General features: G+C 56.8%; 57 protein-coding genes, 2 tRNA genes and 1 pseudogene. 18 read left to right on the top strand and 42 right to left on the bottom strand.

The window, feature by feature from the left end:
• Positions 1-323: 323 nt before the first annotated feature.
• From GOX45_RS12150 to GOX45_RS12125, 6 genes are all read left to right on the top strand, one after another.
• Positions 324-1409, top strand: a complete 1086-nt coding sequence (locus tag GOX45_RS12150; protein ID WP_171101227.1) for an AraC family transcriptional regulator — start codon at positions 324-326, stop codon at positions 1407-1409.
• A 506-nt stretch (positions 1410-1915) separates the two neighbouring features.
• A complete protein-coding gene (locus GOX45_RS12145; protein WP_171101225.1) occupies positions 1916-2491 on the top strand; it encodes a hypothetical protein in 576 nt (191 codons plus the stop codon).
• 120 nt (positions 2492-2611) lie between these two features.
• A complete protein-coding gene (locus GOX45_RS12140) occupies positions 2612-3154 on the top strand; it encodes a hypothetical protein (protein WP_171101224.1) in 543 nt (180 codons plus the stop codon).
• A 189-nt stretch (positions 3155-3343) separates the two neighbouring features.
• The gene (locus GOX45_RS12135; RefSeq protein ID WP_171101222.1) at positions 3344-3817 is read left to right on the top strand and encodes a hypothetical protein; all 474 of its coding nucleotides are present in this window, start codon (positions 3344-3346) and stop codon (positions 3815-3817) included.
• A 124-nt stretch (positions 3818-3941) separates the two neighbouring features.
• A complete protein-coding gene (locus tag GOX45_RS12130) occupies positions 3942-5042 on the top strand; it encodes an efflux RND transporter periplasmic adaptor subunit (RefSeq protein WP_217350397.1) in 1101 nt (366 codons plus the stop codon).
• Positions 5043-5050: 8 nt separating this feature from the next.
• Positions 5051-8194, top strand: coding sequence for an efflux RND transporter permease subunit (locus GOX45_RS12125; RefSeq protein WP_171101218.1), 3144 nt, complete (start codon positions 5051-5053; stop codon positions 8192-8194).
• Here GOX45_RS12125 and GOX45_RS22105 read toward each other — a convergent pair.
• A pseudogene (locus tag GOX45_RS22105) lies at positions 8172-8351 on the bottom strand (hypothetical protein); the annotation flags it as partial. The gene GOX45_RS12125 and the pseudogene GOX45_RS22105 sit on opposite strands and share 23 nt — an antisense overlap.
• Before the next feature lie 735 nt (positions 8352-9086).
• Between GOX45_RS22105 and GOX45_RS12120 the strand changes: the two are divergent.
• The 3 genes from GOX45_RS12120 (at position 9087) to GOX45_RS12110 (ending at position 10961) form a co-directional block, all read left to right on the top strand.
• Entirely contained in the window at positions 9087-9908 is an 822-nt protein-coding gene (locus tag GOX45_RS12120) for a helix-turn-helix domain-containing protein (RefSeq protein WP_171101216.1), read from the top strand.
• Between the two features lie 227 nt (positions 9909-10135).
• Positions 10136-10444 carry a DUF1778 domain-containing protein gene (locus tag GOX45_RS12115; RefSeq protein WP_171101214.1) on the top strand — a complete coding sequence of 103 codons (309 nt, stop codon included), beginning with the start codon at positions 10136-10138 and terminating at the stop codon, positions 10442-10444.
• Positions 10437-10961, top strand: coding sequence for a GNAT family N-acetyltransferase (locus GOX45_RS12110; protein ID WP_171101212.1), 525 nt, complete (start codon positions 10437-10439; stop codon positions 10959-10961). Before GOX45_RS12115 ends, GOX45_RS12110 begins: the two co-directional genes overlap by 8 nt.
• A 527-nt stretch (positions 10962-11488) precedes the next feature.
• On the opposite strand, the gene GOX45_RS12105 is transcribed toward GOX45_RS12110, so the two are convergent.
• Genes GOX45_RS12105 through GOX45_RS12070 form a run of 8 tightly spaced genes read right to left on the bottom strand, consistent with a single transcriptional unit; the run spans position 11489 to position 18950 of the window.
• On the bottom strand, positions 11489-12316 hold the full coding sequence (locus GOX45_RS12105; protein ID WP_171101210.1) for a citryl-CoA lyase: 828 nt from the start codon (positions 12314-12316) through the stop codon (positions 11489-11491).
• Positions 12313-13509: a CaiB/BaiF CoA-transferase family protein gene (locus GOX45_RS12100; RefSeq protein ID WP_171101208.1), complete on the bottom strand. Its 1197-nt coding sequence runs from the start codon at positions 13507-13509 to the stop codon at positions 12313-12315. The genes GOX45_RS12105 and GOX45_RS12100 overlap by 4 nt, the downstream gene beginning before the upstream one ends.
• Positions 13506-14954 (bottom strand): aldehyde dehydrogenase family protein, encoded by a 1449-nt coding sequence (locus tag GOX45_RS12095; protein ID WP_171101206.1) that lies wholly within the window; start codon positions 14952-14954, stop codon positions 13506-13508. Before GOX45_RS12095 ends, GOX45_RS12100 begins: the two co-directional genes overlap by 4 nt.
• Complete coding sequence (locus tag GOX45_RS12090) at positions 14951-15643, bottom strand: hypothetical protein (RefSeq protein ID WP_171101204.1); 693 nt, start codon at positions 15641-15643, stop codon at positions 14951-14953. The genes GOX45_RS12095 and GOX45_RS12090 overlap by 4 nt, the downstream gene beginning before the upstream one ends.
• Positions 15644-15651: 8 nt before the next feature.
• Positions 15652-16641, bottom strand: coding sequence for an agmatinase family protein (locus GOX45_RS12085; protein WP_171101202.1), 990 nt, complete (start codon positions 16639-16641; stop codon positions 15652-15654).
• The gene (locus GOX45_RS12080) at positions 16638-17513 is read right to left on the bottom strand and encodes an arginase family protein (protein WP_171101200.1); all 876 of its coding nucleotides are present in this window, start codon (positions 17511-17513) and stop codon (positions 16638-16640) included. The genes GOX45_RS12085 and GOX45_RS12080 overlap by 4 nt, the downstream gene beginning before the upstream one ends.
• Positions 17513-18187 carry a hypothetical protein gene (locus GOX45_RS12075; RefSeq protein ID WP_171208879.1) on the bottom strand — a complete coding sequence of 225 codons (675 nt, stop codon included), beginning with the start codon at positions 18185-18187 and terminating at the stop codon, positions 17513-17515. Before GOX45_RS12075 ends, GOX45_RS12080 begins: the two co-directional genes overlap by 1 nt.
• Positions 18180-18950 (bottom strand): arginase family protein, encoded by a 771-nt coding sequence (locus tag GOX45_RS12070; RefSeq protein ID WP_171101196.1) that lies wholly within the window; start codon positions 18948-18950, stop codon positions 18180-18182. The genes GOX45_RS12075 and GOX45_RS12070 overlap by 8 nt, the downstream gene beginning before the upstream one ends.
• Positions 18951-19035: 85 nt before the next feature.
• On the opposite strand from GOX45_RS12070, the gene GOX45_RS12065 reads away from it, so the two are divergent.
• Positions 19036-19743: an IclR family transcriptional regulator gene (locus tag GOX45_RS12065; RefSeq protein WP_171101194.1), complete on the top strand. Its 708-nt coding sequence runs from the start codon at positions 19036-19038 to the stop codon at positions 19741-19743.
• A gap of 8 nt (positions 19744-19751) precedes the next feature.
• On the opposite strand, the gene GOX45_RS12060 is transcribed toward GOX45_RS12065, so the two are convergent.
• The 9 genes from GOX45_RS12060 to GOX45_RS12020 form a co-directional block, all read right to left on the bottom strand.
• Positions 19752-20555 (bottom strand): ABC transporter permease, encoded by an 804-nt coding sequence (locus GOX45_RS12060; RefSeq protein ID WP_171101191.1) that lies wholly within the window; start codon positions 20553-20555, stop codon positions 19752-19754.
• Positions 20556-20565: 10 nt separating this feature from the next.
• Positions 20566-21468: an ABC transporter permease gene (locus GOX45_RS12055; protein ID WP_171101189.1), complete on the bottom strand. Its 903-nt coding sequence runs from the start codon at positions 21466-21468 to the stop codon at positions 20566-20568.
• The gene (locus GOX45_RS12050; RefSeq protein ID WP_171101187.1) at positions 21465-22553 is read right to left on the bottom strand and encodes an ABC transporter ATP-binding protein; all 1089 of its coding nucleotides are present in this window, start codon (positions 22551-22553) and stop codon (positions 21465-21467) included. Before GOX45_RS12050 ends, GOX45_RS12055 begins: the two co-directional genes overlap by 4 nt.
• Positions 22554-22609: 56 nt before the next feature.
• Positions 22610-23668, bottom strand: a complete 1059-nt coding sequence (locus tag GOX45_RS12045; RefSeq protein ID WP_170361253.1) for an ABC transporter substrate-binding protein — start codon at positions 23666-23668, stop codon at positions 22610-22612.
• Position 23669: 1 nt separating this feature from the next.
• Entirely contained in the window at positions 23670-24542 is an 873-nt protein-coding gene (locus GOX45_RS12040; protein WP_171101185.1) for an alpha/beta fold hydrolase, read from the bottom strand.
• On the bottom strand, positions 24520-25575 hold the full coding sequence (locus GOX45_RS12035) for an ABC transporter substrate-binding protein (protein ID WP_171101183.1): 1056 nt from the start codon (positions 25573-25575) through the stop codon (positions 24520-24522). Before GOX45_RS12035 ends, GOX45_RS12040 begins: the two co-directional genes overlap by 23 nt.
• Before the next feature lie 473 nt (positions 25576-26048).
• Positions 26049-26948: an HNH endonuclease gene (locus tag GOX45_RS12030; RefSeq protein ID WP_171101181.1), complete on the bottom strand. Its 900-nt coding sequence runs from the start codon at positions 26946-26948 to the stop codon at positions 26049-26051.
• A 4-nt stretch (positions 26949-26952) separates the two neighbouring features.
• Positions 26953-27249, bottom strand: coding sequence for a hypothetical protein (locus GOX45_RS12025; RefSeq protein ID WP_171101179.1), 297 nt, complete (start codon positions 27247-27249; stop codon positions 26953-26955).
• 4 nt (positions 27250-27253) lie between these two features.
• Positions 27254-27676, bottom strand: a complete 423-nt coding sequence (locus GOX45_RS12020; protein ID WP_051588083.1) for a helix-turn-helix domain-containing protein — start codon at positions 27674-27676, stop codon at positions 27254-27256.
• A gap of 366 nt (positions 27677-28042) precedes the next feature.
• Here GOX45_RS12020 and GOX45_RS12015 point away from each other — a divergent pair, with 366 nt between their 5' ends.
• Both GOX45_RS12015 and GOX45_RS12010 read left to right on the top strand, forming a co-directional pair.
• Positions 28043-28282, top strand: coding sequence for a hypothetical protein (locus GOX45_RS12015; RefSeq protein ID WP_035257715.1), 240 nt, complete (start codon positions 28043-28045; stop codon positions 28280-28282).
• Positions 28279-29379 carry a tyrosine-type recombinase/integrase gene (locus tag GOX45_RS12010; protein ID WP_171101177.1) on the top strand — a complete coding sequence of 367 codons (1101 nt, stop codon included), beginning with the start codon at positions 28279-28281 and terminating at the stop codon, positions 29377-29379. The genes GOX45_RS12015 and GOX45_RS12010 overlap by 4 nt, the downstream gene beginning before the upstream one ends.
• Positions 29380-29422: 43 nt before the next feature.
• Here GOX45_RS12010 and GOX45_RS12005 read toward each other — a convergent pair.
• The 16 genes from GOX45_RS12005 to GOX45_RS11930 form a co-directional block, all read right to left on the bottom strand.
• A tRNA-Phe gene (locus tag GOX45_RS12005) sits at positions 29423-29497 on the bottom strand.
• 79 nt (positions 29498-29576) lie between these two features.
• Entirely contained in the window at positions 29577-29759 is a 183-nt protein-coding gene (locus GOX45_RS12000; protein WP_171101176.1) for a DNA gyrase inhibitor YacG, read from the bottom strand.
• Entirely contained in the window at positions 29756-30778 is a 1023-nt protein-coding gene (locus GOX45_RS11995; RefSeq protein ID WP_171101174.1) for a ribonuclease E/G, read from the bottom strand. Before GOX45_RS11995 ends, GOX45_RS12000 begins: the two co-directional genes overlap by 4 nt.
• Complete coding sequence (locus tag GOX45_RS11990; RefSeq protein ID WP_171101172.1) at positions 30775-31353, bottom strand: nucleoside triphosphate pyrophosphatase; 579 nt, start codon at positions 31351-31353, stop codon at positions 30775-30777. Before GOX45_RS11990 ends, GOX45_RS11995 begins: the two co-directional genes overlap by 4 nt.
• Before the next feature lie 12 nt (positions 31354-31365).
• Positions 31366-31584 (bottom strand): translation initiation factor IF-1, encoded by a 219-nt coding sequence (gene infA / locus GOX45_RS11985; RefSeq protein ID WP_005978431.1) that lies wholly within the window; start codon positions 31582-31584, stop codon positions 31366-31368.
• An 87-nt stretch (positions 31585-31671) separates the two neighbouring features.
• Positions 31672-32550, bottom strand: a complete 879-nt coding sequence (locus tag GOX45_RS11980; protein WP_171101170.1) for a carbon-nitrogen hydrolase family protein — start codon at positions 32548-32550, stop codon at positions 31672-31674.
• Positions 32551-32668: 118 nt separating this feature from the next.
• Entirely contained in the window at positions 32669-34384 is a 1716-nt protein-coding gene (locus GOX45_RS11975) for a calcium-binding protein (RefSeq protein ID WP_171101168.1), read from the bottom strand.
• A 116-nt stretch (positions 34385-34500) separates the two neighbouring features.
• Positions 34501-35094, bottom strand: coding sequence for a GNAT family N-acetyltransferase (locus GOX45_RS11970; RefSeq protein WP_171101166.1), 594 nt, complete (start codon positions 35092-35094; stop codon positions 34501-34503).
• Entirely contained in the window at positions 35087-35485 is a 399-nt protein-coding gene (locus GOX45_RS11965) for a ketosteroid isomerase-related protein (protein WP_171101164.1), read from the bottom strand. The genes GOX45_RS11970 and GOX45_RS11965 overlap by 8 nt, the downstream gene beginning before the upstream one ends.
• 2 nt (positions 35486-35487) lie before the next feature.
• Complete coding sequence (locus GOX45_RS11960; RefSeq protein ID WP_171101162.1) at positions 35488-35940, bottom strand: low molecular weight phosphatase family protein; 453 nt, start codon at positions 35938-35940, stop codon at positions 35488-35490.
• Between the two features lie 3 nt (positions 35941-35943).
• Positions 35944-36423: a UPF0262 family protein gene (locus GOX45_RS11955; protein ID WP_171101160.1), complete on the bottom strand. Its 480-nt coding sequence runs from the start codon at positions 36421-36423 to the stop codon at positions 35944-35946.
• A 191-nt stretch (positions 36424-36614) separates the two neighbouring features.
• Positions 36615-37919: a histidinol dehydrogenase gene (gene hisD / locus GOX45_RS11950; RefSeq protein ID WP_171101158.1), complete on the bottom strand. Its 1305-nt coding sequence runs from the start codon at positions 37917-37919 to the stop codon at positions 36615-36617.
• 60 nt (positions 37920-37979) lie between these two features.
• Positions 37980-38450 (bottom strand): GNAT family N-acetyltransferase, encoded by a 471-nt coding sequence (locus GOX45_RS11945; protein ID WP_217350391.1) that lies wholly within the window; start codon positions 38448-38450, stop codon positions 37980-37982.
• 40 nt (positions 38451-38490) lie between these two features.
• On the bottom strand, positions 38491-38967 hold the full coding sequence (locus GOX45_RS11940; RefSeq protein WP_171101156.1) for a DUF2948 family protein: 477 nt from the start codon (positions 38965-38967) through the stop codon (positions 38491-38493).
• Positions 38967-40232: a UDP-N-acetylglucosamine 1-carboxyvinyltransferase gene (gene murA, locus GOX45_RS11935; protein ID WP_171101154.1), complete on the bottom strand. Its 1266-nt coding sequence runs from the start codon at positions 40230-40232 to the stop codon at positions 38967-38969. Before murA ends, GOX45_RS11940 begins: the two co-directional genes overlap by 1 nt.
• A 6-nt stretch (positions 40233-40238) precedes the next feature.
• Entirely contained in the window at positions 40239-40394 is a 156-nt protein-coding gene (locus GOX45_RS11930) for a hypothetical protein (protein WP_171101152.1), read from the bottom strand.
• An 83-nt stretch (positions 40395-40477) separates the two neighbouring features.
• Between GOX45_RS11930 and GOX45_RS11925 the strand changes: the two genes are divergently transcribed.
• Positions 40478-40552 (top strand) — tRNA-Thr (locus tag GOX45_RS11925).
• 555 nt (positions 40553-41107) lie between these two features.
• On the opposite strand, the gene GOX45_RS11920 is transcribed toward GOX45_RS11925, so the two are convergent.
• Genes GOX45_RS11920 through GOX45_RS11905 form a run of 4 tightly spaced genes read right to left on the bottom strand, consistent with a single transcriptional unit; the run spans position 41108 to position 45189 of the window.
• The gene (locus tag GOX45_RS11920; protein WP_171101150.1) at positions 41108-42019 is read right to left on the bottom strand and encodes a glycosyltransferase family 4 protein; all 912 of its coding nucleotides are present in this window, start codon (positions 42017-42019) and stop codon (positions 41108-41110) included.
• 13 nt (positions 42020-42032) lie between these two features.
• Entirely contained in the window at positions 42033-43019 is a 987-nt protein-coding gene (locus tag GOX45_RS11915) for a glycosyltransferase family 2 protein (RefSeq protein WP_170636897.1), read from the bottom strand.
• Between the two features lie 20 nt (positions 43020-43039).
• On the bottom strand, positions 43040-43954 hold the full coding sequence (locus GOX45_RS11910) for a glycosyltransferase (RefSeq protein ID WP_171101148.1): 915 nt from the start codon (positions 43952-43954) through the stop codon (positions 43040-43042).
• Positions 43951-45189, bottom strand: a complete 1239-nt coding sequence (locus GOX45_RS11905) for an oligosaccharide flippase family protein (RefSeq protein ID WP_171101145.1) — start codon at positions 45187-45189, stop codon at positions 43951-43953. The genes GOX45_RS11910 and GOX45_RS11905 overlap by 4 nt, the downstream gene beginning before the upstream one ends.
• Positions 45190-45384: 195 nt before the next feature.
• Between GOX45_RS11905 and GOX45_RS11900 the strand changes: the two genes are divergently transcribed.
• Entirely contained in the window at positions 45385-46614 is a 1230-nt protein-coding gene (locus GOX45_RS11900; protein ID WP_171101144.1) for a polysaccharide biosynthesis/export family protein, read from the top strand.
• 1 nt (position 46615) lies between these two features.
• Here the strand turns inward: GOX45_RS11900 and GOX45_RS11895 are convergent, their stop codons facing one another.
• The 4 genes from GOX45_RS11895 to GOX45_RS11880 form a co-directional block, all read right to left on the bottom strand.
• Positions 46616-49153, bottom strand: a complete 2538-nt coding sequence (locus GOX45_RS11895) for an ATP-binding protein (protein WP_171101142.1) — start codon at positions 49151-49153, stop codon at positions 46616-46618.
• Between the two features lie 45 nt (positions 49154-49198).
• A complete protein-coding gene (locus tag GOX45_RS11890) occupies positions 49199-49705 on the bottom strand; it encodes a molybdopterin-dependent oxidoreductase (protein ID WP_171101140.1) in 507 nt (168 codons plus the stop codon).
• Positions 49706-49806: 101 nt separating this feature from the next.
• A complete protein-coding gene (locus tag GOX45_RS11885; protein WP_170636891.1) occupies positions 49807-50688 on the bottom strand; it encodes a UTP--glucose-1-phosphate uridylyltransferase in 882 nt (293 codons plus the stop codon).
• A gap of 20 nt (positions 50689-50708) precedes the next feature.
• Positions 50709-51854, bottom strand: a complete 1146-nt coding sequence (locus GOX45_RS11880; protein ID WP_371808972.1) for a sugar transferase — start codon at positions 51852-51854, stop codon at positions 50709-50711.
• Positions 51855-52334: 480 nt separating this feature from the next.
• On the opposite strand from GOX45_RS11880, the gene GOX45_RS11875 reads away from it, so the two are divergent.
• The 4 genes from GOX45_RS11875 (at position 52335) to GOX45_RS11860 (ending at position 56305) form a co-directional block, all read left to right on the top strand.
• Complete coding sequence (locus tag GOX45_RS11875) at positions 52335-52949, top strand: response regulator transcription factor (RefSeq protein WP_171101138.1); 615 nt, start codon at positions 52335-52337, stop codon at positions 52947-52949.
• Between the two features lie 114 nt (positions 52950-53063).
• Entirely contained in the window at positions 53064-54545 is a 1482-nt protein-coding gene (locus tag GOX45_RS11870) for a hypothetical protein (RefSeq protein WP_171101136.1), read from the top strand.
• Positions 54546-54550: 5 nt separating this feature from the next.
• A complete protein-coding gene (locus GOX45_RS11865) occupies positions 54551-55819 on the top strand; it encodes an O-antigen ligase domain-containing protein (protein ID WP_371808974.1) in 1269 nt (422 codons plus the stop codon).
• 138 nt (positions 55820-55957) lie between these two features.
• The gene (locus GOX45_RS11860) at positions 55958-56305 is read left to right on the top strand and encodes an HlyU family transcriptional regulator (protein WP_254446008.1); all 348 of its coding nucleotides are present in this window, start codon (positions 55958-55960) and stop codon (positions 56303-56305) included.
• Positions 56306-56422 lie beyond the last annotated feature (117 nt).

Here is a 56422-nt window from a genome sequence, read left to right as displayed (position 1 = left end):
ATCTCGAGTTGCGGGTAAATGTTCGGAATTGTCGCGGTGCGACCTGCGAAACCGGAAAATCGCTGCAACAACATAATTCTCTGGTAAGACACTGTCACAACGGATCTTCCGCTATTAGAAAAAAACAGTGTCGAAGCATAGGAACCAGGTAGAACCCGACAACTTTTAGCACTCCTTCGCCTCAATGCTTGAAAGATGGAGATTTTGGCGGAGATGCTCTAGTAGGTAAATTTAAGAACGAGTCGACGTTGATCGGCTCAACCTTAAGCAAGTATGATACGAACAAGTATTTTAGCTGAACCTATGCCGAAACGAGAACGAAGATGAATTGCCTCGAACCGGATCTGAATATCTCGATACTCCCGGAAAAAGCACGTCGCGATGCATGGGACGATTTCATGGCGGACTTCTGGCGCTTGGGCAGGCCCTTGGTTTCTCGACGGAATCTGGAACTCAGCGTTTCTTCTCGTCAGTTGGAGGGCGCCGTGTTCTGCCAACTGGCCATGTCTCCGGCAGAACTCGTAGGTAACAATCACGAATTCGATTGTGTTGTAATCCGTTACCAGAATGAGGGACACACGGTCGCGAGAGTGAATGGAGAAACCACCCGCGTTGCGCCCGGCTCTCTCACGGTAATGGATTTGTCTGCGACCCGGTATTGTTACTGCGAGCGCTCCAAGGTCACTTATTTGGCATTCAGGAAATCGGCCCTTCAAGTCACGCGCTATCCTCTGCGGCCAATGACGCATTTTGACAGTAAAACATCAGTCGGGCGATTGATGATCGCCAATTTCTTGCATCTGGCGAACGAAATATCGCACAAATCGGAAACATGTGATGCTTCAGCAATCAACCTGTTCGCGTCTCTGCTTGTTGCCGCGATTACGGATCGCGAGGAGCTCAATTCGGAAGACGTTCATATCGAAAGAGCCAAGCGTATTCGCGCAGAACAATACATCTTCTCGCGCCCGCTCTCGCTGCCTTTGAGTATTGATGAGATGTGCGTCGCGGTCGGGATGTCGCGATCGACGCTATATCGCCTGTTTCGCGCAGACGGCGGACTGCAGGCCTATTTGACCAATCTCCGCCTGGAATACGCAAGGGATACGCTCGCCAGCAGTCAGCCAACACGAGGGGCAGTCACATCTGTCGCAACTCGTTTGGGTTTTCTGGATACATCAAGCTTTGTTCGAAGTTTCCGTCGCCGGTACGACTGTAAACCGAGCGATGTTTTAGGCTCCGAATACAACAAACCGGGTGAAGTGGATGCTTATCACAATTCGATTCACTTGCATCGAACACTGACCAACGAAAAACCAAACAAAGGCTTCTTTGAAAACCTTGGCGCGTTGGCAAAAACAAGTGGGACCTTCCACATAACACCTACCCCCGGCCAATCTGCGTTTTAGGGCGGTAGAGCCTGCGAACAAACGCCCAGTGTGTGTTGGTTCAGCCGAGGCTTCTTACAATTCGCAGCGGATGACTATCTGCCTTTTTTCAAGAGTTACGATATCGCCATGGTAGGGTGTTTACAGCCACATCTCAGAAATTTGTAGCAATGAAGCATTATCGCTAGGGAACATTTCCACAGCAGAAGGTGAGGGCCTTTGGTTTGTTGAGTGGCACTCTCAGCAAGCAAACTTGAGACGTCGTGCACGTGATTCAAAAGGTATTGGCTGATAGCGCATAGGCAGGCGGCGTGTGCTGCTCGCAAGCTTGAAGGATCGCTAAAGGGACTTGAAGGATCGCTAAAGGGAAATGGCTCCACTCTTTCTGCAAATGCAAAGCTTGAAGCAATATGTCGTATTGTGTTCGGCTGAGTACCCTTTGGCAAAGGTGGAGCGCGCTGCGCAGAAGCCCAACAATGTGGTTGTTGCGATCGGGCCGAAACGAACATGAATTGGATGGGAACCCTATGAAACAGGCACTGAAAGCGCTGGGGAGTTCGCTCACTGCACTTGTTGCCGGACTGGCGCCGGCGATTGCAGTAGCAGAAGAAAAACCTGCTCAGGAAACCTTTTTCTTCGTTCAGCATGCGCCTTCTGCATCTCTGGATGACGGCATGCTGACACTGCACGACGCAGATGCCAACATGATCGTTTTTGCTGATCGTCCGCACCGACTTGCAATTGCGGTACCAAGCTCTGAACTGATCAAGATTTGGGGCAAAGGGCAAAACAGCTTTGCAGAGGACCCGCCAAACGCAGCGCTTGTTGGACAATCCGCAGGCCAACCTGTTTCGATAATTGTTGAGCTGACCAACCCAATGCGGGAAGATGGTAACTTGGTCTTCGGTTACACGGTCTTGGAAGGTGCTGAGGTCGAGTCCATAGAACAAAGCTATTTGGTCATCGACGACAACCCGTTCGCGGAATTTTACAAGACAATGGCCGATCTGGCGGCCGTTTCCACCGGGGACGCAGGACAATCGACACAGCTGAATGGCGATGTGGGTATGGGAATCCTGTCGCAGGGCGTCTCGTCAAACTGAGATACTTAAGTGCGCTCATCTTTCGCGGCACCCTTTCCATAGGGTGCCGAAGACGCCTCACTTAGCGTTTGAAACACTTTGCGCGGAAAAAAGGTCAAAGGCATGTTTAAGGCAGGCATAATGAGCACAGGCATTGCCACCACTCTGGCAGCGGGGGTCATTGCGACTTCTGCATTTGCTGAACAAACGAAAGACCAAGCCAGCTTTCTGTTTGTTCAGCACGCCAGCGTGGCAACGCTGGACAACGGAACACTGACACTTGAAAACCCGGACGCAAACATGATCGTATTTGCAGATCGCCCGCACCGCGCCGCTGGGGTCATACCAAGTTCTGAACTGCTCAAAGTCTGGAGTGAAGGGCAGGACAGTTTTGCCGATGATCCACCAAACGCGGCACTGATGGGCCAGGCGGATGGCAAACCTGTCGCGCTAGTCGTCGAACTTTCGGACCCCCGGCAATCTGGTGACACACTGACTTTTTCTTACACAATCCTGCAAGGTTCCGCGGTACCCGTCCTCGAGCAAAGCTATCTCGTGATCGATGAAAGTCCGTGGGCAGATATCGAAGGCGGGTGGGATCTTGCGGCAAATGCTTTTACCGGAGGCGGCAATACAATTAAGCTGGATGCAGATTCCGGGGTGTTGGGCACACAATCAGATTGAGAAGATCAATCATCCTTTGTGAACGTCGTTCAAATTCACTGTTTGGGCAGAAGCTTGAGATTCCAACCAAATGTTTTTGTGAAGGAAAAAAGAAATTAGCCGCAACTTGGAATACTTACTTCCCAGCTTGTCCTAGGGATAGCGGCAGCGTTCACGCCACTCTTAAACCTTAGGCCAAGGAGAAAGACAGTGAAAAAGATACTTCTTGCTTTGGCCGGAACCATTGCTTTGGTTCCGCCAATTGCTTTGACGGAAGAAGCATACAACAAGACCTATTTGTTTGTTGAAACTGCCACAAAAGCTGATCTCAAAGATGGAAAGCTAGTTCTGTACGGCGTCGACGATGAGATTTCGGTTTTCTCAGACAGGCCCTACCGCAGCGCTGGTGTAATCACCCGTGACCACTTTTTTGATGTCTGGAGCCAAGGCGAAAACAGCTTTGACGTTGACCCGCCAAATGCGGCTTTGTCGGGTGAGATCGAAGGGAAGTCTCATGTGCTGATCATCGAGATTTCATCCCCGAAAGTCGACGGTGAAAAAGTTACATACAGCTACAACACAATTCACGGGGATGACATTCAGGCCTTGGACGACGTGATAATGTTCATCGACAGCTTTTCTTGGCGCCCCCCCTATACCGGGCCGGACGGTGACCTGCCTTAAGTGACGCACGCTGTAGAATCCTCTCAATTAGATCAATCGCACAAAGTAGATTTGCGTTGCGTCGATTTGCACGGCCATGAATAATAATCTTGCAGCCATGCAATTGCGAATAAGCGAGCATCGGATGACGATAACCAGCCAGCTACTCTGCACTTTGTTCGCCATCGGTTTAGTGGGTTCCGCAGCTGCGCAGTCTAAACCACAGGCACCCAGTGTGGTTGTTGCGCCGGCAACTCTTCAGGATCTACAGAAACAGGACGAATTTGTGGGTCGTGTCGTCGCTGATCAAAGTGTCGACCTTCGGGCTAGAGTGGATGGTGTCCTGCAAGAGGTCAACTTCTCCGAAGGTGGCACTGTCAATAAGGGCGACGTGCTGTTCCGCATCGAGAAAAGGAAATATTCAGTAAGTGTTGATGCCGCCCAGGCTTCTTTAAAAAGCGCTCAAGCGTCTGCGCTCAGCGCCAAAACGGAACTCGATCGGCAACAGACATTATTCGACAAAGGTGATGTGCCTCAGTCCGTTTTGGACACAGCAAAAGCTACGTTCGACGAGACTCAGGCCTCAGTGGATGAGGCACAGGCCAAACTTGAAATCGCGCAGATCGATCTGGATCATACTGAGATCGTTAGCCCTCTGGACGGGCGCATTGGCTTGTCAGCAGTCGATGCGGGCAACATCGTGGGTTCCGACAGCGGTGTTCTGGCGACCGTCACAAGCGTTGATCCTATTCTGGTAAGTTTTTTTATCAGTGAGCCCATATTGCTGCGCGAACGTCGCAATGGATTGATTTCGCGGCAAGGCATCAAACTGGCGACGCAGATTACACTCGCTGACGGTCAGACTTACGACACGGAAGGCAATGTCACCTATGTGGGCGACATCGTTAGGCAGGATACCGATACTGTCGAGCTAAGGGCTACGTTCTCCAACCCAGATGGGCTTCTCATTCCTGGTCAGCTTGTTATCGTTGCGCTGAGCGGTTCGGACGACAGCAAGATTTTGACCGTGCCGCGCAATGCGGTGCAATTCGACAAGCAAGGCTATTTCGTGTTCTCCGTCGATGACAAAAACACGGTTCGCCGGACAGATATTGAAATTGGCACTCAAACTGCAACCAGAACTCAAGTGAACTCTGGCCTTGAAAACGGCGATCGGGTGGTCGTGCAGGGGCTACAGAAAATTCACGAAGGATTGGTCGTGAAACCGATCGATAGTCAGAGTTAGGGCTTGACTTGATCTCTCACTACTTCATCAATCGCCCGCATTTCGCTGCTGTCATAGCGATTTTAATGGTTCTTTTTGGCTCGGTCTGCGTCCGGCTCATGCCTATCTCGGAATATCCGAACATTGCGCCACCGCAGATATATGTGACTGCGACATACCCGGGCGCGGATGCGCAAGTCATTCAGGAATCCGTGGCCACACCCATTGAGGAACGCGTGAACGGGATCGACGGCATGCTTTACATGCAGTCCAAAAGCTCGAATGATGGCAGCTATGACCTGAGTGTTTCGTTCGACTTGGGAACCGACCCCAATGTTGCGGCGGTGGAGGTGCAAAACCGCATCGCCCTTGCCAGTGCCGAGTTGCCATCCATTGTGCAACAGCAGGGGATCGAGGTTACCAAACAATCCGGAAATATGATCCTGGTGATCAACCTCACATCTCCTGACGGGTCACGAGATGAGTTGTACCTCAGCAATTACGCGGCCGATTTCCTGCATGATCCACTGCAGCGCCTGCAAGGGGTGGGTGGGGTCTCGCAATTCGGCCAGTTGGAATACAGTATGCGGGTCTGGATCAACCCGGTTCGTATGGCCGCGCTGAATATCACCGCGTCAGAGATTGCCGATGCGATTGAAAGCCAAAATGTTGTAGCAGCCGCCGGACAAGTCGGAGCCCCGCCATTTGGCGATGCCCGCACAGATTTTCAGTTCAAGCTACGCGCCGAGGGTCTACTGCGGGACGCTGAAGAGTTCGGCCGGATCATCATTTCAACGGGCGACGATGGATCGGTCACCCGACTGGAGGATGTGGCACGGATTGAGCTTGGTTCAGCCACCTATGCCGGGTCCTCGCAACTGAACGGCAAGGATACGGCGGCGATTGCGGTGCATCAGGAAAGCACGGCCAACGCGCTAGAGATTTCGGATAACATCCACAACCTGATGGGTGAGCTTTCGAAGAAATTTCCCGAAGGTGTCTCATATGAGATCACTTATGACGTAACAGATGCTGTGCGTGTTTCGATCGAAGACATTCTGAAAACTCTGGCGCTAACAGCAGGCTTGGTGATCGCAGTCACGTTTTTCTTTCTGGCCAGTTTCCGAGCGACAGTCGTTCCCGCGATTGCAATCCCGGTTTCTTTGCTGGGAGCAGTCGCGCTGATCTATGCGATTGGGTTCAGCGCAAACATGATCACGCTGTTTGCTTTGGTTCTAGCCATCACTTTGGTGGTCGATGACGCCATTATCATCATCGAAAACGCCGAACGGATCATGACCGATGAGGGGCTTGAGCCGCGCGACGCCACGCTCAAGGCGATGTCACAGGTCAATCGCCCGATCATCGCGACCACTTTTGTGCTGGCGGCCGTATTTGTTCCGGTGTGTTTCTTTCCCGGAGTGACGGGAACGATCTATTACCAGTTCGCCGCGACAATCATCTTCGCTTTTGTGCTGTCTGCCGTGAACGCACTGACCCTGGCCCCAGTGCTTTGTGCCATGGTACTGAAAGCAGGAGTGAAACCAATTGGCCCCTTGCAGTTTGTGCCTGCGGCGGTGTTTTGGATCAGGCGACAATACATGCGGCTTGTCTCGCTGATGTTGAGGTACATCGCGTTCTCGCTGCTTGTCTTTGTCGCTTCTGTCGGGGCTACCATTTACCTCTTCAAAACCGTTCCTACCGGTTTGATCCCGCAAGAGGACAACGGTGTTTTGCTGGCCGCCATGGCGCTGCCAGATGGTGCTTCCCTACAGCGAACCCAGGCCTTTATGGCCAAAGCCGGCGAGGTGATCGAAAAAGCGCCCGGCGTGGACACCGTGACAACAGTGTCCGGCGCCAGCATGCTGACGGGCGTCCGCTCCAATGCCGGAATGGCCATCATCACTCTCAAGCCGTGGGACGAACGCACCAGCCCGGATTTGCATTGGGATGCGATTATGCAGGATCTGGACCATAAACTGGCCACTTTGCCCGAGGCCGAAAGCTATGTGTTTCCCTTCCCAACCATCCACGGGCTTGGATCGACGGGTGGTATCTCGGTCGAGCTTTTGGATCTTGAAAAGGGCGATGGCGCGCAGCTTGACTCCGTCATGAATGCCTTCGTCACAGCCCTGAACGCCGCGCCAGAATTCGTTCGCGCCCATGGCAGCTTTTCCGGTCAGACCCCGCAATACCGATTGTCCGTGGATCGGGATCGCGCTGAAACGCTGGGCGTAAGCGTTTCGGACATCTTCACCGCATTGCAGGCCAATCTCAGCACCTTCTTCGTGGATAATTTCATTCTGTCGGAACGGGTCTATTGGGTCGTCATCTCGGCTGACGCGCGGTTTCGGCAAACGCTGGATGATGTGGACAATATCTACGTCAAAAACAGCGCTGGTGAGTCTCTGCCTTTGCGAAACTTCGTGAGCAGCGAACCAGTTCTCGCACCGGATGCGATCCCGCGATACAACCTGTTCACGGCGGCCTCTGTCAGCGCGCAGTTGGCAGATGGTGTCAGTTCGGGCGTGGGCATCCAGGCTATCCAAGAGATCGCTGACAAAACGCTGCCCGACGGCTTTCGCATCGAATGGTCGGGCGTGACCCAGCAAGAGGTCAAGTCTCAAGGCATGGTCCCCTTCATCATGCTGTCGGCCTTGGTTTTGGCTTACCTGTTTCTTGTTGTTTTGTATGAGAGCTGGATACTGCCGCTGTCGATTATCACCTCAGCCATATTTGCATTATTAGGCGCGCTTGTACCCATTGCCTATTTCCCGTTTATCACGAGCAACATTTTTGCTCAGATTGGAATGGTGTTGCTAATCGGATTGGCTGCCAAGAAAGCCATCATGATCGTTGAATTCGCCAATCAAGAAAGGTTGTCCGGAACCAGTATCCGTGAAGCCGCCCTGAGAGCGGCAGAAATCCGGTTTCGCCCGGTCACCATGACGGGTCTGTGCTTCATCATCGGCGTATTGCCCCTTGTATTGTCCAGCGGCGCGGGAGCTGCGGCACGCGTATCTATTGGCTATCCTGTACTCTTTGGCATGATTGTTGACAGTACCTTAGGTCTTTTGATGATCCCGATCCTCTACGCGGCGTTTCAGTCGCTGAGGGAATATCTGATTCACTCTACTAAACAGCGTCAATTCACTTCCTCTTCCCGTAGGTAGCCTTCCGCGAAGCAAAGCTTAGCAGTGCGAGCGATAGCTGCCATCGCGAAGTCCGCATTTGGGCGGTGGCGGCGAGGAGAAATTCGTCATCTGTACCGCATGGGCCACGAAATCGGAGCCGTCCGATCCCGAGGATGCGTTTGAGGTGGGCGAAGAGCCGCCAAGTCACGGCGCGATCCTAATCGATCAGGCTTGTGTCCATTTCTGGCGCGTTGCTCCTCAGCTTGCGAGAATTGATTTTACTTTTAGGTCAATGATTAGGAGGTAGTGTATTGTCGTGCCAAAGACACCGAGGCTGAGACAACAAAAGCTCTTGAGAGTTCTCCGTGGGTCATACAAGTATTCAATGCTCTCGACCTAAATGGCTACAATACCCACTTTAGCCAAAACCTGGGATCAAGAGTTTGGAACAGTCCCTCAACCAGCAACCGGCTTATGTGCCATTCGCGGCTGCGGCCCCACAATCAATAGGCAAGACCGTGGACGCCACCGCGTACAGTGTGGGCAATCTACTGGATCTTCGATTTGCCGAGGGCAACCAAAAGATACGATGCAGCTATCGATTATTGAAACATCCGGAAGCGGTTAAGGTTGCATTGCTCCATTGTCGCTAGCCTGCTTACGCTCACAAGGTGGGTATTTGGGTGGATATCTCTGGAACACTAGGGGAGTTATGCAAAAAAAATCAAATTATTAGAAGTTTATTGTGGTGCCCGGGGGCGGAATCGAACCACCGACACGAGGATTTTCAAGCCAAAGTTTTTGAATATAATTCAATCACTTACCGGCGATCTCCGCGTCAAACCCCCAGCGAAAGATCAGGCACTTACCCCAATATTGTCAAACCGTATCCAAGGGCTGACAGGCGCTGACAAATTTGCGGGAGGGCGTTATGTCTGACACATTACCGTTCTGCAAAATTAAACTCCAATATCTGCTAGAAATGGTCACGGATCACGACCTTGATGACAACGCGCTGCGTGTGGCCCTCTATCTTGCTCTGGCCCATGCTGATCACGAAACAGGTGAAAGTCACCCTTCCTTTGAAACCATTGGTGCGGCTATCGGCAAACATGCGAAATCGGTAAAACGTGCGCTGAACAAGGTTGAAACGGCTGGCTACATGACCATTGAGCGCGGCACGAATAAGGGTAAATCATCTCGCTATCGCCCGACAGAGACCGCTCTTAAACGCGCTACAATTCGTCGTCGTGAGGGGGACAAGATTGTCCCGTTGTCACGCGCCAAAGGGGGGCATTCTTGTCCGCAAAGCCGGACAGGTTTGTCCAGCAAAGGGGGACAGGATCGCCCCCCGAATAGAAAACAAGAACTTAGAAAAGAACATGGGCGCGGGTCCGCGCCGGATTTGCCTGATGAAGGGCAATCCGGCGTTCCCCACGATCGACATCAACTGACATTCGTTCCAAGGGGTATCTGTTTCGTTCGAGATTGGGATGACAGGCTTTCCCGCGAAGGCATGCCTCCTCTGGAACGTCTTGTGCCGTCCGTGCGCCACGGCCAACACTTGGGATTTTGGTTGCCTGCCCGAACACCCGCGCCACTGGGGAGCGCAACATGGGAGGTGCAGAAGAATGCTTTGGAAAGGCTAGTCCGTTCTGCGCACGATTGGAGGGAAAATGCTGCTCTTGATACGGTCTCAGGAACAGCGTTTGTACCGATTTCAGTCTGCACTTCCAGGGCGCAAAATGGGTGAAGATTGGAGGCAATTTCATCCCATCCCGCAGAGCCATAAAAATAAGGGAAAAAATGGCGGAGGAAGATGGCAAGAAATAGGGATGATTACTTCACATGGATTTTCACCCCAAAATGCGCGAAAATCACCGCCTTCAGTTACTGTAAAGCCCCCCTTAACTCTCCGCGCGCACCAACCTTGACTTGTACGTACATTGTACGCTAACTTAGCGCAGTAAGGAGATCACCATGATTCAGGTTCAGGACACCACATCGGCCCTGCGTGAGCCGAAGTCACATCGCAAGGATTTGCGTCTCAAACCATCCGTTTTGGATGCGATTGAACGCGCCTCACTGGCTGTTGGGATGGACGCCAGCACTTTTATCACATCGGTCGCGTATCGTGCCGCGCAGGACATCGAAGCCGCGCAGCACAGGAGCGTTTTGCCCACGAAAGCGTTCGAAGCTTTTGCGGACGCCATTGACCAACCCGCCCAGCCAAATGCCGCACTGGCCGATCTGTTCGCCAAACGACGTGAGCTGATCGCAGATGACTAACCCGAAATTTCGAGTTGAGCGGTTCGACAAGGCCTCGCATGATCGCGGGGCTTTTTCTTGTGGCGTGGCCGGGATGGATCGCTGGTTCAAGGAAAGCATCACCGATCAGATCAAAGCCAACCGCCTGCGGGTCTGGTGCGCTGCGGACGCCGAGGGGCGCGTGGTTGGCTTTTACGGCCTGTCAGCCCATTCGGTGGAGGCGGAGGCATCTCCGGCCCTTTCCAGACGTCGAGAGCGCCATCCGATCCCGGCTATCTACCTGGCGGCGCTGGCAACAGACTTGACCGTGCAGGGACAAGGGCTAGGCGGGGCGCTCATGGCCGATGCTTTGGCAAAGGCGCTGGAGGTGTCCGAAACCATCGGCGCGGCGGCAGTGATACTGGATGTGTTTGAAGACGAACGCTTTGAGCAACGCATGGCGTTTTATACAAAACTAGGATTTCGCCCGTTGAACCCAGCGGATGATCCGAAACGACTGTTTTTGCCGATAAAAGCAGTGCTTGAGAACTCCATTTGACTAAATACAACGTGAATCGGAAATCATGATCCGAGCTCAATTTCGGGTGTTTCCCCCCAATCAGCTTAAAGCCGAGGACGTGCCCTGATAGCTAACTGAAAATGTTGGAGTGGTCAGAAGGTTTTTTAGGGAGAAACAGAAATTCGCCCTGCGGCAATCCGCAACATGTCCGCGATTTCCACGAAGGGTGCGCATGCGGAGAAATCAGTCATTCGGGCACCCGCGATAGATGACTGCTCTGCGGGACAAAGTGTGAATTCGCGGCGCTTGCACTAATGGCAGCTTGGTGTGCTTCGCTGACGTCAGAACAAGCGCGAAAACCTTTTTATTTTTTACTTGGATTGAAATACGTTTAAAGACTACACAAAGACAATGGACCTTTGTTCCGACTTACTTGGCGGGTCTGCCCCCAGGCGCGTGTCGGGATGCCCACTGTCCGAGACCGGCAGAACAGTCCACACGCCAGAGGGGCATCAATGCCAAGTTCGGTGTGAATTACGGCGTTGGCGCCATCAATGTCCATCGGCTCAGCTTTTCGACTTAACACCAATGTATTCCGGCAGAAAGCGCGGTGGCAATGGCCCTTTGTTGCGGCCGCCCTGCTGCATCTGCTCCCAGCCATGAGACAAGACGCCAACCGAGCGGGAGAGACAGAACAGACCACGAGAGAGCGGGGGTGGAAAACCCAGCTCACAAAAGATAACAGCTGTGGCCCCATCGATATTCATCGCGATCTCAGTGCCGCGCTTGCGTCCGATTTCCGCCTGAACCGCCTCACCGATGTCGGCAAACCGCCCATCCACCGTACCAGACTTTGCGGCCTCACGTACCAATGCTATCAACCGCGGTGCGCGGGGATCGACGGGCTTGTGGAAACGGTGGCCAAAGCCGGAGACAATCTTGCCATTTTCCGCACGCCAAGCGGCGATACCGTCGCGGACGGCAGCTTCCTGTTCAGCGCCGTCATCGATCCGTTTGGCGACGTCGAAATATAGTTCGGCGCATTGTTCACCGGCGCCGCCATGCACGTCACCCAGCATGTTGACCCCAGTGGCAATGACGTTGTTGAGCCCCAGCCCGCAGGTCGCGGCCATACGGGCAGCGGCAATTGACGGCGCCTGCGGGCCATGATCCACGCCCGCCACCAGCGCACATTCAAAAAGTGCCGCCTGTTCTGGCGTGGGCATATCGCCCCGCACCATGAGCCAAATCATCTGAGCAAAACTAACAGAACCTATAAGGTCCTGGATCGGGTGACCGCGGAAGGCGATCCGCCCTGGCGCCATGTCGATTATTGCGGTGCGCCACCAGTGGCGAATGTCATCGGCATCTTTGCGATCTGAGGGGGTCGTCATATCGCGCCATCCTTTGCCAGTTTTTCAATGTCATCCGGTGTAAGCCCCAACTCACTCCAGATTTCAGTGTTGTGCTGCCCCAATGTGGGCGGTGGCGCATCGACGGTGGGCGCACTGCCGTCCAGTTTGATCCCGGTCGTGGCGACCTGAATGTCTCGTCCGACGCCGGGGACGTTTTCAAACTGGCCGAGGAATCCGCGGTCTGCAACCTGCGGCATTTCCAGTACTTCCGGTACTGTCAAAACCGCTCCCGAGGGCACGCCGATACTATTGAGCTCCTTGGCCCAGTCGCGCGGTGGTCGGGTCTTTAACACGGCCTCAAGCTCTGTTTTCAGAGCCAGCCTGTTGCGTTTGCGATCCTCACGCGTGGCATATTCAGGACGTTCGCGCAGCGCGGCCAAACCCAGGTGGTCAGTCAGAAGCTCCCATTGCTGGTCCTTGTTGGCGGCGATGTTGATCAACCCGCCCTCGGCCTCAAACGCGCCGGAAGGCGCCGAAGTGGGATTCTCATTGCCGTTGGCGGTCGGATTGACGCCTGCGATCAGATAGTTCGACACCACCCAGCCCATTGTCGCCAGCACCGATTCCAGCATCGAAACATCAATGAACGTACCGCGCGGATTGGCGTTTAGAGCAGATGATATCGCAAAGGCTGCGGTGATACCGCCCACGGTGTCTGCCACCGGATATCCAACCCGCAATGGCGCGCTTTCGCCACCGCCAGTGATCGACATCACACCCGAGGTGCCCTGGATGATCTGATCATAGGCCGGGCGGTGAACCCACGGGCCCTCTTGGCCAAAGCCGGAGATGGCACAGTAGATCAGCGTCGGATTGACCTCCTTTAGGGTCTCGTAGCCCACGCCGAGGCGCGTCATGACGCCGGGCCGAAAGTTTTCCACCACGACATCTGCCGTTTCGACGAGTTTTAGAAAAATCTCCCGGCCCCGTGCGTTCTTCAGGTTGACTGTGACCGATTTCTTTCCCGCGTTCTGGGCCAGAAAGGACACGCCCATGTTGGCCTTGTTCAGCTCTGGGTCGGCCCCCAGTTGGCGGGCGAGATCGCCCCGCCCAGCGGCCTCAACCTTGACAACTTCGGCCCCCAAATGCGCCAGGTGGTGACAGCAGAACGGACCGGCCAGCACATTGGTCAGATCAAGAATGCGAATGCCCTTCAAAGGTGCCTGCGTCATTGTCCGCGCCCCTCGTGTACAACCTTTGCTGCGGTGAAAAACTCGCGGCAATAGCTGCCTTTTTCCGGCGCGCCATAAGAGGATCCTTTTCGGCCTGTAAAAGGCGCGTGAAAATCCATACCTGCGGTGGGCAGATTGACCTGTATCATACCTGCCTCAGCGTGCTGCGAGAAATGGTCGATCTTGGTCGCATCCCGCGTGACGATGCCCGCAGACAATCCAAATTCGCAGTCGTTGGCGGTGGCAAGGGCAGCATCATAGTCCGGCACACGCAATACAGCAGCGATAGGTCCAAAGATTTCGTCACGCGCCACGGCTGCCTGTGGTGACACATCGGTAAACAGGGCCGGAGCAAGGTAATGTCCGGGCGTATTCAATCTGACATCGCTGCCTCCTGCGGCAAGTGTTGCGCCGTCAGCCACAGCACCCTCGATGTAGCTTTTGTCAATGGCCAACTGCGCCTCACTGGCCACCGGGCCAATTTGCGTGTCCGGCGCGCGCGCATCACCGACCCTGAGATCTTTCATTGCCGCACAAAGACGGTCAACAAATGCGTCGTGAATACCGTCAGTGACGATCAGGCGGGAAGAAGCCGTGCATCGTTGGCCGGTTGAGAAAAAGCTACCCTGTAAAGCGCAGTGAACCGCCAGGTCCAGATCCGCATCATCCAGCACAATCAATGGGTTCTTTCCCCCCATTTCAAGCTGCATTTTGGCTCCGCGGGCGAACAGCGCCGCCCCCATATTGCGACCGACAGGTGTGGAGCCGGTGAACGTGACCCCAGAAACTTTGGGGTGGGTCACGATCGCCTCCCCGACCTCACGGCCTTTGCCCATCACAAGGTTGAACACACCCTCGGGCAGGCCCGCACGGGCAATGATGTCGGACAACATCCAGGCCGATCCGGGCACCAGTTCGGCAGGTTTGAATACGACCGTATTGCCATAGGCCAGAGCGGGTGCAATTTTCCATGCCGGGATCGCCAGCGGGAAATTCCAGGGCGTGATCACGCCCACAACGCCAATGGGCTCGCGCACAACCTTAAGCGACACAGCTTCGCGCAGAGATTGGTAAGCGTCGCCCGTAGCACGATACGCCTCAGCCGCGAAATATTTGAACAAATGCCCGGCGCGATGTGCTTCGGCCTTGGCCTCGGACAGGGTTTTGCCCTCTTCGCGGGCCAGCATGTCGCCCAGCTCGTCCACACGGGCAAGGATTTCCGACCCGATGCGGTCCAGTGCTTCGAACCGGACCAGTGGCGATGTCGCACGCCATTTCGGAAGGGCGGCAGCGGCGGCCTCGATCGCCTGGGCGGCCTGGTTGGCGCTAGCCTGCGCATAATCCCCGATTGTGTCATTCAGGTCGGATGGGTTGAGGTTTGGAACAGCACCACTGCCAGCGGCCCATGTTCCGGCGATATAGTTGGGAAAGGGGTCTGTAGTCATAGCTCTTCCTCAAGAACTGGTCGCCACCCGATATCTTCATGCCGGTGGTCGACAGTGTTCACGTAAAAAAAGGTCGGGCCATGATAGCCCCGGCATACCCGCCCATCGGCTCGATTGGCGACGGGTTCGGCGGTCCAGCTGACCGCCCCGAACCAGTTCCACAGACTGTTATGGGTGGAATTCAGATGATCCGGGCTAAGCGGTGCTGCACTATTGGCCGGGTCCGGCTGAGGCGCGCTCGCTACCGCAGCGCCGCCCACCAACGTATCCCATTCATTGGGCCCGGTCGCACCCTGATAGGGGTCATCGTGGGGCGTATCACCGCCAGTAAGCAACCGGCAGCGAAACTGCCTGCCATCAATCGACACCTCTGTGCCAAAGACATACCCGACATCGTCCAGATCCTGCCAGCTGATGCGGCTCATTAGCATCCGGTCGGCCACCAGATACCGGGTGCCTCCCTGTTGAAACACATGCCAGTTCAGGCGTTTGGTCGGGTCTTTGGGGCTGTCCGTGAGCGCCCAGTTGTCCCAATCCGGGTCACGTTCAAATTCCGGGAGGTTACCGGGTTGCAGACCCTCGTAAGGGCAAAGCGCTGAAAGATCCGTGATCCAGGGCCGGGTTGCCGGGGCAAGGATCTGTCCGTCATGTGATAGCCCACCCAGTTGCCGGGTGCCGAAATATTTCATCATAGCTCCTACACCGGTCGCGTGCGAAAACGGCGCAGGACCCGGAACAGCATTTCCGCCGCAAGGAACTCCGTGCGCTCTGAAGGATCAAGCGGAGGTGAGACCTCGACAATATCCAACCCGCCCAAGGGGGCCTCGGCCAACCCATCCAGCAGGTCGTAGTACTGACGCGGTGTAATGCCGCTATGCACGATGGAGCCTGTGCCGGGAAGGTAACCGGCGTCCATCGCATCAATGTCAATCGACAGATAGAGCTCATCGCATCCCTGCATGGCGTGGGCAAAGGCCTGACGCATCACCTCGGCCGCGCCCAGTTTTTGCACATCGCCAGCTGAAAACACCCGCCCCCCCTGTTCTTCGATCAGGGCCAGATCGCCGCCATCAACCCAGCCCGTGATGCCGACCCAGACCATATTGGACACATCAATGTTGGGCAGTTCAGAAACCCTGCGGGCATTGGTTGCGTGGTTGTGGCTGCCCCATGCGCCCAGCCTGTCGGAGAAATCCAGATGACCGTCGATCTGGATATACCCAAAACGCGCGTTTGGTGCGCGTTTGGCCAGCCCACGGGAATACCCCAGACAGGCTGGAAAACTGTTATAATGATCGCCGCCCAGTGCCAGAGGGATCGCGCCTGCAACGGTCAGCGCTTCGGTCATTGCGGCGATGGCCTGTGTCGTTGCATCAACGTCTTGCGCTGTGATCTCTGCGTCCCCGCAATCGATCAACCAATCGGTTGCGGGCACAGTACGGCGGCTTGTGTCAGGATCAAAACTGGCCCCCTGCGGACGAATGGATTGCAGAAGAGTTGTCGCCCTGCGCAATGCTTCGGGGCCGAACCTGGTGCCAAGACGGCTGGAATGTGTCCAGTCGCTCGGCATGCCCACCACGCCGATCTGGTCCGCACTGACGTCGGCCACGTCGCGTAAAGGCCCATCAAACAGCCGATATCCCGGTTGAGTCAGAGGTGGGTGGAACGTTGTAATCGCTGCAGTCATGTCAGTACATTTTCCTTGGAAGTAAGGCGACCCGGATGATCAATCCCAAATCCGAGGCGCGCATAGATAAATGCCAGAAGAGCCGTGACCATAAGTCGTTGGCCAACCTTCACCACACCCATTCCGGGCCTGTTCGGGTTCAGACCGGTCAACATGATGGCGCTGACCTCGTGCTGTCCCAAAAGCTCAAGCCATTGCACCACGGTCTCAAGATCGCAGCCCCCCAACCGGGGCCGGTCACACAACGCGCTGAGCGATGTTTCAAACACGGAAAGATCAAACCGCACAAACAGCGGCTTTGAGACATCCCGCCATTTGGAAAATGCTGCAAGCTGCGCGGCAGTATCCGGGTTGCAGGCCGTGCCCCCGCCGTTTGGCAAGGGCGCTATCTGAAAATCGCGCGCATCATTTGGCGTGCCGCCAAGCTGCGCTGTCTGACACTCAGGGAGCGCGCTTTGCACTGTCTCGGACAGGCAATCCGACCCACCCAATATGACGGCGCAGGCACCATTGCGGCTGATCTGACGGGTTGCCGCCCCCAATGCCGCGTGGATCGCGTCCTCAGACCCCGGCGAAATATCTCCGAGGTCACAGAGCCGCTGGTGCAGACCGTCGGTACTGATATCCTGACGTGCATCAATATCAACCGGGTGGCTGAATTGCGGGTTTGCGTGCCAGCCGAAATAGACCGAGGTTTCACGCAAGGCGCGCGGCGCCAGCGATTGCCCGGCATGTGGCGCGCTGGTGTCTTCGAACGGGACGCCCAGCACCGCCAGATCGCCGGGCCTGACATCACGGATTGCTTTGGTCTGAGCGCGCATGAACGACAGATGCCCTGCCATGCGCGGCAATGGGGCCGAACGTAAAGGCATCAGCCTGCTCCTTTCTCAAGGCGCTCAGTCACCGCCTGCAAGATTGCCTGTGCAGCGTGGGTCTCAGTGTGGCCACGACTATCCAAGGCCGGGGCAAGCCCAAAAACTGCGGCGGCGATGACATTGCCTGGGGTGGCGTCGATTTGCGCGATTATCTGTGCGGGCGACAGCCCGGCCAAGTGACGCGGTCGCGATATCCAATTGGCCGCAAGCTCTTGCAAATCCACGGACAGGACGACCGGTTGCGTGTGGGACGGATCGCCCGCAATGCCCTCTGTGGCCGAAACCACAGGAACGTCCGCACCCGTGATCTTTTGTGCCGCGATGCCAAGCGCTTCCAGACCGCTGGAATCGCCGCCAACCAGAACCATGCGTGCGCCGGTTTCCAGAACCGCCTCGCATTGCGAGATCACTGCGGGAAAATGCTTGTCCGGCTCAAGCGGGAATACATTCACATCCCCCAGATCAATGGCCTTCGCGGGTGCCGTTCCAGGCCGGTAGGCGTATCGCAACTGCCGCGCGAGGTAGCGTTGCTCTGGCGTTGGTCGGTCGAGATTGTCACAAAAATATCCTGCTATCGCGACCTGCCCAGGCACGAGATCCTCCAGATCGCCAACAGGTACGCCCAAAAAGCTGGGGATCGCATCAAACTGTATCTGCGCCACATCACCCATGACGCAATGCCGCGTTCAGGGTTTCAATGGCCGCCAGTTCCGACATGCCCCGCGTGTCGCGGGCAGGCGCAAGGCCAGTGATCACGATCGCTTGCCAGCGACAGGACATGGCCCCGATGACAGACACAAGCGTTTCGGGTTTCATCCCGCCGGGATTAAGGCCGACGCACCCTGCTGCATGCCCCAGATCAATGACCGATATGTCGATCCAGAGAACCGCACGCTCGGGCATATCAACAGTGTCGGCGCGCCCTTCATCCAACTGCCGGGCGGTGCGCCAGACCATCGCGCGCTGGCTGATCTGGTCCCAGACATAGGCGGGTTGCCCACCGTTCAACCCCACCCAGATTGTGTTTGCTGGTCGCGCCGCGATATCCTGTCGGGCCAGTGGCATGGCCGCGACAACCGGCAGATCAGGCAAGGCCCCCAGCACTGTCGAGGCAACATCTGACGCGCCCCCCAGAACAACCGGCACAACGTCGTGATCCACCATTTGTGTCACGAGCTGTTTCAATGCGCCGGACCAATCGCCCAACAGGTCCAGATTTCCCAGATCCCGGCCACTCACAGGCAGATCGGTTCCAAGCTGCCCGGTCATCCTGCGCAACGCATCCGGTGCCAAAGCGGCGCCGGAACGCGGTCCGCGATCGACGTCGCTTGGAACACCCAAAACCCCGACATCGCCTGCCTCGCATTGCGCAACCTCGCCAAATGGCAGACCAGCAAATCCATCTATCATCAATCGTTTCTGCGCGTTATTCATTGCCGGATGCTTTCATTGATTGCGATTTCCAATTGCGTCCGAACTGGCTACAAACAGTCACGGTATTACGTCGAAAGGTCTGCCTATGCCCGACAAGCCCCGATCCTCGGACACAACAGGTGGTGTCGAAGCGGTAGAACGTGCATTGCGTGTTCTGGACTGCTTTGAGCCCGGAGATACGGGGCTTTCTCTGAAAGAGGTTGCGGACCGCAGTGGTGTCAACAAAGCGACAATCCTGCGCCTGAGCGTCTCGCTTGAGAAATTTGGCCATATCACCCGCGACGCCGAAGGCCTGTTTCACCTCGGGCCGTCTTTGTGGCGCCTGGGATCCGTGTTTCGTCAAAACCTGCGCATGGGGCCTATTGTACGCCCGGTGCTGGCGGAGCTGGTGAAGGCGACGGGAGAGAGCGCGTCGTTTTACGTGCAACGCGGCAACTCCGGCGTTTGCCTCTACCGTGTCAATTCGCCCAGGCTTGCGCGCGATCATGTCCAGGAGGGCGAGATCATTCCGCTGAGCATGGGCGCGTCGGGCCAGGTTCTGGACGCCTATTCCATCGGGCAAGGCAAAAAGGCCAGCAGCATCCGCAAGGCGGGGTATTATCTCAGCCTTGGCGAACGTGATCCGGACGTTGCCGGGTTGTCTGTTCCGGTTCTGGGGCTCGAGGACGAACTGGTGGGTGCCGTCAGCCTGTCGGGTCTGCGCGTGCGCTTTGGCGAGGATGCCGTCGAAGGCTACCGCGCGGCAGTCCTTGAGGCCGCCCGTCAGATCCGGGTTGAGTTTGGCGAAAGATAAGGAACGCATTAATGTGCCCTGTCCTTTCCCCGCCCGATCAACTGAACCCCAATGAGCGCCGTGATTGACACGACAATCAGGCAGGTCGAGATCGCGGCAATGGTCGGATCAAGCTGATCGCGCAGCGAGTTGAACATGCGGCGGGTAATCGTGGCATTCTCTCCGCCCGAGACCAGCATCGAAATCACCACCTCATCCAGCGATGTGATGAAGGCCAGAAAGGCCCCGGTCTGGATCGAGAATTTGACTTGGGGTACTGTTATTGTCCACAGCGCGTAAGCTCGGGACGCACCCAGGCTGCGCGCCGCCAGCTCCTGATCGAAGTCATAGTTCTGCAAACCCGACATCACGGTCACGATTACAAACGGCAGCGCCAGCGCGGTATGGGCGATCACAATACCGGTCAGCGTGTAATTGAGCCCCAGCTTGGCATAAAGGCTGAACACGCCGACGGCGATCAGGATTACCGGCACCACAATGGGCATGATCACGAGGATCTGCGCAGTGTTCCTGATCCGTGGGGTGGAGCAATGCAGCCCATAGGCACAAAGAGAGCCTAAAGGCGTCGCGATCGCCGTGGTCAACACTGCCGCGATCAGAGAGGTCTTCGTGGCGCTCATCCATTCCGCAGAGGTGAAATAGGCCGTGTACCAGCGGAACGAGAACGACGTTGGCGGGAACTCCAGAAATGAGGCCCCCGAAAACGACATCGGGATCACGATCAGCGTGGGCAGGATCAGAAAAAACAGCACCGCGATACCGACCACCGTCAGCCACAGACCGTCAATTTTACGTTGTCCGACTTGTTCCATTTTCAGATCCTCAGCGCATGAAGAGTTTGTCGAGGCCGAACACACGGTTCATCAGCCAGATCATCGCCAGTGCCAGCAGCAGCAGGACAACGCCCAATGCGGATGCAGCCCCCCAATTGGAATAGACTGTGATCGTGCTTTCGATCCGTTGCGCCAGCATCTGCACGCGGCCACCGCCGAGCAAAGCAGGCGTTACGAAAAACCCAAGTGACAGGATGAAGACCAGCACGATGCCGGCAAAAAGGCCCGGCAGCGACATCGGGAAAAACACCCGCCAGAATGCCCCACGCGGCGTAGAGCCTAGCCCCACAGCGGCCCGAACCAGGTCGGTGTCAATGTTGCGCATGGTGGCGTAGAGCGGCAAAACCAGAAACGGCAGCATGATATGCACCATGCCAATGATGGACCCCGTGAGGTTGTGCGCCAGTTGCAGCGGTTCCTCGATGATGCCGAGCGACATCAGCGACGAATTGATGATCCCGTTGCGCTGCAACAGCACCAGCCAGGCGTAGGTCCGCACCAGAACCGACGTCCAGAACGGGACCAGTACGAAAACCATTAAAATGGCAGCCATTCTATTCGGCATCCTGGTCAGCCAGTAGCACAGCGGATATCCGAGCAGGACACAAATAGCCGTCACGGAAATGCTGATCTGAAAGGTGACAACAAAGGTCCGCCGATAAAGCGCGCTATTGAAAATGCGCGCATAGTTCTCGCCGCTCAGTTCACCTGCCGCGTTGTAAAACGAGAGCGAAGACAGCCAGAAAATCGGCAGAAACACGACAATCAGAATTGCGAGAACCGCAGGCATCGAAAGCCCCAAAAACGTCAGACGCTCGCGGCGTTCTTCGGATTTGAGCGTGCTTGCGTTCTGAAGCGTCTGAGCGTCCCCAAAGGGCTCGGCGATGCTCATGATACATGCTCCGGTACGATGATTGTATCTTCGGGATGCAGGGCAAGGCCAATCTGCTCTCCCTTGGAGGGCAGACCAGTTTGGCCCGCGCGATTGGCAGGGACGCGTACATTGATCTCGCCAGCGCTTTCGTGCTGCACGAGAACCAGCACGCTGTCGCCTTGATAAATGATGTCGTTAACCCGGCCGGACAAATCATTGGCTGTTTCAGGCACCGCACCCGAAGTGACCTCGAGCAATTCGGGCCGGATCACCAAGCGATGGCCACCGCTCCCCGGAGCAATGGGCAAGTCGGATTTCAGCACGCGTTCGCCAAGATGCACCGTGCTATTGGCCACGTTCACCGGCGCCGAAATGGATTCACCTATAAAATCCGCCACAAAGAAACTTTGAGGCTGGCGATACAACCGTTCAGGTGTTTCGACCTGCTCGATCCGCCCATGATTGACCACCGCAATCCTGTCTGACATCGTCAGGGCTTCGCGCTGGTCATGGGTGACATAAACAACCGTTGCATCCAATTTTTGATGGAGCGCCTTCAATTCAATTTGCATGTGCTCGCGCAGCTTTTTGTCGAGCGCGGACAGGGGCTCATCCATCAGGATGATCTGCGGCTCGAAAACCATGGCGCGGGCCAGAGCCACACGCTGTCTTTGGCCGCCGGACAATTGGGTGATGCGCCGATCCCCATAGCCGCCCAGCTGTACGGTATCCAGCGCACGCTCGGCGCGGGTCTTTTGATCGCTTTTGGAAACTCCGCGGATTTTCAACGGATAGGCTACGTTTTCAGCCACCGTCATGAATGGAAACAACGCATAGCTTTGAAAAACCATGCCAAGGCCGCGTTTGTGCGGCGGCGTTGCAATCATTTCGCGTTCGCCAAACCGGATCGACCCGCCATCAGGACGCACAAATCCGGCCAGCGCCATCAGGAGCGTCGTTTTGCCGGAGCCCGACGGCCCAAGCAGTGTCAGAAATTCGCCTGCAGCGATATTCAGCGATACATCATCGAGCGCTTTGACTGATCCGTAGGCTTTGCACAGGCTGGATATGTCGATGGGAAGGGATTGGGTAGCAGAGGACATGCTAGCTCCTGACTTGAAAAGTGGGCGCAGTGCCAAATGCGCTGCGCCCAGATGGATTATTGCTGGATCAGAGTGTCGAACTCTTCAGTCAACTCACCCAGCTGGCCGATGTAGAAGTTCGGATCGACCAGAAGCTGCTTGCCGTAGTTGTCGGGATGGGTGTTGACCTTAACCGCCATCTCTCCCGAGATAATACCAGTGTCAAACGCACCGGTGTTCACCGGGCCCAGCGGCATCGTGACCGCCAGCCGTGCCTGCGCTTCGGCACTCAGCAGCTCATTGATCAGGCGCATGGCGTTGTCTTTGTTCGGGGCACCTTTGGGCACCAGCAGACAGTCGACATCCATCGTCCCTCCATCGAAGGCATAGGCGACTTCAATGCCGGATGCGATCACGCTTTCCACGCGGTTATGGCCCATGTGGATCACGTCCACCTCTCCATCACGCAGCAGCTGCGCGGACTGCGACCCGCCACGATACCAAACGGTGACCTCTGGTGCGATCTCTCCCAGTTTGGCCCAGGCGCGCGCTTTGCCTTCGTCCGTGGCCAATGTGTCGTAGATATCGGCCATCGGCACACCGTCGGCCATAAGGGCGGCCTCAAGGTTGTAGTTCACCTTGCCGTGCATGCCGCGCTTGCCTGGGAAGTTTTCCAGATCCCAAAACTCTGCCCAGTTGGACGGACCATTGTCGCCAAAGGCATCCTTGCGATACGCAATCACCTTGGTGAAGTTGATGAAGCCGATATAGTTTTCGTGGATCAGCTCTTCGGGGATGCCCGTTGTGTCGACAATCGAGTAATCAATCGGCTCAAGGCTGCCCTCACGGCTGAGTGTTTCACACGAGGGCAAGTCCTGCTCGGTCACATCCCAGGCGACGGCACCCGCTGTGATCTGTGCGCGCACGTCCTGAATACCGTTTGTGGTATCTTCCTTGACCGTGACATTCAGCGCGCCGGCGGCAGGTTCCAGCATGGCGCTGCGCAATGCGTCCTGAAAGGACCCGCCCCAGGATGCAAACACCACCTCGCCCTCGGCGAAGGCTGGCGCAGCCATTGCCAGGCTGCCGGCAACGAGGCTGGTCGCAAGCGACAGTTTTCTCTCTACTTTTTTCATGTCAGTTTCTCCCTTGATATTCTCTCGTTATTTGGTTGGGTTTTTCGTGGTGAACGCCGTGGTTGACCTGCAATGTCTCTTCCATCCAGTCGGCGATCAGTTGCGGCCGTTCGTACATGATGAAATGGCCGGTATTCGGCACCAGCTTGATCACCGCCCCGGGAACCCGCGCGCGCAAGGCATCCAGCCAAAGCGATGCGGGGTGGGTCGTCGCCGATCGGCGAACTTCGTGTTCGTCCAGCGACGTTGATTGCAGGATTGTGACCGGGCAGGTGAGCCGGTCGATGGCCGGAACAAATTTATCGCGATCCCATGCAGCCATCGCATGGTAATACGCCTTCAAAACGTCTGCCGGATATTGCGCAGCCCGGTTCACAATATCACGTTTTTGATCTGGATCGAGGTTGTTGACCATCATCCCACCGACTGCCGCCTCCGCCCATCCTTTCTGACCAAGCTGCTCTGCCAGACGCGCAACGGCTTCTTCGGGGTCTTCAGGAACGTTGCTGCCATCCAGCAAAAGAAGATGAGAGACGCGTCCTGGCCAAGTCGCAGCCAGTTCAATGGCAATCCGGGCACCCATGCTGTGCCCGACAAGGGCAAAGCGATCAAAACCCAGATCATTTGCCTGGGCAATCACATGGGCCGCGCAGTCGCTGAGACTGATCGCTCCCTCCAACGACACGGCATCAGGACTTCCGGGAAGCCTGGCAAGGCCAATGTGGACACTGTCCGGCAGAAGCGAGGAGACGTCGCTCCAGTCTTGCCATCCGCACCCCCAGCCGTGAACGAAAAGGACGTTCAAAGGTTCTGCCGGATCGGATGAAGGACTGGAGCGCATCAATTTGGACCTACTGCTGAACCAGAGTGTCAAACCGCTCTTGCAGTTCTGCGAAGTTTTCGACGTAAAAGCTCGCGTCAATGACCACCTGGGTCTTCATATTGTCAGGGGCGGCATTGTTTTTGGCTGCCAGTTCGGGCGAGATCAGCCCGGTTTCAAATGCATGCGCATTCACAGGGCCGTAGGAGATGGCCACCGCCATGCGCGCCTGCGCTTCGGCCGACAGCATCTCATTGAGAACCCGCATGGCGTTTTCGTGATTTGGCGCGCCCTTGGGCACCAATAAGCAGTCCGCATCGGTCGTGGCCTGGTTCCAGGTATACCCAACCGTAATTGCATCGGCATTCAGCGCTTCTGCGCGGCCGTTGCCGATATGAATGAAGTCAATCTCTTCATCTGCCATCAACTGCGCCGCTTGCGACCCACCCCGATACCAGACCGTGATATCGGGCGCGATCTCCTCAAGCTTGGCAAAGGCCCGGTCTACGCCGCCTTCACTCCGCAAAACGGTGTTTACATCCGCCGGGTCGACACCATCCGCCATCAATGCCGCTTCCAGCGCATGCGACACCGAGTTGAACATCGCGCGCGTTCCGGGAAAGGCTTCGGTGTTCCAGAAATCCGCCCAGGACTGTGGGCCGTTCTCACCAAACTTCTCTGCTTGCCAGCCGATGACCAGTGAATAGGTCAGCATGCCAACCCACTCGCTGTCCACAAGACTGGACGGCATGCCATCGGTCGAGACCACGCCATAGTCGATGGGTTCCAGCGCCCCCTCTTGCTTCAAACGGGCGCAGTCGGACAACGCCTGTTCGGTGATGTCCCAGGCAACCGCACCCGCGGTGATCTGCGCACGCACGTCTTGAATGCCGTTTGTCGTGTCTTCCTTGATGGTAAGACCCAGCTTTTTCGCCGCTGGGTCCAGCATGGACTCCCGAAGCGCATCTTGGAATGAACCTCCCCAGGACGAAAACACCACCTCGCCTTCGGCGAAGGCAGACGTGGCAATGACCAGACTACCGGCTGCGAGACCCGCAGTGAGCGTCAATTTTCCGTTATCTTTCATCATGTCAGGCTCCTCCCTAACTGTTGGTTGGCTTGCGGGTCCGCGACATGGGCGATCCCATCTTTTATCACCTTGATGTTTCATGCAGCAAAACGACGTTTCATTTCTACTAGTGCTGATACTGGAACTGGTCAAGGATTCTTTTGACAGAGCAGGAGTCAAACCCCGCGCTTTCGGAGCCTCAGAGCCGAGCGAAACGTCGTATTTCGCGCTTATGCGCTGTGTTCATCTCGTTTCGATCTTGCGCATATGGCATCGGAAGCGATCTTTGCCTGTCCCCAAGTTCATTGCCGCCGCGTGAAACTTTTGGGGGATTGAGCGGAACGTAATCTCTCACTCGCAAACCGTTGATCCGCAGATTTGAATGGCAGCTTCTAACAGTTCACGTCCCTTGATCCTGGCCGCAGCATTGGTCAATTTGGGCTCTTTCCGGACGTTAGCTGCGTTTTGCACCAAGGTCCGGTTCAGTATCGTTACTGCTTGAAACAATTCTCTCTGTGCCAGGTTACAAACTCTGCCCTTGGCCGGTTGGCGAGGCGGTCCGGCACCAAGATCTTGCCGGACGCGTTGATCATCGATGTCACGGCCTGAATGTCGTTGCTCTGACGTGAAACCAGAATGGTCAGGTCGTCTGCCAATCCAACGAGACCGCGATCAAACATCCAGTGTGCAGTCCCGGACAGGGCGAGCCCGTTGCTAACGATGTCGGGACCGTCATGCTCTACAGGCCTGATATGAGCGGCTTCCACTTCAGCTCGGCCACCGCCATTGATCAGACGTAGACCGGTGATGGCGCAGCGTTCGCCGTAGGCGCGCAGGACGTTCTTTCTGAAGTTGCGGTCGCGAACCGCGCGATTGGTCAGCTGGTTGACTCGTTCCCGAGCAGGCATGTGTTGGAAAGGTGTTTGAGCATCTTGAAACCCTGGCATTTGCATCGTGTCGCCCACGCGAGGCAGGATGTCCTCATCTCGTCCAAGGCCACGTTCGACTATTCGGGCAAAGTCTTCAGCTGAAAGGGTTCTTACTGCGGCTTGCGCACGCCCGGATATCTTACCTTGATCGTTCAGCAATCCTCTTTCGATGATTGAATTCTCGTCCCGGAATGAAACTGGGTCGCCGAAATCAAGATACGTTCCCGGCTCAATCACGGCCAAGAACATGTCCGGTTTCCTAGGATCCGGAATGATCTCCTGGACCTTGGCGACAGCAAAGTACCCTTTGGTCTCTTTGACTTTGCTTGGCTCCAGGTAGACGATCCAATCCCCTTCGCACTGTTGGGCACGTGAGAGGTATTGCTTCGGAAACTGATACCGCTGCGAGGGAATGTCGTCGTAGATCGAGTCGCTGCGGTGGATGAAGACGCCGAAAGCCATCGGTTCACCCGCGTTGGAGACGTTCCAGTTTTCGATCGGCCGCGCGTAGGGTCAGCACCGCACCTGTCAAAAATGGAAGTGCCAAGCCAGCTGCGGCGATCGCAAAAATCTGGATGGCAGCAAAAACCGAGTATTCGGCAGACTGTTGTGCCAATAATAGTCGACCCAAGCCAATCAAGTAGAACACGCTGGTTCCCAGGAAGATCAGGTAAAGCAGCCCAAAGGGTTCAATCACCTCGCGGCGAGTGCGCTCCAAGACCGAATGCCGCAACATGTTCCAGCGTTTGCTTGCCTTGTTCACCAGATTACTCCCTTACCAACTCGATCCATGTGTGCACGTCATCGTCACTGACTTCACGGCCTTCGACGTGTGACTGATACCAGCGAGCTACGATTGCTCCGCGTTTCTCGCTCTTAATTTTGATGTTTTCGTCTGTGAGGTGTTGATCGAGCGAAATCTCGATCCTCTTTAGCGCGTCAAAGTCATGAGCTGCTCTGACAGATTTTGTGCCCAATAGGATCCATGCTGCGTCTACATCGAATTTATCGGCAATCGCGACCAAGGCTTCTACAGGCATGCCGCGTTGGCCCTTTTCGTAGCTGTGATAGGCGCGGTGTGAGACGCCGATCGCGTCCGCCATGGCGGTTTGTGTCAAGCCGACTTCGTTGCGCGCGATCGCAAGTCGAGCACCCATTGCCGAGAAGACAGCCTTTAAATCCCGCACCATGCAAGGTTCCCATTGACCCGACTGTCAATTTGAGCGAAACTGCACAAAATGACAGTAAAATTTAGATAATGCTATCTGAACACGTCAGAAGGTGCGGAACAAGCGATTCCATTCATATTTAGTGTACGAGGCTGAAATTGAACCAAGAACGTCTACTCTCTCCAAAGCAACTTGGAAGCATGGTCGGGTTGAGCGCGGCGCAAATTCGCGCTCTGATGAATGATGGCAGGTTGGAGTTCGTTGAAATCTCGGCAAAAACCAAAATGCTTACTATGAGCGGATGGGAAAGGTTTCGGAAGAAGGCCACAAAGGTCAAATCGACTGATGACTTGATGTCGAATCATGGGTGCGGGGAAAGGAAGTGACATGGGTACGACCAATCTCAACATCAGCGTGATCGACAAGCGGATGCTCAAACAATCAGAAGCGGCCAGCTATACGGGCCTGCCAATAAAGCACTTCAAGACTGCATGCCCTGTGCGACCCGTTGAACTTAAGCAAGGGACGCTTCTTTGGGATCGCCGCGATATCGATCTTTGGATTGATGATGTGAAATCCGGGTTGGTCACAGATACCCGCGAAACCATCCTGGATCGACTAGGATGACCCAAATTCGTGTCAAAGGGTTCAAGATTTTCAAGGATCGGCATGGAAAACCCAGATGCTACCACCGCGAAACAGGGCATAAGATTGATCTAGCCCAGTCGCCCATCGGCTCCGCCGAGTTTTTTGCGGAATGCGAGACAATTCGTTCAATAGCCGAGGCTCAAAAGGCGAAAGCCCCAAAGGCCGGAACCCTTGGCGGGCTGATCCATTCCTACTTTGCGACCGAGCACTTCCAGAACCTCGCCGAAGCCACCCGGCGCGACTACCGCAAATGCGCTGACTTCCTTGAGCCGATCAAAGGCACACCGATTCATGTGATAGACACCCCGTTGATTGCAGGCGTCCACGACAAGGCCGCGAAGAAGATCGGCTGGCGGCGGGCGAACATGGTCAGGACGCTACTGAGCGAGGTGTTTCGCTACAACATCCCGAAGGGTCTGATCTCCGCCAACTTCGCGAAGGACGTCATTCCGAAACGCCGCCCGCGCGACCGCGCCTATGCTAACCGCCCCTGGACAATAGAAGAACGCGATATTGCCTTGGGCAAAGCCAAGCCTCATGTGCGTGTTGCGCTTGCTTTGATGATGAACACTGGCCTCGATCCGTCCGACGCGCTTCGCTTGCGGAAGGATCAGGTCGATGGCGGCACCATCTGGGGCGTACGCGGCAAGACAGGCGAAGAGGTTGCGATTCCGGTCAGCCCGACGCTGCAAGCAGCCCTTGACCGCATGCCGGACCATAACGCCGAGACTGTGCTTTCCAATTCGCGCGGCGAAGCTTGGACCTACAACGGCTTCTCAACTGTTTGGCACCGTTTCAAATCCGCCCTTGAGAATGAAGGCCTTATCGAAAAAGGCCTGACCCTCAAGGGTCTGCGGCACACGGTCGCCACGACTTTGCGCGAGGCGGGGCTGGATGAACGCCGCATCGCGGACCTTCTGGGGCAGAAAACACCGTCCATGGCGCGGCACTATTCCCGGTCTGCAAACCTTGCCGAAAAGAACCGTGAAACCATGGCGGCACTGGAAAAAGAAAACGAAAGGCGCGCGAAGATTGTCAAACCTTCGCCGAAAAGCGTCAAACCTGACCAAAGCTAGGATGAAGGATGAGCGGTAAACTCAATCATATCAGAGAGTTAAATGGTGCCCGGGGGCGGAATCGAACCACCGACACGAGGATTTTCAATCCACTGCTCTACCCCTGAGCTACCCGGGCACGGGAACGGTGTTTGCCGTTGGGTGGACGCGTTCTATGATTTGCCACGGGGAGTGTCCAGAGGCTTTTTTACATTTTTTCAGTGTGGTCCTGTCACTGGCGGAACTTGTGCTTCGGGCTCAGCATCAAGGTCTTCTTCGCGTTGCGACGGCACTGCGTAGGAACCGTTCAACCATTTGGCCAGATCGATATCCGCGCAGCGTTTTGAGCAGAAGGGGCGGAACTTCTGAACAGTGTCTTCTTGGCAGATCGGGCAGCTCATTTCAGGATCTCTGCAAGGGGGGCTCTGCCCCGTTTTCGGTGCAGCTCAAAATGGCCCAGCGGGGTCCAGCCTGCAAGCGTTGTCTCGTCCGGGTCGGATCGGAACGCAGCTTTCAAGGCCGCTTCGAATCCGCGTCGGTCTTTCTTGGGCATGGGGGCGAGATCCAGGGTAATTTGACCGGCCAACCCGCGCAGGCGCAAAGCGCGGGGCAGCCTCTTGGCGCAGGCGAAATTGGCTTTGGTGCCTGCGGCAAGCGATGTATCAGCGCCGGTGTTCACATCCACCGCAACCAGGGCGCGCGTGGGCTCGATATAGAGCGTTCCGGCACCCGGGAGCGGTTCGGCGATGCCACGCGCCACGTCCAGCGCATCCAGAACCCCGTGGGTTTCGAACCCGCCAGCCTTGGTTTCCACATCTGCCGGATCAGTCCAGTCGCGCCAGGCCAGAAGATGGGGACCATCGCCTTCGCTGAGCAGTTCGGGTTCGGTTCCGGCGTCACCCATCACCTGCTCGGCCTGGGCCAGCATGGCCGAGATATCTTCGGCGATTTCGTCGTCATCCGCGCTGGCACAGCACGAGCGCAAGATCAGGCCATAAGCGCTGCCGTCCATCTGCGCGTGGGCAATCTCAATCAAGCGGTCCCGCGTGTTGTCATCCTTGATGCTGCGCGAGATATTCAGGCCAGGCGCGTCGGGTGTGACGATGGCATAGCGGCTTTTGAACAGGATACGATTGGTCACCGGGATGGCCTTGCCCGGCTCGGCATATCCGCTGACCTGAACCAAAAGCAGGGCACCCGGGGCCAGCCCTTTGACCTGACGCAAAAAAGCGGGGCCGTCGGGGGTGGTCAGGAACATGCCGCCTTGCCCCTTCATCGGGCGATCCGCGCGGGCGCGGTAGATCGTGCCCGGGGCGGGCGCATCCGCTTCGATCAGGAAGTCGTCGAGCTTGCCGTCAACCATCAGAGCCGCAGCTTCGCGTCCCTGTATATGGTCCAAAACGATTGTGCGACCTTTCATGATGCCTCGCGATACAGAGGATATCCGATGCCTTGCAACAGCGCTGCTGTTTCGGACAATGGCAGCCCGACAATGCCGGTGAACGAGCCTGAAATCCACGGGATGAATGCGCCTGCGGGGCCCTGAATGGCATAAGCGCCGGCTTTGCCCTGCCAATCATTGGTTGCCAGATAGGTGTTGATTTCAACATCCGACAGGCGTTTGACTTTGACCTGAGACACGACATCGCGCTGCAAAACGCGGTCTCCGCGTCGCACTGCGACCGATGTGATCACACGGTGACGGCGGCCAGAGAGCGCATGCAGAAACTCAGCCGCTTCGCCTGCGTTTTCAGGTTTGCCGAGGATGCGGCGCCCCAAGGCAACCGTGGTATCGGCGCATAGGGTGATATCGTCGGGGGCGGCCTCAACCGCTTGCACCTTTTCCCGCGTTATGCGGTTGCAATAGGGCAGAGGCAATTCGGCCTTCAGTGGCGTTTCGTCAATGTCGGGCGGGCGAATGGCATCCGGCTGCACGCCGAGCTGTGCCAGCAGGTCCAGCCGCCTTGGGCTGCCCGATCCAAGAACAAACGCCATAAGTTCAGAACGTTACTTAAAGCGATAGTTGATCCGACCCTTGGTCAGATCATAAGGGGTCATCTCGACCTGCACCTTGTCGCCAGCCAGAACACGGATGCGGTTCTTGCGCATCTTGCCTGCCGTATGTGCGATGATCTCATGGCCGTTTTCCAGCTCGACCCGAAACGTCGCATTCGGCAGGAGTTCCTTCACGACACCGGGAAATTCGAGCGTATCTTCCTTGGCCATGTTGTCTCCATCTTTGCGTTGCACTCGCAGAATCTGCGAGGATGTGCGCCTAAATGGGCCTATTTGCCCCTTATTTCAAGGGCGGAATCACCTCAGCGAAGAGATTGTGACCGATTCGACTCGGGGCTGTTGCTCGTCCCAATGGGTGCGGTTCAGCACATGCCCGTCGGCGCGAACCTGAGAAATCGCCGAGAGATCAACCTCGGCATAGGTCCATCCCGGCTGGTTCAATTGTCCTTGGGCCAACACGCCGGTTTCGGGGAAACCTTTGTCAGGTGGACCAAAGACACCGCCCGCACCGGTATTCATATCCACGGCCTCGGACCAGTCATTGTCGCCCACCAACGAGGCCATGATCGTCACGCATTGGTTTTCCAACGCCCGGGCCATGGCGCCGATCCGAACGCGCCAATAACCCGAGAGCGCTTCGGTGCAGGACGGAACAAGGATCAGATCAGCCTCGCTCAGCGCGCGACCCAGCAAGGGAAACTCGCTGTCATAGCAGATTAGGATGCCGATCCTGCCCAGCGCGGTGTCAAACAGTTTCAGCGGACCACCGGGTACGATGTCCCAGGTCTCGCGCTCGAACCGGGTCATGATTTGCTTGTCCTGATGATCCTGCGCGCCCTCGGGCGTATACAGAACAGCGCGGTTCACAGGCCGACCGGGTCCGTCCAATACTGGGGCTGAAGCCCCCAAAATGTGAACCTTATGCTCTTGAGCAAGGCGCTGGTGCAGCGCCTCTGCGGCCTCCATCCGATCCGAAACCGCGCGGATCGAGCGTTCGAGATCCCCTGCCGCTTCCGCGCCGTCCAGCGTCGAAAGCTCCATCGCGCCGTATTCGGGAAAGACAAGCAGGGCAGCCCCCTGCCCAGCAGCCTCAGAAACCCAGCAGTGCAACTTGTCTTCGTACTGCGCCCAGCTGTCCAGCCAGGTCAGATCATAAGCAGCAGTTGCGATTTTCATTGCCCGGCCTTTCCCGAATACACCGGGACAGTAAAGAACGACGCCGCGCGCTGTACAAGTTGATTGCGGTTCCGCGCGACGTCATCGGTGCAGCATTGTTAAAGCCGCAGGGTGGGAATCAAACCCAGGCAAACTCGTCAGCTGCGCCAAGCAACTGGGTTATCGGGTCTTCGACGAGATCGGCAAAGCTGTCTACAGCCCCGTTCCCAGCGCCCTCAAAGACAAGAACGGTTCCGGTGTCCAGCGTTACAATCACATCAGACCCATCGTCCTGAAAGGTTGAGATTGCATCCAAATCATCCACCAAACCCGGGGCGCCATTATCGTCCAGATCCGAAAACACCAGAATATCTTTTGATTTCTGGAAATCCCCCAGCGTTTTGGTTCCCTGATCCAAGGACGATTTGAAGATGAAGGAGTCAGCATGCTTGCCACCGAACAACCAGTCATCGCCCAACCCGGCATCCAGCTTATCTTTGCCGGCACCGCCTACCAAAGTGTCGCTGTTGTCACTGCCATAAAGAACATCGTGCCCCGAGCCGCCGTCCAGCAAGTTCTTGTTCCCGCCATTGGCAACAAGTTTGTCATTGCCCGCACGCCCCAAGAGCGTGTTCTTTCCGTCAGATCCAGCAGCGATTGTGGCCTTTAGCACATCATCTCCGCTGCCACCGTCGAGGTGGTTGAAGGCCTCTGCCAAGGCTGAGGGATCAAAGGCATTTGTTGCAGATGCATATGCGATTATTTTGTCGTTCCCGCTCTGGCCGAAGAGAGTGTTTTCGACCACCGAGCTTTCATCATAGAACTCAGCCGTGATCTCGGCACGAATCTTGTCGTTCCCGGAACCACCTGAGACATTGTTCGACGCGTCGACGCGAAGCGTGGCAAGAGTATCTATCGAGACTTTGATCTTGTCAGAGCCAGACCCACCGTGAATGTCGTTGTGGGCGATTGCATCTCCTTCAAACGACAAGGCCAGAGATGTAGCCATAATCCGGTCTTCCCCTGAACCACCGCGCATCTTGTTCGTGACGTCGGTCAAAAAGTTTTCACCATCGGTGACTTGGTTCGCTTCGAGAATATCGTTCCCCGCACCGCCGTAGACTTCGTTCAAACCGACAGGAGTCGCCACATTCGAGTCTGTCGTTGCAAGAGCTATGATGTGGTCATTTCCACTGCCCCCGTATAGGTAGTTTGCCGCCAACTCGCTACTGTTTGCGGTTGCAGAAGCACTCGCTTCGATCTGGTCGTCGCCCTGACCACCCCAAACCGTGTTGATGGAGGTTGCTGCACCACCGAAAAAGCTACTAGAGATCGAGACCCGAACCACATCATCGCCCGAGCCAGCATGGACCGTGTTTTGCCCGACGCCATCAAAGAACGTGGCGCGAATGTCGATCTGGTCGTCGCCACGCCCGCCGGAGACGTAGTTTTCCAACTGTTGCACACCGCCAAATGCGCTCACGTTCACGGTGATAATGTCGTCGCCGTTTCCCCCCGAAGAATGCGTGTTGATGAAATCGACAAAGGTAAAACTGGGATCTGCTATGGTGGTTTTCAGCACATCGGCCCCAGTACCCCCGCTTTGCTTCGTATTGATATTAAACGGGGTTACGCCGCTATCTACCAACGTAATATGCGTAGTCAGCTTATCTTCACCGGCACCACCGTGAAGGGCGGTATCGTTGAACATACTTGAAAGGTGGTCATTTCCTCGGAAGCCGAAAACCCCGGTTCCCGCGTTTGGCGCCGCCAAGGTATCGTTCTTGGCTGTGCCGAAGATAAAGTTGGTAAAAGTGGATGTATTTGCCCACGGGGCAATTGTTTTACGAAACATAACATAATTCCAAAACAAGAAAAATTACACGACTAACAGGAAACAAACTTACAACGGTTTAGGGAAAACTCAAAACCGAAATCAAACCTGAGATGCGTTGGCGCACGCAGATTGCGTCAAAGATCGCGGATCCAAAACTGCAGTGGCTTTGACGTCTCGCTGTCGTGTCCGACATCTTTCCACGAAAAATTCGCGATCACGCCCGGCAAAGGCTCGTATCCGCGCGCGCACCAAAATGCGTCAAGCGGGCGATAGTCGTCAGGCCGCTCTGGGTGGTCTTCAGGGCGCTGAACCGCACAAAAGGCGCATTTTCTGAAACCGTTTTCGCGGGCATGCGCCTCGCGTAGATCAAAGAATGTGTGGCCCACGCCCTGTCCCCGGTAGTCGGACAGTAATACCGACTCGGCACAGTAGAATATGTCAGACAGATCAAGGCCGGTGCCCTCAAACGCCGCTGCAAAATCGTCGGCGTGATCAGCCAGAGGGGCACCGGTAGAAGCGCCAACCAGGGTGGGGCCATCAAAGGCACCCACGACTATGGCTTTGTCACTGTCCCGGTAGGATTGCAGATAGGTCCGCTCGTAAGCCAGATCGCCATCGTACAGGTAAGGCCAATCGCGAAACACTTCGATCCGCAGCTTCGCAACATCGTCCAAGACCGCCTCAAGCGCGGTTCCTGTCAAGGCGCGAACCTCCGAGATCTCAGCCATTTGCAACCTGCCTGGTCCAATCGGCCAGATTGTAAAAGGTCGTCACACGGGTGATCTTGCCACCGTCAAGGTCGAAGAACGATCCCGCAGGCAGGCGATAGCTTTGGCCATGAGCCTCAGGCAGCCCGTCATCGGTTTCAAGATAGGTTCCGTTGACGATGAATTCAGCGGCGGCGCGGGTGCCGCCTTTGGCCTCGAACACCACGATATCCGTCAGGTGTTCGCGATAGCAGCGGTTCATATGGGCGCAGAAATCCGCAAATTTTTCCTTGCCGACGCGTACCTGACCTTCATTCACATGATGTGCCACATCATCCGACAGACACGCCAGCATTCCGGCAACATCGCCTGCATTGAATGCCTCGAAATAGGTTTTCACAGTCTGGTTCATGATCACTCCGTCGGTGGGCCCCAACGTTTGCTAAGATGTTGAATGATTTGATCCCGTGTTTGCCGGTAATGATGCAGCTTTTGCTCGCGGGTCTCACCCATCCCTGTCGGGTCCATGATTGGCCAATACTCGACATCCAGGTGGAAGATCCGGGTCAGTTCCAACGCCCGGCGTTGGCTTGCAGGCGAAAGCGCAACGATCAGATCAAACGAGCTTAGATCATCGCCCCATTCTTGCATCTCGTCGAACGAGCGCGAGCGGTGACGCGACAGCTCGACCCCGATCTCGTGGCAAACCGAAATACAGAAGCCGTCGATCTCAAGGTCGTTATGAACACCGGCAGATTGCACATAGGTACCGGTGCCATAGAATTTCTTCATGATACCTTCGGCCATCGGGGACCGAACCGAATTGTGGTCGCAACAGAACAGAAGGGACTGTGGCAGAGGCGTCACCCGTCATCCCCCAAAGTGCAACACGCAAATCAACGTGAACAGGCGGCGGGCGGTATCTGTATCAACCTCGGCCTTTCCTTCCAGCCGTTCTTGCAAAACGCGGCTGCCTTCGTTGTGGATACCGCGCCGGGCCATATCGATGGTTTCGATCTGGCTGGGGGGCAAGTTCTTGACCGCGTTGAAATAGCTTTCACAGATCTGAAAATAGTCTTTTACCACCTGCCGGAAGGGCCCAAGAGACAGATGGAACTCTGCTGCTTTTTCTTCCGCCTCGGTCGCAATGTCGAAAACCAGTCGCTTGTCGCGGATCGAGAGCTGCACGTGATACGGCCCATCCGGGATCGCCCGATCATCGCGCGCCGGTAGGGTAAAGGTGTTGTCCTCGAGCAGGTCATAGATGGCAACCTTGCGCTCCTGCTCGATCTCGGGGGTCGGCGGGGGAAGGTTACTGTCGTCCAGTTCGATATGCGAGATTCGGGTCATGTGTGCTGCGATCTATTCAATTCGGCTAAGACCTATATCAACCCCATCAGATGGGCAACGGACAGTCAGACGCACCGGATGCTTCACAGCAAACACTGAACGCGCGCTTCGACCTTACAACTGCGCTAAGTGACAACCCCCTCAAAGCCCGGGGTCTTTCCGCAAGGTTTCCGCCTTTCCTCAAGCCGCCATCACTGCTGATTCAACCGCTCGAGCCGCGCCAGGACGGATAATCCATGGGCTTCCAGGCTTTCCGATGCAGCCAGCGTTGCGGCTGACGGGCCAACACGGCGCAAGGCTTCGGGTGTCATCTGGCTGATCGTCGTGCGTTTGAGGAAATCCATCACGCTCAACCCCGAAGAAAACCGCGCTGAGCGGGCCGTCGGCAGCACGTGATTTGGCCCACCAACATAGTCGCCAATGGCTTCGGGAGTGTATTGCCCCAGAAAAATAGCACCCGCGTGCACCGTTTTGGTGCTCAGCGCCTGTGCGTTGGCCACGCAGAGTTCCAGATGCTCAGGCGCAATCCGGTTTGACAGGCTTGCGGCCTCGTCGAGATCGCGAACCGTGATCACTGCGCCAAAGTCGCGCCAACTGGCCCCGGCGATGGCGCGACGTTCCAGGGTTTGAAGACGCGCCTCAACCGCCTGCGCCACGGCGCGGCCAAACTCCGCATCATCCGTAATCAGGATCGATTGCGCGCTTTCGTCATGCTCGGCCTGGCTGAGCAGATCCAAAGCAATCCAATCCGGGTTGTTGTCTTTGTCAGCGATCACCAAAATCTCGGACGGGCCTGCGATCATGTCGATCCCGACCTTGCCGAAAACCCGGCGTTTCGCAGCCGCAACAAAGGCGTTGCCGGGCCCGGTGATCTTGTCCACCGGCGCGATTGTCTGAGTACCATAGGCCAGCGCCGCGATAGCCTGTGCGCCGCCGATGCGATAGACCTCATCAACGCCCGAGAGCTTTGCCGCCAGCAAAACCAACGGGTTGATCTGACCATCCGGCGTTGGAACAGCGATAGCCAAGCGCTGCACACCGGCAACCTTGGCCGGGATCGCGTTCATCAACACCGAAGACGGGTAGGAAGCCAATCCGCCCGGCACATAAAGGCCTGCAGCCGAAATCGCCGACCACCGCCACCCCAGTGTTGCGCCAGCCTCATCCACCCAATGCTGATCCGAAGGCATCTGGCGTTCGTGATAGGCCCGGATCCGTTCAGCCGCCAGTTCCAGTGCGGCGCGTTCGTCGTCCGATACGCTGTCCACGGCCGTGTCGATCTCTGACGCGCTAAAGGCCATTGTTTCCGGTGTCAGCTCCAGCCGATCGAACTTGGCCGTCAATTCCAGCACCGCCGCATCACCCCGCGCCCGGACATCTTCGATGATCTCAGAGACAACAGCATCGACATCCGGGCTGTCTTCACGCTTTGCACCAAGCAGCGCGGTGAAACCCGTCTCAAAGTCGGGCGAGGTCGTGTCTAAGAAAACGGGCATGATCGGGCTCTCCAGGGCGTTTCAACGGGTCTTATCGCCCAGCCCGCATGCCCTCAACCCTTACTCGGCTGACTGCAGCGATTTGCGCATCGGGAATTGCGAGATACCATGCCAATCCTCGGGTGCAGCGGATTGGGTCCAGCCGTAGCGCAGATAAAACGCCCGCGCGGTCTGCGTTGCGACAAGACCGGCCTCAGAACACCCCTGCCCGATCAACTCTTCCTCCAGCATCTGCAGCAGGGCCTGACCAACGCCAAGCCGGACATGCGCCGGATCGACATAGAGCAAGGTTACAAAATCGCGGTCTTTCAACCCGCCCACGGCAGCGATCTGACCGGTGCGCTCTGCCACCCAGATCTCAGCGCCCGAATGCAGCCAGTTTCGAACCGATTCCGGATCTTTGTTCCGGGTCCAAAGCGCAAGAAGATCGGCGTCGTTTCCATGATCCGCAACACAAAGTTGTGTTATCGACCGGATGAGTGTCTGGCTGATCCCGAACGCGTCGAACACGGTGGCACGACGTATTGCCAACCCTGCCTTGGACCGGGAAAACGCGCCAACTTTGCCGCGCTTATTCTGGATGGTGCGGGGCGTGACCCGATGGCGCCCGATACGGCCGGGTGACGTCCTTCAGAGTTGCGTCCAAGGCCTCGGCCCGCAAACGGATCGCACCGTCGCCGGCCAGGGTCAGCAAGATATGACCCGCGCCGTCTTCACCTGCCTCGAAATCGACCGATAAGAGCGACAGGATCATGTCCTTGTCGCGCCGGTCTATTCCTTGGCTGGATACAGACAGCACATCATCGAATACCAAGACCGATTGCACCCGTTCAAATGGGCGATTGCGCTGCGCGGCAGCGTCTTTGTCCTCCCAGCGGAACCGGTTCAACAGCAACGCAAACCGGCGCTTGGACGGGCGCCAGGTCATTTCGGTGACAGGAAACACCGCATCCTGCACAAGTGTCGAGATCACCTGAAGGTCATCGCTGTCTTGCGCACCCAGATTAAGCGGGGCCTCGCGGCCATCATCAAAACTTGCGTCACTCATCAGCCTTTTATCCGTTCTATCTTGGCCCCAACGCCTTCCAGCTTGCGCACCACATGCTCATAGCCGCGATCCAGATGATAAACACGGTTTACCCGAGTTTCACCTTCTGCCGCCAGACCGGCCAGGATCAACGACACCGATGCACGCAAATCGGTGGCCATCACCGGTGCACCTTTGAGCTTGTCGGCCCCGGTTACGGTGGCCGTCCCGCCCTGTACATCGATCTGAGCCCCCATGCGGATCAGTTCAGGCGCATGCATGAAACGGTTCTCAAAAATGCGCTCTTCCAGAACAGAAACGCCGTCCGCCGTGCACATCAGGGCCATCATCTGCGCCTGCAGGTCTGTCGGAAAGCCCGGGAACGGCTCGGTCACAACATCCACCGCGTTCACGCGCCCGTTCTTGCGGGTCACTTTCAACCCCTGTTCGGTTTCACTGACAGCGATCCCGGCCTCATCCAGTTTGGCCGCAAAGGACTCGACCAAAGCCATGCGCCCCCCCAACAGCTCGACCTCACCGCCGCAAATGGCCGGAGCCAGCATATAGGTGCCCAGTTCGATCCGGTCAGTCACCACCTGATGCGTTGCACCGTGCAATCGATCAACGCCCTGGATCTCGATGATCGAGGTACCCTCACCCGCAATCTGCGCGCCCATCTTGCGCAAGCATTCCACCAGATCGACGATCTCAGGCTCACGCGCTGCGTTTTTCAACACGGTCGTTCCCTTGGCCAAGGTGGCGGCCATGACGATGTTTTCCGTCGCACCCACGGAGGCAAACCGCAACTCATGCACTCCGCCCTTCAGACCAACCGGTGCTTTGGCGTGCAAATACCCGTCTTTCAGCTCAATCTCGGCGCCCAGCGCCTCAAGCCCTTCGATATGTAAGTCCATCGGTCGCGCACCAATGGCACAGCCACCGGGCAGAGACACAACGGCTTGCCCCAGCCGCGCGAGCATCGGACCCAGCACAAGGTTCGAGGCCCGCATCTTGCGCACGATCTCATAATCCGCCGTGTGGCTGGTCAAAGCGTGGCTAGACATCGCCAGAACCTGCCCGTCTTGCAAGGCCGACACCTCGGCCCCCAGCGATTGCAACAGCAGGGTCATTGTCTTGATGTCACTCAGCCGCGGCGCGTTGGTCAGCGTCAGCGGTTCTTCGCTGAGCAAGGTCGCCGGCATCAGCGTCAAACACGCATTCTTTGCCCCGGCAATCGGAATCTGCCCGTTCAGCGGGCCATTGCCCGTCACCAGAATCGAATCCATCTGCTCTTAGTCCTTGTCCTGCTCCGGCCTTGCCTCCGAGGTCGCCCGCGCCTTGGCCTGCGCCTTGCGTCGCGCCAGATTGGCCTTCAATGCGGCCTTCAACCTGTCTTCGCGTGCATCCCCGGATTTGCCCTGTTTTTTTGGTGAGTTTTTGTCTGCCATTGTCTTTCTCTACAGCAGACACAAAAAACCGTCCAGACACCCTTGCGCCGCGTTTCGTTTGAGTCTAATCACCCGCCCACAGCGCTGCTGTAGCTCAGAGGTAGAGCACTCCCTTGGTAAGGGAGAGGTCGAGAGTTCAATTCTCTCCAGCAGCACCATGAAATCAAAGACTTATAGGATTGTCCGCGTGCTCCCACAGTGGACAGGCGACCACATGGCGACCACATGGGGCCATCGCACAGGATTGCTCATCCGATGGCTACGTTGCGCCGATTGGCTTGACCATTCGATGATAGGCTGCACCTACCTGACTAACCCGCCCCCCGGCCTACCCCCACAGTCAGCCTTGCGTGTGCCATTGAGGCTCGCCGACTTTGCGGGGCATGATTTTCAAAGGGCCATCCCCCCTGAGGTAAGGCTCTTGGTGATCTTTGAAGGCTGTCGAATTGGGGGCTAGGGACGAATGCCCGCTTCAGCCCGACAGTGGATGTTCACACAAGACGGAGCTACGTCCGAGGTGCGGACATAGCTGCCGTCCACTTGGCACAAGGCAATAACCGCTCGCAGTCCACAGAGGGCACCAAGATTTACTGCGCTAAGTAGGCTCGCGCACAAAACGCAAAGCTGGCCTCAGGCAATTTCTTTGAAATCACAATTGATTTTGCAGCGAATGGCTCGGCTAAAACACAAAAGATCCAGTGTCAAATTTTGATTCAGCTGCTTTTCTCAATAGTGTTGGAAAGCAGAAAATTATTGATCGCAAGTCGCCAATCATAAGGGTCAAGGTTGCAGAATGAAACTCTCGTATCTCCTTCACGGTCACGTAACCCATCAACTTTACTGGCGATCACATTGCGCTTCGCGGCAAGCGCTTCGTCCAGCACAAGTCCGTAGGCCTCCCAACGCGACGGAATCGCAACGATATCGACGGCTTGATAGGCCTCTGCAGGGTCCTCGGCGTGGCCCCGAAATTCTATGCGCGGGTCACCCTCTGCCAGTGTCTCAAGGTATAAACGCTGACTGCCTTCGCCAAAGATCAACAAACGCGCGGCCGGCGTTCGGGTTAACCGAAAGCCTTGGATCAGGATGTCGAAGCCTTTCTGCTGCTCGAGCCGCCCGATGGCACCAATTGTGGTCTTTGACTTGGGAGGCATCGTGTTGCGCGACAACTGCTCAAGATCAACGGTCGGAGGAATGACGGTCAGCTTTTCCGAGGCGGCCAGGCGTCTTTCCTTCATCCAGCCCGACTGCGAATGGCTGACCGCGACCACCTGATCGAAGAAGGAATAGATCACCCTCAGCATTGCAAAGAACCGACGTTTGTGTGGGACATTCAGAGTGGTGAATGCCCGGGTGTAACTGTGCTCGACATGGACCAGTCGAGTGTCCAGATGCATTGCGCGAAGCGCCGAGAACGCGGGTAAGCTTCTCCAGCTTGGTACGACGTGGGACACGATGACATCCGCATTCAGTTTGCCCCAAGAAAATGCAGTCCGTTTGACCTTCAACACCTTTTGATCGACCGTTTCGGACAGATCTGATTGCGCCAAAAGATGGTCGAGCATCCGCATCACGCCGCCCGCTGTCGTGTCGTCCACCAGGTGGAGTATCTTTTTCTGTTCCATGATGACGCCTCTCTCAGATCGATTGCAGTTTGGATTTCATTTGTCCCAGCCGGGTGATCGGGCCGGGTCCAAACGTTTTCAACACAAGGGCTGCGGCGAAAGTGCTGAACGTTTTCATAGGTTCCTCAAACACCGGGCGGAGGCTTTCCTGGACGCTGCGTGCAAACAACTCCCAAGCTTTGTCCCGATCGAGGTTGGTGATAGCCCGCCGCGCCAGATAGCGCAGCTGATAAGCACGGGACGAGGGTTCGTGCTGGGCAAAGAATTCAGGGTTCAGCGGGCGCAGCTTCGCGACCATCCTCTCCCACGCCTCTAACTGGCGATCTAAAGCCGCCGAAAGCCCGCCTGCATTGATCCGGTAGTGGGTCAGCAGCCCCGGAACACCTTCGATCTGCCAATCGGTCTTCAACATCAGCCGCATCCAGCATTCGATATCTTCGGACTGCCGGAAGGTCTCATCGAAGACCCAATCCCGCTCGGTTTCAAAGCTCGGGCGGTAGGCCAAAGCCTCCAGCACTGTCTTTCGAATAACGGCCGCCGATCCGTTGCCGATCGGGTTGCGGTTCAGAACATGTGCTGCGGTCACATTCTTCAGGCGGGGTGCTTGTTTGATCCCCATCATGCACCCCGCTTCGTCGATCAAGGCACTGCCGGAGTAACTAACCCCCACGTCCGGTTCGGCCTTGAGATGGTGAACATGAGCCGCCAGCTTCTCGGGCATCCACAGATCGTCGGCGTCGCAAAAGCCGATTAATGTACCCCGCGCGGCAGCGATGCCAGTATTTCTTGCCCCCGCCAGCCCACGATTGGCTTGCCCGACAAGTCGTACGCGTGTGTCGCCTTGGTGCGCGCGAGCAATCTCGGAGGTCGCGTCCTGCGATCCATCGTCGACGATGATGATTTCGAAATCGTCATAGGTCTGCGCCTGCAGTGAGGCGAGCGTTTCGGCCAAGGTTGCTTCGGCATTGTAGGCGGGTACGACGATGGATGCTGTGGGCATGGTGATCTCCTTCAGAATTCTTAGGAAAACAACGCGCTTTTGATCGCTTGGGGTAGGATCGGGGCCAGCGCGGCCCCTGCGGCGGTAGGCAGTCCTCGGCGCAGGGGCAGCAGAAAACTGCGCGCATGCAGGCTCAAGCCTTTGCGTGTGTAAGACAGCGCCTGACCCTGATGCCCCAACCGCAACGCCCGGCGGGCGAGATAGCGCAGATAGACGGCCTCGGACGACCGTGACGGGAACACGCCATATGATGCGGCTGTTTTGACCGCGTAGGCCCGCCCAGCGCGCATGGCAGCCAAATCCGAGGACAAGCCCCGGGCGCTGGTGCGATACCAGACCTGAAATTGATCCACCCCTTTGATGGTGAACCCTTCGCCTGCGAGGCGGATCAACAGCTCCAAGTCTTCGTTATGCACCATTCTCGCGTCCAACCCGCCAACGGCGATAAAGACCTCGCGACGGATTGAAAGGTTGGACATGGTGCAGACCGGGTTCTCAGCCAACAGGTCCTGAATGGTCAGTGGTGCGTTAGGAACCCTCGAGCATGTCTGAGAATCTCCGAGCTGATCGGCGAAGAACCTGATTTGCCCAAAAACAGCATCCGTCGAAGAGGATTGGAAGGCTTCGTTCAGCTGCGCCAGCTTGTCCTTGTGCCACCGATCATCTGCATCGCAAAACGCCAGCATGTCTCCCTTGGCCAGTTCGGCCCCATAGTTGCGGGCGGCACTTGGGCCATCGAAGGGGCTGCTTGCGATCCGGATACGGTGGTCTTGGGCAATGTGATTCAGCACAATGGACAGGCACGCCTTCGAGGGACGATCGCCGACGCAGATCGCCTCCCATTCCGTGAAGCTTTGCGCGCGAATGCTGGTCAGCGTGTCAGCAATTGTGTCCGCATCGGTGTTAAACGGCACGATGATGGTAAAGCGGGTCATTGGAAGCCGAACCTCTCTGTTGTCTTTTGATCCCGAGGCAGCAGAACCCAAGAGGCGATCAACATGAGGGCAGCACTGGTCATCAGGTATCCCATCGCCACCGGCATCAGCCCGAACGGCGCCATGATCGCGGTGTTGAGGATCAATGCGAATGCAAGGGCCGTGCTGACTCGTAGCTCGGTGATCGCGCGGTTCTCGGACCGCAGCCAGCCGGCCACGGCGGACCAGATGACGCTGGGCAATGCAGCAAGGCACAAGACCGAGACCACCGGTGAAATCTGCTGCCACTCAGCACCCAGCAGAAGCGGCACGTAGATCGGTGCAAGCGCGGCTTGCAGCAAAACCAACGGGCTCAGCACCAGGAGGGACGTGCCGAGCCCATGACGCAGGGCCTTGGTTTTATCCGGGGCTGCGCAAAGATGTGGGAAAAGAACGACTGAAAAGGCCTGCGTGAACGATGTCGCCAAGCCGAGCCCAGCGTTGAAAGCCATGAAGTAGATGCCAAGGCTCTCGGCCCCCAGCATCGCGCCAACCACAAGCTTGTCGGCCTGCAAACGCAGAACTTTGACAACCTCAACCCCCAGAACAGCCCAGCCAAAGCCAACAAAGGGGCGAAGGGCGGCAAACCCGCGCTTCGCGTTTGATGCCCAGGGACGTAGACGGCGCATCAGGACCAGCCAAATCGGGGCGGCCAGCAATCGGGGCAGCACCAAAGCCAGCGGCGAGGCCCAGAGCAGCGCCAGTAGCGCGGCCATAGCATTTGCGCCAACCACCTGCCCTCCGGCAACAGCGGCTGTCTTTTGTAGCTTGCCCTCACGCATCGCAAGCGCGGCCTGCACCAGACCGGCGGGCATGAACAGGTACTCTCCGGCCAGAATAGCGAGCAGCAGCGCCAGGGTCTGGTGCCCTATCGCATAGAGGGCAATGGCGATGGTCACCTGCAGCAAAAACAGCGCCCCGCACCAGACCCAGAAGATACGATGCGCGGTGTTGCAGCGCTGTTCCAGCTCGGACTGCGGGGCTTGGATGATCCTCTGCCCCACGCCGTTCTCGGTTAGCGCCTTTAGGATATCCCCTGCCGCGAGGGCAGCGGCAGCCAGCCCTATAGCCTCGGGGCTGAGGGTGCGGGCCACAACCACGACCACCGCAAGACGTGAGGCTTTTGCCGCCACTTCGGACACCGCATAGGCTAGCAGGTGCCGCAGGAAACTGGAATGTACCAATCGCTGAGTCATATCGCCAAGTGTCCAAAAACATTGTTGGGATCAGTTCTAATTGGCAGCGACATCCCTGTCCCAGACGCGGGCGGACAGCCAGACGAACCATCGGGCGAGCGACCTATCCGATTGGGATAAACGGCAATCCCGATGCCGGTCTGACACACATCGAGACACTGCTGTAGCTGTTGATGCAGTTCAGGAGAGTTCAAAATGAAACGACATTTCAAAGTTTTGGTTTTAGGAGCCGTCAGCGCGATTGCTCTATCGGGTTGCAGCAGCATGAAGACCCCGCGCAACATCGAACCCGTCGCAAAAGGCGAAAGCTATCAGGCCCAGTACCGTGCCCCATCACGGCGCCGGGCAAATGCGCCCTTGCTGCAAGCGGAACACTTGAACGGGCGCGCCTGTATGCCTCCGACCGGGGATCAGGGCACTGACGCCTTTGCCAAATGGTCTAAACCCGCGCTTAGCCCTTTGCTGGGCGAGAAACTTTCGCGCAATGATATGGTGCAGATCACCATCGACGGGGATGAGCTTCTCAGCGACACCTATGTTGTGTCCCGCGATGGCGACCTGAAGCTGCCGTACCTGCCGCAGGTGCGCGCGCAGGGCAGAACGACCGAGCAGGTCGAGCGGGACGTGGCCCGGGTTCTGGTAGCCGCACAGTTCTACGACAGTACCCCGCGCGTCACGGCGCGCATCAGCGATTTCGCCTCGGTCACTGTCGGCGTGAAAGGCGCGGTGTTTGAACCCCATTCGGTCGAGATCGGAGGCATCCCCGGCGACGCACTGGATCGAGGGCGTCAGGGCGTGCTGGGTGCCTCGACCGAGGCGCGCAACCTCTCGGTCGCCATTCGCGCTTCCGGAGGTGTGCGCCCGGATGCGGATCTGTCAGCAGTTGAGCTGCACCGGCAGGGCACGATCTACCGGATGGACCTGCGCGGGGTGTTCGAAGGCTCGGATCCGACCGACATCATGCTGCTGACCGGGGATCAGATCGTGATCAACAGCCGAGGGTGTTTCCAGGATGATTTGATGCGTCCCAGCCCGATCAGCCCGCCCGGCGTAACGCTTTATATGTCCAACCTCACGCAACCTGCCACCGGCAACGCAGAGTCGGCCATTGGAAGAGACGTGCGTGAGGTACCCTATGGCACGCGCTACCTGCAGGCCGTAGTCGATACCAATTGCGTCGGTGGGGCCAAGACCACCAATGCCAATCGCAGCGCGGTCCTGTTCACCCGCAACCCGATGACCGGGAACTCGATTGTTATTGAACGCAATATCGAAAAGCTGCTGCGACGTGGGGATCGCGATGACTATGACCCCTATGTTCTGCCAGGAGATGCGATTGCGTGCTACGACAGTAAGGTTACCGGCCTGACCGAGGTCGCCCGCGCGGTTGGCATCGTCGGCGCAGCGGCACTGCTGGCGCCCTAAGTCAATCCCAAGCGGGCGATGATTTCGCCCGCTCCCAAGCAGTGGAGACTGCAGCGAGTTTGTTCGTGATGTCTTTGTGTTCTTTGGCTGCAGTCTCTACCGCAACTAACGCCTCTCGAAACTCTTCCACGCCGAAGGTTGCTGCACTCCCAGCCAGTTTGTGACAGGCCTGAGCTATTTGATTTAAATCTGTCTGGTCAAATGCCCCGGTTTCTAGCTGTTCAACCAATTCATCCCCTTCGGCAATGAACTTGGCATGCAGGCGGGCAAAGACTTCAGGGCCGAGGCTGCCTTTCAACTCCGCTAACGGATCTGGCTGCGCATGCTCCGAAATCTGCCCGTCGGTGCGCGTGACCACCGAAAGCGCCCTGCGCAGGGCATTCAGCGAAATCGGTTTTCCAATGAAAGCCGTCATACCAGCGGCGCGAAAGGTCTCAACCGCATCTGGCAGGACATTGGCCGACACAGCGATAATCGGCACATCGGTCGACTGCCCCTGACCACCACGAATATGGCGTGCAGCGGTTGGTCCATCCATCACCGGCATGCTGATATCCATCAGGATCGCGTCGAACCGCTGACTGCTGGCCTTGTCGACGCCGACCTGCCCATTTTCCGCTGTCGTTACACAATGACCGTCCAGCGCCAGCATGTTGCAGATGACCTCGAGGTTGATCTCGTTGTCTTCGACCACCAACAAGTTCAGAGGGCGAACGGTCTCGGTATTGATCTGAGCAGCTTCTAGCAGTTGGTCGCGCGCCGACGGCTGCAACGGTATCCGCAGCCAGAAAACACTGCCTTCGCCCAATGTGCTTTCCGCCCCGACCTCACCGCCCATGGTCAGCGCGAACCTACGGGCAATTCCCAGGCCAAGCCCGGTTCCTCCGACCGTGCGACCGATAGAGGGATCGCTGGTGTAGAAGTCATCAAAAATGGCGTCGATCTCATCATCGGCGATGCCAGCCCCGGTATCGATCACACGCACTTCGTATACATGTGCCTTACCCTGATCTTCAGGTTCACATCTTTCGACCTCAATAGAAACACGGCCATTTTCGGTAAACTTGATCGCATTACCCACGAGGTTCAGCAGAATTTGCCGCAACCTTTGCGCATCAGTCGCGACATGCGGATAGGCTCCACCCACCCATTGCCAAGAGATTGAGTTGCCGCGCGAGGCCGCATTGCCGCTTTGACCATCCACTAGGTTCTGCAGCATCGCGTTCAGGTCGGTTGGCTCGTGCGCGACTGACAGCTTGCCGGCCTCGAACCGAGCAATATCCAGCACCGCATCCACATGGCTTTGCAGAACCTGGCCCGAGATCTCCATGTTGCGGACAAACTGAGACTGCTGTTTGGTCGTGCGCGTATTCTTGAGAAGGGTGAGGTTGCCCAGCAGCCCGTTCAACGGGGTTCTGATCTCATGGCTCATAACAGTCAGAAAATCCGACTTGGCCTTTTCCCCGGCAAGGGCACGGTCGCGGGCTGAGACAAGCTCTTTTTGATCCGCAACGCTTTGTGAGATATCGCGGACGAAACCGATGACGATTTCCTCATCCCCGGCCTGGGCGGATTGCAACGCGAGTTCAACGGGAAAGACATCCCCATTCTTGCGCATAGCCTCAAGTTGGACGCGACCCTTGCCAACGACGTGACGGTCGCCTCCGCTCTGCATCCGCTCCATGCCTTGGTTGTGGGCCTCGCGTAGATGCGAAGGCACAATCAATTCACCGATCGAATGCCCTTTGGCCTCTGCCTCGGAATACCCGAAAATCGATTGTGCAGCCGCGTTGAACTCCAGCACTGTGCCGGCGGCGTTCACAACGATCACGGCATCCAATGAGGTCGACAGGATTGTATTCATGCGTTGGTTTGCCTGCTGAATCGCCTGCCCCCGCCGATCAGCTTTGCGGTTGACCACCAAGAGGTAGGCGCTGACCGCAGTCAGCGTCAAAAACAACCCACCGGACAAAACGGCCAGTTGAAACAGGCTGAGCGCGGTTTCCTCACGGCGATGATCCGACTGGCTTGCAAAGTACGAGATCGCCGAGACCGAAAGCTCTCGCACCTTTGGAGCGATCCCCTGCGCGCCGTCATAGAGATCCGGCAGCCCCGCAATGAGCCCAGGATCCCTAGCGTCGATTGTAGGCACCGAGGCCTCCAGATAGGCGGAGACGTCACTCAGAGGTTCAGTGAATTTCGGGTCACTTCGCAGCGTTTCAAACAGACGCGAGGTGTCCAGAATATCGATACGGCTGTAAAAAAGATCGAAACGGCGGCGGATAAGGTCCAGGTTTTCGGTGCTTGCCTCTGCATCCGATACACCAGCCTCTAGCGCGTTGAGGTAGAACAGGAACTCGACCTCGACCTGCGTCAGCGTCCATTGCACGTTGTCTGTCCGGGCTGACTGCCGGTCGCGCAGATCGGATATCACCTTGACGGACAGCAACACGACCAAAGCTAGGGCACCCAGAACGGCGATGCCGATGAGCCCGAAAGCCCACCGGCGACGCGAGTGGTTTTGGAAATTTCTTGTCAATGTTTGGCCCGCATCGCCCACTTCATACTGTATAGTAACCCCACGCTATTTAACGATTTCCAACCTGTCGAGTTGCCAAATGCTGCGAGAGTAAATCACCTCGGTCTGGTACTTGGTGTCACTGTCGTATGGATATACGATCCATAGCGGACCTTTCTGCCGCCGTGACATCGCCGCACCGTCCATCTCATAGGCGACAATTGGGTCCTGTTCCGAGATCGAATCCACAGGGATCTCAACCGCGTAGTCGTTGATCGCCGTTGCCCGGATCGTCTCACCTTCTGCTCCGATCCGTTCCAGCAATACAGACAGGGGAACGCCGACAAAGCTGGTCTCGCCTTCAGTCCAGATCGTCGAGGTTTCAAAGCTGCGTTGCGGCAGCGCCTGCAACATTTCCATATCGAACCGCGCCGCCCCGTCGGGCCTGGTCTGCGCGATGTTGCCTGAAATGGTCAGAATTACCTCTCCTGACGGAGCCGCCAAGTCTTCGGCGTGCGCAGACGTCAGGCAAAAGGTGAACGCCGCTGTGAGGATCGCAAAAAACAGACGCATCTTAGTCTCCATTTCTTTGACCGTAAGAAACCAGAAAGAGGTCCACAGCGACAGATGGGCATGGGGATACGCACCTATCCGAACGGATAGGTGCCTCGGTCTCATGCAGCAGCAGACAGGAGGTTCATGCGCTGACGCAACATGGATTTGAACCCGTCCCGCAGCTCGGCACGTTCCAACGCAAAAACGGTGGTTGCCTCAAGGTATCCGGCGACCGATCCACAATCGAAACGCTCTCCCTGAAAGGCGAAGCCGTGGCATCCGGTCCTTTTGATATCGGCCGCGATCGCATCGGTCAGTTGGATTTCGTTGCCTGCGCCAGGTGCCAAACCTTCCAGCTGATCGAAGATCGACGGGTGAAGAAGATACCGCCCGACAATGCCAAACTCGGACGGTGCCTCATCGGCGGATGGCTTTTCAACCAACCCTTTGAGATGTTGCACCTGCCCTTTGCTATGCTCGATATCGACCACGCCGTAGGCACTGATCCGGTCGAATGGAACCTCTTCGGTCGCGATCATGTGGCTGCCTTCAAAGTTCTGGACCATTTGCACCAGGACCAGGCGCTGCGCGTGGATCACATCATCCGGCAGGATCACCGCGAAGGGTTCATCACCGACATAGTCTCGCGCCAGAGAGACTGCGTGGCCCAGACCACGCGGGCTCTCTTGTTGGATAAAGCTGTATGTCTCATCCTCAAGGTTCGTGCTGCGCAGACGGTTCAGCAGGGTGGTTTTGCCGCCATCCTTCAGTTTGCGCTCAAGCCCCGAGTTCCGCCCGAAATACGTCTCCAGCGCGGATTGGCCGGTTGAGGTGATGAAGATGAATTCATCAATCCCGGCGGCACGGGCCTCGTCCACTGCATATTGGATCAAAGGGCGGTCGATCAGCGGCAACATCTCCTTGGTCACCGATTTGGTGGCGGGCAGAAACCTTGTGCCCAGACCTGCGACCGGGAAAACAGCTTTGCGAATACGTGTCATATTAATGCTCCTAGGGTTGATTAGTAAGCGCCGCGCCCCGACACGACGGCACGTGCAGTCAATGCGATGAGGAAGAGGTTCAGAAGGGGCGAGCGGGAGCGAACATAGGCTGTATCCAGTTCGATCATGCGGTCGAAGCCGATGCCCGCGCGGCCCGAAACCTGCCACAGGCCAGTGATACCGGGACGAACCTGCAGGCGCTCCAGCGCTTGGTCAGGATATGCGGCAACCTCTTCGGGCAAAGCCGGGCGCGGTCCGACCAGCGACATATCCCCTTTCAGCACGTTGAAGATTTGCGGCAGTTCATCCAGAGAGAACCGACGCAGAACCTTCCCAACGCTAGTGATGCGTGGATCATTTTTGACTTTGAAGCACACGCCCTCACGATCCGAATGGTTGAGCAGATCCGCACGCCGCGCTTCTGCGTCTTGCGTCATCGAGCGGAACTTGTACATCGCGAAGGGCACCCCGTTTCGGCCGATACGTGTCTGCCGAAAAAAGGCGGGGCCGCGACTGTCCAATCGCACCAATGCGGCGATTGCGGCCATGGGCAGGGCCAGAAGAGACAGCGCGACCACCGCCAAAGTGAGGTCCAGCAGGCGACATGCTGAGACCTTAGGGACAGAATTCTGCGCGGCACGCCCGAGGAATTCGAAATTGCCCATTAGATATCTGCGGGCCATGCGGCGGGGCTCCATCGCCAACCGCCATGCCCACTCCATTCGGGCGTGCCGAACGATGCGCGGTGCCCGACGTACATTGCCGGCCAGGAAGTCGAACAAAGCCCCCACGCCCAGCACGATGCGAGGGTCAAGCCGGTGGCGGTTCCGCGTTATCCACAGCTCCTGCAGTGGGACGCCCATTGCGACCATCAGAATGTCTGCGCCAGATTGGTTGATATCGTCGATCGCCTCATCAACCCGCGCGGCCTCTTCAAATCCATCGCGCGTGCCAGCCACGGCCAAATCGGGGATCATGTGCTGCAACCGCGCCGCCGCTGCCTGAGCTGTTCCGGGAAGGCCCCCCAACAGGTAGACCGACTGCCCAAGACGCGCGGCCCGTTTCAGCAGCTTGGGCACAAAATCAGTGCCGTTCAGATTCTCAGCCAGCTGGACACCTTGCAACTTTGCCGCGACCTCCACCCCAATTCCGTCAGGTAGGACCATATCTGCCCGGGCCAAAGCTGCTCGATATGTATGGTTGCGGGCCCTTATATTTGCGCAATGTGCATTCAGGAAAAACACAGTCCGGCGGGTCCCATCCAGCAGTTTTGAGATCACCTGTCCGGATCGGGCGTTCACAACTGGCAGACCCAAAATCTCAGGCTTTTCCAAAGTTGGTATGGGTGTTGGCTGCGCGCCTTTATGCATATCTTGGACTGACAGGAACTGCATGGAACTCTCCGATCAACGATGACAATCTGTGGCTTCAGACTGCCAATGAGACCCTGCAACCGATAGGCGAGCATCCGGAGAGGGATCGGAGAATAGGTCTATTCAAACGACCCCGCAGCACATAGCGTGGTGAAAACGGCCCGCTGACCTATCCGATTGGATATTCACCTGTCCGTCAGGAAGGCTTCATGCCATGGGTTCAATGTTTTACTAACGCATTTGGGTGTGTTTGGGGGCAGACGGAGATTTGAGATGAAAGTTCTTATTGCTGACGACCACGACCTTATTTTGGATACGCTCGTTGCCTTCATAGATGCAGCAGGCGGGATCGAGGTGGAGACCGCGCCGGATTTCCCAGCCGCGAAAACTTTGCTTGAGAACGACGGAGCCTTTGATCTGGTTCTTCTGGACCTGAACATGCCCGGCATGAACGGGTTGGCCGGACTTGAAACCTGCATCGCTTTGGACGGTGCCCAGCATGTGGCGCTGTTTACCGGCGACACCTCGCGTGATCTGGCGCAACGCGCGCTAGAGCTTGGTGCAGCCGGTTTCGTCCCAAAAACTTTACCGGCTAAATCTCTGGTCAACGCGATCCGCTTTATGGCGATGGGGGAACAATACCTTCCTGCGGGTTTCATGAACGCAGAGCAGCCGGAAGACTCCCACCCCATGGCTCAAAAACTGACAGAGCGTGAGCGGCAAGTTCTGAAAGGGCTGACTGAGGGCAAATCCAACAAGGAAATCGCTCGTGATCTGGATCTGTCAGAGCCGACGATCAAGCTGCATATGAAGACTTTGTACCGAAAAGTTGGTGTCAGCAATCGAACGCAGGCCGCCCTAGCCGCGCGCGAGGCTGGGTTGTACTAGGCCTAACTATCCGAAGGGATAGGGGACGCTCCCAATCCCCTCGGCCCCTAGCCTGCTGAGCGAATGATCAGCGATCAGATGCGGTGTATCACCCTTGTAAGAAAGGGTTTTTCCATGCCGCAACAGATTTCGAACTCCTCTGAGTCCACGCGCGACATGCAATTTCTGCATTGGGTGCGCATTTCCCGATCCAATTTCAGAACGCTCGGGTGGCGCCGCATCGTAAAGGGCGGGCGCCTTAGCGATGTAGGCCGCCTGCCTCGTTACGTGGCATTATACCTTCTTGGGGCGAGTTGCATCTGGGCCCCGATCAGCGGCTATTTGGCGACCGCGCCTGTAAAATACACCTCTCACGCATCATTAATCCTGCCAGGATCTGGCGCTTCGGCATCGGTCAATCTGGCCAATATCGGTCAGGCATCCTCGTACGCGAATTCCGCCTTTGCCAACGGGTCAATCAGCCCGACCGAGACGTATAAACGTTTGTTGTCGGCCGACCGTATACTCGACGCGGCAGCCAAGGCGGTAGAGGCTGACCGGGACGCGTTTGGAAAGCCGCGGGTGCAACTGGTCGATCAAACCAGCCTGATCCATATCGAGCTTCAGGCGGCCTCTCCGGCAGACGCTCAGCAATATGGAGACGCCTTGGTGGCCGCTTTTTTCGCTGAGATTGACGCCCTGCGCGCCGATGAAATTGCCACCCGTGAGGCCAGCAATACCGGCGCGATCGAAGACTACACGAGCGCAATTCAGGCCACGCGGGCCGAGATCAAACAGCTGCAATCGCAAAGCGGTCTGATATCAGTCGCGCAATACCAAGAGCAGGTCGCCGCTAATGACCGTGCAAAGCAGGAGCTGCGAACGCAGGAGAGCGAGCTGGCACGCCAATCGGAACGTGTCGCCGCGCTTCAAGTCGCGTTGAATCTGCCCTCCGACGCAGCGGCGGCAACGCTGAAACTCTATGCTGATGCGCAGTACCTATCGTTGCTTGCGGATGTGTCGATGGGGGCTGCAAAGCTGGCGCAAGCCGACGCGACCTACGGATCGCGCCACCCAATCTATGTGAATGCCCAAAACGAATATGAAGGGGCGCGTTCGGTGGCTTTAAAACGCGCGGCGCAGGTGACTGGTCTTGAGGTCGAGCAGCTCGGTGGACTGGATCGCGCGCCGGAAGGGCAACGGGCGCAGTTGCTCAGCGAGTTGGTGCGCGAAGATGCCTTGCGCGCCGGATTGGAAGAGCATGTCGCGACACAGCGCGCGCAAGTTCGTTTGGAAACCCTGCGCCTGTCAGACCTCGCCCCTATCGCCGCTGAATTGGAGGACCGGCAGAGAGATTTCGCCGTGGCAGAAGCCGTGTTCGCCTCTGCCATCGCGCGGTCCGAGTCGAAAAAGACCGATGTCTATGCCTCCTATCCCTTGATCCAAGTGCTGGAGAACCCGTCTCTGCCGACTCGCCCGTCTTCGCCGAACAAGAAGATCTCGATTGCCGCCGGGATCGTTGCAAGCCTTATGCTGCTGATGGGTTTGGTTCTGGCATGGATCCGGAACCCGCTGATCTCAAAGCTGCTGAAAGACCAGAAAGAGGCCGCAGTTTGACGCGTGTGGCCCCTCAAACGCCAGCCGAAAAGATCGTCTGGTGTACGCTGATCTGGACATGGCCGTTCTACGGGCTTGGCGCGCTGTATGTTGTCGGTCCGGTGCTAGGTTGGATGTTGGCTACGATAGCCGGGGTGTCACTTTATCTCGGCCCGGTGATCCGTTTGGATATGCGTGCAACGGGCCCTGTACCTGCTCTGGTCTGGATCTGGAGCGTTGGCATGCTGGTGATGCTGGTCTCACTTTGGGCAGGCCATGCGGATTGGAACCTCGGCACCACCAAAACGATCAAATCGACTATCGGATGGGCAAAGGGTTGGGCGCTGATCCCGTTGTTTATCCTAGCAGGGGCGGTTTTGCCAATACGGCGCGAGGTTTTGGTCAGAGGGCAATGTGTAGTGGGCCTTTGGACCTTGTGCCTTCTGCCGTTGCTCATTGCCGCCCCCTATGCCGGTCTGCCGCATCTGCTGTTTACATCTCCCCTTAAAGCAGTGGGCGGCCCGGGACCTGAATATTTCTCGGTCTACCTGTATACAATCGACCCCGCCAGCGGCACGCCGCGGTGGCAGTTCTTTGCGCCCTGGTCGCCATTCGCAGCCTTGTTGGGTGTCTGCATGGTCCTATTTGCCCTGGAAGAAAAGCACGGCAGCTGGAAGGTCATCGGCTTGGCTGCCGGAGTTCTGATGATCCTTATGTCCAAGTCCCGAATGGGTATGGTCGGATTGGTGATCTGCTCGCTGTCACCCCGCCTCTTGCCAATTGTCGCCCGCAGCTTGGGGTGGATTCTATTGTCTGCAGTCACCACCACCGTAGCCGTTTGGGGCGCAGTATTTGTCGAATTCGGCAACCGAGCCCTTTACAGGTTCAAATCCGCGCGCGCCGATAGTACCCGCGTACGCGAAACTCTGCAGCGTATAGCGTATGAGCGCTGGCAATCGGATGCGATGGTTTTCGGGCACGGCACAGTCAGACCCGGTGCGCATCTTGTTGAGTACATGCCGATCGGCAGCCATCACACCTGGTACGGATTGCTATTCGTGAAAGGGCTGACCGGATTTGCCGCGTTTCTCGTTCCTTTCCTCGGTCACTTAGCAATCGTCACCCTGGACGCCATAAGGTCGGAACGCGGGAGGCTGCCGCTCGGGCTGTTGCTCACAGTTCTCCTGCTGACCTTTGGAGAGAACGTTGAAATCCAAACCTATCTACTCTGGCCGACCTTACTGATGCTCGGATTGCATTTGCGAGAGGTCAAATCAGTGTGTCTGGGAAGCTGATACGCCGCTAGGATTGTTGCGACACCAGCGTAGTGTCAGACGTCACTCTTTTGGGTTGGTTCTTCACTGCTGATAGGGACATTTTGACCCTGTAAAGTGAGTACTTTCACATCGGGCAACCAACGAATTGACCGTGAAATGCTCTTCAGCCCGGCATTTAGTGGCACTAGTCGCCGACTAGAGCCGGCTGAAAGGAGCCGCTCGTTGTCTCTCTACTCAAAACTCTTCGGCGGCGTTGAGAAGTCCAAGCCGGACCCGCTCTCTTACAAAGGGTTCGAGATCTTCCCCGACCTGATGGCGGAAGGCAGCAAATACCGTCTGTTGGTCCGTTTGGAGAAGACCATCGACGGAGATCGAAAGACCCATACTTTGATCAGGGCGGACGTGTTTGACAGCCGGAATCAAGTCGAGAGCTTTAGCATTGCAAAGCCGAAGCAAATGATTGGTGAGCAGGACGAAAACGTTTTCGACTTGGCAAGCCGGTAGCTTGAAGCTCGATCTATGATCGGGAGCACTATATGAGCGGCACCGTGCGCGCGCCGCTAGGCATGCTTCTACGTCCAAGATTGAACGGACGGCTTAGGTTATCATTGGTCAACCATT

Source organism: Ruegeria sp. HKCCD7255 (assembly GCF_013031565.1).
Classification (GTDB): domain Bacteria; phylum Pseudomonadota; class Alphaproteobacteria; order Rhodobacterales; family Rhodobacteraceae; genus Ruegeria.
The sequence above is the reverse complement of the archived record's forward strand: the minus strand, read 5'-3'. Positions and strand labels throughout refer to the sequence as shown.

Bases quoted from the DNA above. Each gene is read 5' to 3' on its own strand.
- GOX45_RS11915 (WP_170636897.1), bottom strand. From the start codon at position 43,019: ATGCCCACAGCATCCATCGTCGTACCCGCCTACAATGCCGAAGCAACC.
- GOX45_RS11995 (WP_171101174.1), bottom strand. From the start codon at position 30,778: ATGAAAGGTCGCACAATCGTTTTGGACCATATACAGGGACGCGAAGCT.
- GOX45_RS12095 (WP_171101206.1), bottom strand. From the start codon at position 14,954: ATGACTACAGACCCCTTTCCCAACTATATCGCCGGAACATGGGCCGCT.
- GOX45_RS11860 (WP_254446008.1), top strand. From the start codon at position 55,958: ATGCTCTTCAGCCCGGCATTTAGTGGCACTAGTCGCCGACTAGAGCCG.
- GOX45_RS11890 (WP_171101140.1), bottom strand. From the start codon at position 49,705: ATGCGTCTGTTTTTTGCGATCCTCACAGCGGCGTTCACCTTTTGCCTG.
- hisD (WP_171101158.1), bottom strand. From the start codon at position 37,919: ATGCCCGTTTTCTTAGACACGACCTCGCCCGACTTTGAGACGGGTTTC.
- GOX45_RS11920 (WP_171101150.1), bottom strand. From the start codon at position 42,019: ATGGAACAGAAAAAGATACTCCACCTGGTGGACGACACGACAGCGGGC.
- GOX45_RS11905 (WP_171101145.1), bottom strand. From the start codon at position 45,189: ATGACTCAGCGATTGGTACATTCCAGTTTCCTGCGGCACCTGCTAGCC.
- infA (WP_005978431.1), bottom strand. From the start codon at position 31,584: ATGGCCAAGGAAGATACGCTCGAATTTCCCGGTGTCGTGAAGGAACTC.
- GOX45_RS11990 (WP_171101172.1), bottom strand. From the start codon at position 31,353: ATGGCGTTTGTTCTTGGATCGGGCAGCCCAAGGCGGCTGGACCTGCTG.
- GOX45_RS12065 (WP_171101194.1), top strand. From the start codon at position 19,036: ATGCCCGACAAGCCCCGATCCTCGGACACAACAGGTGGTGTCGAAGCG.
- GOX45_RS11880 (WP_371808972.1), bottom strand. From the start codon at position 51,854: ATGGTCCTACCTGACGGAATTGGGGTGGAGGTCGCGGCAAAGTTGCAA.
- GOX45_RS12085 (WP_171101202.1), bottom strand. From the start codon at position 16,641: ATGACTGCAGCGATTACAACGTTCCACCCACCTCTGACTCAACCGGGA.
- GOX45_RS11955 (WP_171101160.1), bottom strand. From the start codon at position 36,423: ATGACCCGAATCTCGCATATCGAACTGGACGACAGTAACCTTCCCCCG.
- GOX45_RS12115 (WP_171101214.1), top strand. From the start codon at position 10,136: ATGATTCAGGTTCAGGACACCACATCGGCCCTGCGTGAGCCGAAGTCA.
- GOX45_RS11970 (WP_171101166.1), bottom strand. From the start codon at position 35,094: ATGGCTGAGATCTCGGAGGTTCGCGCCTTGACAGGAACCGCGCTTGAG.
- GOX45_RS11975 (WP_171101168.1), bottom strand. From the start codon at position 34,384: ATGTTTCGTAAAACAATTGCCCCGTGGGCAAATACATCCACTTTTACC.
- GOX45_RS12090 (WP_171101204.1), bottom strand. From the start codon at position 15,643: ATGAAATATTTCGGCACCCGGCAACTGGGTGGGCTATCACATGACGGA.
- GOX45_RS12070 (WP_171101196.1), bottom strand. From the start codon at position 18,950: ATGAATAACGCGCAGAAACGATTGATGATAGATGGATTTGCTGGTCTG.
- GOX45_RS12055 (WP_171101189.1), bottom strand. From the start codon at position 21,468: ATGAGCATCGCCGAGCCCTTTGGGGACGCTCAGACGCTTCAGAACGCA.
- GOX45_RS12010 (WP_171101177.1), top strand. From the start codon at position 28,279: ATGACCCAAATTCGTGTCAAAGGGTTCAAGATTTTCAAGGATCGGCAT.
- GOX45_RS11965 (WP_171101164.1), bottom strand. From the start codon at position 35,485: ATGAACCAGACTGTGAAAACCTATTTCGAGGCATTCAATGCAGGCGAT.
- GOX45_RS12020 (WP_051588083.1), bottom strand. From the start codon at position 27,676: ATGGTGCGGGATTTAAAGGCTGTCTTCTCGGCAATGGGTGCTCGACTT.
- murA (WP_171101154.1), bottom strand. From the start codon at position 40,232: ATGGATTCGATTCTGGTGACGGGCAATGGCCCGCTGAACGGGCAGATT.
- GOX45_RS12110 (WP_171101212.1), top strand. From the start codon at position 10,437: ATGACTAACCCGAAATTTCGAGTTGAGCGGTTCGACAAGGCCTCGCAT.
- GOX45_RS11900 (WP_171101144.1), top strand. From the start codon at position 45,385: ATGAAACGACATTTCAAAGTTTTGGTTTTAGGAGCCGTCAGCGCGATT.
- GOX45_RS12075 (WP_171208879.1), bottom strand. From the start codon at position 18,187: ATGGGTGATGTGGCGCAGATACAGTTTGATGCGATCCCCAGCTTTTTG.
- GOX45_RS11980 (WP_171101170.1), bottom strand. From the start codon at position 32,550: ATGAAAATCGCAACTGCTGCTTATGATCTGACCTGGCTGGACAGCTGG.
- GOX45_RS12100 (WP_171101208.1), bottom strand. From the start codon at position 13,509: ATGACGCAGGCACCTTTGAAGGGCATTCGCATTCTTGATCTGACCAAT.
- GOX45_RS11870 (WP_171101136.1), top strand. From the start codon at position 53,064: ATGCCGCAACAGATTTCGAACTCCTCTGAGTCCACGCGCGACATGCAA.
- GOX45_RS12105 (WP_171101210.1), bottom strand. From the start codon at position 12,316: ATGACGACCCCCTCAGATCGCAAAGATGCCGATGACATTCGCCACTGG.
- GOX45_RS12140 (WP_171101224.1), top strand. From the start codon at position 2,612: ATGAGCACAGGCATTGCCACCACTCTGGCAGCGGGGGTCATTGCGACT.
- GOX45_RS12130 (WP_217350397.1), top strand. From the start codon at position 3,942: ATGACGATAACCAGCCAGCTACTCTGCACTTTGTTCGCCATCGGTTTA.
- GOX45_RS12060 (WP_171101191.1), bottom strand. From the start codon at position 20,555: ATGGAACAAGTCGGACAACGTAAAATTGACGGTCTGTGGCTGACGGTG.
- GOX45_RS11910 (WP_171101148.1), bottom strand. From the start codon at position 43,954: ATGACCCGCTTTACCATCATCGTGCCGTTTAACACCGATGCGGACACA.
- GOX45_RS12035 (WP_171101183.1), bottom strand. From the start codon at position 25,575: ATGAAAGATAACGGAAAATTGACGCTCACTGCGGGTCTCGCAGCCGGT.
- GOX45_RS11875 (WP_171101138.1), top strand. From the start codon at position 52,335: ATGAAAGTTCTTATTGCTGACGACCACGACCTTATTTTGGATACGCTC.
- GOX45_RS11885 (WP_170636891.1), bottom strand. From the start codon at position 50,688: ATGACACGTATTCGCAAAGCTGTTTTCCCGGTCGCAGGTCTGGGCACA.
- GOX45_RS12120 (WP_171101216.1), top strand. From the start codon at position 9,087: ATGTCTGACACATTACCGTTCTGCAAAATTAAACTCCAATATCTGCTA.
- GOX45_RS12050 (WP_171101187.1), bottom strand. From the start codon at position 22,553: ATGTCCTCTGCTACCCAATCCCTTCCCATCGACATATCCAGCCTGTGC.
- GOX45_RS11940 (WP_171101156.1), bottom strand. From the start codon at position 38,967: ATGAGTGACGCAAGTTTTGATGATGGCCGCGAGGCCCCGCTTAATCTG.
- GOX45_RS12045 (WP_170361253.1), bottom strand. From the start codon at position 23,668: ATGAAAAAAGTAGAGAGAAAACTGTCGCTTGCGACCAGCCTCGTTGCC.
- GOX45_RS12150 (WP_171101227.1), top strand. From the start codon at position 324: ATGAATTGCCTCGAACCGGATCTGAATATCTCGATACTCCCGGAAAAA.
- GOX45_RS12080 (WP_171101200.1), bottom strand. From the start codon at position 17,513: ATGCCTTTACGTTCGGCCCCATTGCCGCGCATGGCAGGGCATCTGTCG.
- GOX45_RS12030 (WP_171101181.1), bottom strand. From the start codon at position 26,948: ATGGCTTTCGGCGTCTTCATCCACCGCAGCGACTCGATCTACGACGAC.
- GOX45_RS11930 (WP_171101152.1), bottom strand. From the start codon at position 40,394: ATGGCAGACAAAAACTCACCAAAAAAACAGGGCAAATCCGGGGATGCA.
- GOX45_RS12015 (WP_035257715.1), top strand. From the start codon at position 28,043: ATGGGTACGACCAATCTCAACATCAGCGTGATCGACAAGCGGATGCTC.
- GOX45_RS12145 (WP_171101225.1), top strand. From the start codon at position 1,916: ATGAAACAGGCACTGAAAGCGCTGGGGAGTTCGCTCACTGCACTTGTT.
- GOX45_RS12000 (WP_171101176.1), bottom strand. From the start codon at position 29,759: ATGAGCTGCCCGATCTGCCAAGAAGACACTGTTCAGAAGTTCCGCCCC.